Raw genomic sequence first — 57671 nt, forward strand, 5'->3', positions numbered from 1 at the left:
CGCTCGCGCGGACCGTGTCCACCAGGTAAGGCTTCATCACCACGCCGTCGTTGGCGATGCCCGCGGCGACCATCGCCATTTGCAGCGGCGTGGCGCGCACGTCGAACTGGCCAATCGCGCTCATCGCGGTCTGGGCCTCGTTCGGGTCGTCGGGCAGTCGCGAGGCCGTGACCGACAGCGGAATGTCGATGGAGTCGGTCCAGCCAAAGTCCTTGGCCTTGCGCTCGACAACGCTCCACTGCAGGTCCATGCCGAGGTCCGCGAAGGCGGTGTTGCAGGAGATACGGAGCGCGTCGGACAGCGTCATGGTGTCGTTGTCCGCGCACGTCGCGCCCCCGTAGTTGCCGATGGTGCGGGTGGTCCCGGGGAGGTCGAGTTCCTGCGGCGCGTACAGCTCCGTGTCCGGCTTGTAGCCGGCCTCGAGCGCGGCGGCGGCATCGATGAGCTTGAAGGTCGATCCCGGCGGGTAGGTGTCACCCGCGATCGCGCGGTTCACGAGGGGGCTGTCGTCCCTGGCGAGCAGTTCCTGGTAGTTCTCGTTGACCTCGGCAGTGTCGTGGCTTGCGAGGCTGGTGGGGTCATACGTGGGGCTGGTGACCATGGCGAGGACTTCACCGGTCTGCGGGTCGAGCGCGACGACCGCGCCGCGCTGGTCTCCCAGCTGTTCCGCCGCGACTTGCTGCAGGGAGCTGCGCAACGTCAGTTCGATCGATGCGCCCTGCTGCTGCTCCCCGGCGAAGAGGTTGCCCAGCCGTGTCCAAAACAGCGAGTCCGCGCTGCCATTAAGGAGCTCGTTCTCCGTTTGCTCGAGCGCGGTGCGTCCGTACACGATCGAGTAGAAGCCAGTCGCGGCCGCGTACAGCGAACCGTTCGCGTAGGTGCGCTGGTAGTTGTACGGGTCGTTGACGGGCTCCGACCACACCACGGACTCGCCATCGACCACGAAGGGGCCGCGGAAGTTGCCGTACTCGCGGTACAGGGTGCGGACATTGCGCGGGTCCTGGTTGAGGTCGTTGGCGTTGAGCACCTGAATCCACGAGCCGGCGGCCATGAGGGTCAGGACCAGCAGCAGCACAATGACGCTGAGGCGCCGCACGGGCTCATTCATCTACGCCACCTCCTCTGACGGTCGTCTGGCCATGTCGGAAACGCGTAGCAGGAGCGCAATGACTATCCAGTTCGCCAACAGTGAAGAGCCGCCGTAGGCCAAGAAGGGGGCGGTGAGTCCGGTGAGGGGGATCACACGGGTGACGCCGCCCACCACGATGAAGACCTGGATCGCGATCGCGAAGCCCAGGCCGGAGGACAGCAACTTGCCAAAGCCGTCGCGGACACCAATGGACGTGCGGAAAGCGCGCTGCACAATGATGAGGTACAGCGTCAGGATCGCCATGAGCCCGGTGAGGCCCAGTTCCTCGCCAAGGGACGCGATGATGAAGTCGGACTCCGCGTAGGGCACCAGGTCAGGCCGCCCTTCCCCGAGGCCCGTGCCGAACAAGCCGCCAGAGGCCATGCCAAACAGGCCACGCACCAGTTGCTCGGACGTGCCGGAGGAGTACACCTCCGGGTCGAGGGCGTGCAGCCAGGCGTCGAAGCGGGCGCGCACGTGCGGAATGGTCAGCGCCGCGAACGAGCCACCAATGAAGAACAGCCCCATTCCGGTCAGCACCCAGCTGAGTCGCTGCGTGGCGACGTAGAGCATTCCCAAGAAGATGCCGAAGAACAGCAGCGAGGCACCCAGGTCACGTTCGTAGACCATGATGAGCATCGCCGCGGCCCACACGAGCAACAGCGGGCCCATGTCGCGCGGCCGGGGGAACCGCATCCCTAAGAACTTGGGGCCGGCGAGCGCGAGGGTGTCGCGGTTGGTGACGAGGTAGCCGGCGAAGAACACGACGAGCGCGATCTTGGCGAACTCCCCTGGTTGGGCTGTGTATCCGAACACGGAGATCCAGATGCGGGCGCCATTGACCGTGATGCCCAGGCCGGGCACCAGCGGCAGCAGGTACAGCACGAGCCCCACCACGCCGGCGGTGTAGGTAAAGCGGCGCAGTTTGCGGTGGTCGCGTAGGAGCAACACGACGGCGATCATCGCCGTCACACCCAGCGCGGCCCAGATCATTTGGGCGTCAGCGAACGCGGTGCCCTCCGCGTGGTCGATGCGACGGATCTCCGCGATCCCCACGCCGTTGAGCGCGAACACCGCTGGCAGCAGCACGGGATCAGCGGACGGCGCCACCTTGTCGAGCACCACGTGCGCGGCGATCATCATGGCCGCCCAGACGGCGCCATAGATGGCCAGCGGCACCAGCTCCAGGAAGGCGGCGTTGTAGTCCACGAGCGCCCGGGCGAGGACAATCACCATCCACGCCAGGCCCAACAGCGCAAGTTCGGAACGTCGCCCGGCGCGGACGTTCAGGTCGGCAACGGTGGCCACTTACGCACCTTCCGCTGAGGCCGATGCACTGGGGCCTGGGCTGCTCCCCTCACCCGCACTTGGGGTGGCCGACGGCGATGCCGTCGGTTCCGGTGAGGGCTCGACAACTTCCGCGGAGCCCTCAAGCGAAGTCACGATGGATTGTGCTTCCTCGAGGCTGGAAGCGCGGATGGTGTCTTCGATGCGCTGCTGCTGGTACGGCGGCAGGCTCGCGACGGGAACCCCGGTGTCCTCGACAAGAGTGTGGAGTTCCACGAAGGGAAGGTCCTCGGGGATGCCCTGGTAAATCGCTATATCGATGCCGTCGGATCCCACGTAGTACTGGTTCTGGGTCCACAGATACGCACCCCACGCGCCGGCGGCGACCACCGCGAGAGCGATGATGGGCAGCACCCAGGGCCTGACCTTGATCCACCAGCGGGACGCTCGAGAAGGCTCCTCGTCGTCGTCCACCTCTTCGCGCGCGGACAGCTTGGCGGCCTTCCCGGCAGCCGAGCTTCCCCCCGCGGTGGGGCGGTGGCGATCCCGAGCAGCAGACCCCACAATTTGGGTTGCGGTCGGCGGGCCCACGCCATCGGTGGCGTCGATGTCCACCACGTCCGCCACAATGCACGTGACGTTGTCGGGAGCGCCCGCGGCGAGCGCGAGTGACACCAGTGCGTCCGCGCAGTCGCCAGGATCGGAGACCTCGGACAGCGTGTGCTCGAGCGTGTCCCGCGACACCACGCCGGACAGGCCGTCCGAGCACAGCATCCAGCGGTCGCCCGCCCGCGTCTCCCGCACAGAAATGTCCACAGGCACGTCTGCGTCGACGTCACCGAGCACCCGCAGCAGCATGGAGCGCTTGGGGTGATGTTCGGCATCCGCCGCGCTGAGGCGACCCGTGTCCACGAGGTGCTGCACAAAACTGTGGTCCGTCGTGACCTGCTCGAGCTCGCCGCCACGCATCAGGTACGCGCGTGAATCGCCAATGTGAGCCATCGACAGTGTCGACCCCGCGCGCAGCAGCGCCGTCACGGTGGTGCCGAGTCCCGACAGTTCGGGGTCGTTCGCGGCGCGCTCCACGATCTCCGCGTGTGCATCCGCGATGGCTTCCTTGAGTTCGTCGAGGGACTCGTCAGGTCCGTGCGATTCACCGTCGAGCGCCGCGAGGCGACCTACCGCGATGGAGGAGGCGATGTCGCCTCCAGCCGCGCCACCCATACCGTCGGCGACGACCAACAGGTGAGGTCCAGCGAAAGCCGAGTCCTGGTTGTTCGAGCGCACCAGGCCCACGTCGGAGCGGGCGGCAAAGTGCAAAGACAAAAACACGCGTTAACTCCTCAACTCAAGCGTCGTGGCGCCCAAGCGGACCTGGTCGCCGCGCTTGAAGGGCATTGGATCGCCCACGCGCTGATTGTCGAGAAATGTGCCATTGGTGGAACCCAAGTCTTCGATCCGCCAGCCCTGCCCTTCCGGGAAAATCCGGCAGTGCTTCGCGGAACAGTAGTCGTCGTCGATGACGAGCGTGCAGGTCGGGGAGCGGCCCACCAAAATGGGCGCTGTGCCCAGCGGAATGGTGGTGCCCTTCAACGGCCCTGACACCACGGCCAGGTGCCCCACGGCATCGGCCGAAGTCGAAATGGAGCCTGTACGAATGCCCGTCGCCGACCGCGACGGTGCGGCGACCTTGTTGGCACGGTTGTCCGGCTTGCGCTTCTCACGGCCCCTGCCGCGGCTCGTCACGCGCGTGCCGTAGAGGTCTGCGCGAAGGACGCCGATCGCGGATAGCACCAGGGCCCACAGGAGAATGAGGAACCCAAAGCGCAACAGGGTGATGGATAGTTCGCTCATGGGCTAGTCATCCTCATCCGCTGGTACGCCGTCCCAATACATGATGGTGGTGCGCCCCACTGTAATCACGTTGCCGTCGAGCAGCGTGACTTCGTTGATGCGCTGGTCCTCCACCATGGTGCCATTGGTCGACCCCAGGTCGGTGAGGATGGTGCCGTATTCGGTGATTTCGAAACGGCAGTGCTGGCGCGAGACGCCCGAGTCGTCCACCACGATGTCCGCCTCTTGGCCGCGGCCAATCACGGTCATGTCGCCAGTGAGGTGATAGCGCACGCCGTCGATGTCCAGTAGCGGGTAGCGCGAGCGGTGGTCGCGTTCGGTCGCCGGCGCGACCGGGCCGCGCGTGGTGCGGCTCGTGACCGCGAGGCGGCCCGTGCTCAGCGACTCATCCGGCGCAAAGTCGATCTTCACCGCGCCCACGAACGAGTAGCGCTGGCGGGTGGCGTGATCGCGGAGCGCATCTTCGATCTCATGCGCGAGGGCGTCGTCCCCCCATTGCTCCACGGTGTCGTAGTCCGTCTGCGACAGTGCAATGGCGTACTCGTTGGGCGCCACCGTGCGGTTGCGGTCAACAGCGGCGGCGCGCGCGTCACACTCGCGGCGCACTGCGCTCGCGAGTTCTACCGGCTTCACGCCCGACTTGAAGGTCCGCGCGAAGGCCCCTTGTACGACGTTCTCCACGCCTTTTTCGAAGCGATCCAGGACTCCCATACCCCGAATCGTATAGTGCTCTGCAGTCGTGCTAAAGTTACCCGGCACGCGCGAGTGGCGGAATAGGCAGACGCGCACGGTTCAGGTCCGTGTGCCCGAAAGGGCGTGGGGGTTCAACTCCCCCCTCGCGCACGTGAGAGAAGGCCCCCGGGAATCCCGGGGGCCTTTCGCTTTGTCCGGGGGCCGACGGGTCGGGATCTTCGTGCTGCCTGCGACGATGGGCACGCGCCCGCCGGGAGCGCGTGCGTCGACGCTCGCGTGTGACGTGCGGCCAGCGGTACGACTGCGGTGGGCGCGTACGACTTCGCGCATGGTTGAAGATGGCTGCTGACGCTGCGACCCCGTGCAGGCGCTGTCGCAAACTGACCCACGATCTTGCATAGGGGCCCGACACTCCACGGCGTGTCGGGCACGGGTGAAGGATTCTCAGTCAGTTAGTGACGTAGCGGCCTGACGCGGCGGAGCCCCCTGACGAAGTGGAGGGTGCCGGCGCTGCGGCGCTAGTGCCCGCCCGCCGCGATGTAGGCGACAGCGCCGAGGATCGCGACAATCGTCACGCCAAAGCACAACCACGCGGCGACCACGCGGCCGGTCGCGACCTGGCCTGAGTCGTCCTTGGCTCCCGGCCCGGCGAGAAGGCGCACTCCAAGGGCGAAGAGCGCGGGAAGGCCGGCACCGACGATCACGCCGAACAGCAACACGTTGCCGAGGGCGGCCCATTCAATGTAGTTCTGCATGGCGGTCCCTACTTGTCCTCGTTATCGGTGCGGCGGGCGTCGCGCTCGGAGCGCTCCGCCTCCTCGGCCTCCAGGACGGCGGCCTCAGCGTCCGGCGCAAGGCGCTCGCCTTCTTCTTGTGCGAGGCGCTCCCGGCGTTCGAGCTCGGCGGCCTCGCGCTTTGCCTGTGCCTTTTTGGCCTTGCGCAGGCGCTTCTTCTTCACGGTCATGGTCTCGGGGCGGTGCGTCGAGACTGACTCGGCGATGAAGGCCTCGGACTCCTCAGCGGGGTCCCAGTCGTCGTTCACGTTGTGCGGGTTGACGGGGTTGCGGCGTGACCACGCGAAGATGCCTGCGGAGACCACCACGAGGACGCCGAACACCACGTAGGACCCGGCGGCGCCGCCAATGAGCTGGTCAAGGAAGTAGGCGGCCGCGCCCACGGCTGCGGCGGACGGCACGGTGATGAGCCACGCGGAGAACATTCGCCCCGCGACGCCCCAGCGCACCGACGCGCCCTTCATGCCCACGCCAGAACCCAGGATGGAGCCGGTAGCGACGTGCGTGGTGGACAGCGAGTAGCCAAAGTGGCTGGACAGCAAGATGACGGCTGCAGAGGAGGTCTCCGCGGCCATGCCCTGACGGGACTCGAGCTCAACCAGGCCCTTACCGAGCGTGCGGATCACGCGCCAGCCGCCCATGTAGGTGCCGAGCGCCATGGCGAGTGCACACGAGAAGATCACCCAGAACGGCACAGAGGAGTCGGAGGGGACCGCGCCAGCAGCGATCAGGGCCAGCAGGATGATTCCCATCGACTTCTGAGCGTCGTTGGTGCCGTGCGCGAGGGACACGAGCGAGGCGGAGCCGATCTGACCCCAGCGGAACAGGCGGTCGTTTTCCTTCTGTTCCACGTCGCGGGTGAGGCGCACCACCAACCAGGTGCCGACGGTGGCGACCAGGATCGCGACCACGGGTGCGACGAGCGCGGGGATCAGCACCTTGGAGGTCAGCCCCGCCCACAGCACGCCTTCAGAGCCTGCAGCGGCCAGTGCGGCACCGACCACACCACCAATGAGCGCGTGCGAGGAGCTCGACGGTATCCCGAATAGCCATGTAATGAGGTTCCAGACAATGCCGCCCGCCAAGCCGGCGAGCACCACCTCCAGGGTGACGATGTCCGCGTCCACAATGCCGGTCGCGATGGTCGCCGCGACGGTGAGTGACAGGAAGGCGCCCACCATGTTGAGGGACGCCGACAGCAGCACGGCGGTCTTGGGCTTGAGCGCCCGCGTGGCGATCGACGTGGCCATGGCGTTTCCGGTGTCATGGAAGCCATTAGTGAAGTCGAAGGCGAGCGCGGTCGCGACAACGAGAACCAGGAGGATGGGCTCAGTCACGGTCTCCATTGTGACGGATTGGTGAACATAAAGTGAACGGACGGAGGTCCTGGGATCACATCAGCTCAGAATTGCAGGCCCTTGAGGTAAATCCAGCGCCCGTCCTCACGCACAAAAGTGCTGGTTTCACGGAGAACGCCAGCCTCGCCGTCGTCAGTCTCGTAGTGAGCGGCGAAGGTGACCGTTCCCTCGGTATCCGGGCTCTCGCCGTCGATGGTGCCCGCAACGTCGAGCCCACGCCACGACGGTGAGGCGAGGTTCCCCAATTTCTCTGGCGTGGGCCGGGTGTCGGGATGCCAGGTGCGCAGCACGTAGTCGACGTCACGGCGCACGTGAGCGGTGTAGCGCGACCTCATCAGTTGCTCGGCGGTCTCCGCTTCACGCTCCCCGCGCAGCAGCGGCCGGCAGCACTCGCTGAAGGCGTCGCCTGAACTACAGGGGCAAGGAAGGCCGCTCATGCGGACACTGTACGCACCCAGCGGTCACCCTCACGCACAAAGCCCACCTTCGTGAGATACGTGCTGTCGAGCGACTCGGAGTGGGGCATCTCGACGCGACTGAAGCCGGCATCGGCCAGCACGGACGACTCCTTGTACACAAACTCCCCCGGGCTGAAGTCCCGGAAACGCTGTTTCACCCAGTCCAGGTCGATCCGCCCGGTGCCGTCGCCTGCGTCCGTCAGCGACACCACACCAATGGCCTCATCGCCGTTGACCAACAAGAACACCGTGCGGCGCTCGCCGTCGAGCGGCAGGGCCCGGAAGTCGGCGCGGTGGCGGGCGATGTCCTCCGCGTGGAAGGCCAGGACGTGCTGCAGGTATGAGTCGTCTGCAGAGACGGGCAGTGCGCGGTACACGGTGGCGTCGTTGCGCTCGCGGTAGAGGCGGCGCAACCAGTAGATGTCGATGATGGTGATGGCGAGGTTCATGAATGCGAACGGCCACACCTCGATGATGCCGTTGTAGATCGTGGCGATCAGCGCGCCGGCGAAGTTCATCCACCGGAACTTCAGCACCCGCGCCTGCATGAGCGACGCGACAATGAGTAACGAGCCGGTCCACCCGATGATTTCGAGCACAGTCTGCGTGGTCATTGATCAAGGCTACGCGCCCGGGCTTGCGGGGCGCCTGGTAGGCGCGCGAGACGGGGCTCCGCAGACGGGCCGATGCCCACTCGCCCAGTCACGGTCGGGTCCGGGGGCGTTGTAGTCCGTGACTGGGCGAGTGGCGTGGAGACGCTCTAGCTGGCGGCCTTGACGACGGCCGCGTTGAATGCGTCGAGGTCGTCCGGTGTGCGAGACGTCAGCAGCGTCCAGCCGAGCGCCTCACATTCGAACAGTTCCTCGTCGACCCACGTCGCGCCCGCGTTCGTGAGATCCGTCTGGAGCGACGGGTAGGAGGTCAGGGTCTTGCCGGTCACCACCTGGGCGTCCGTGAGGATCCACGGGCCGTGGCAGATGGCGGCAACGGTCTTTTGCCCATCCGCGAACTGCTTCACGAGCGCCTGCGCGTCCTCGTCGGTGCGCAGCGTGTCCGCGTTGATGGTGCCTCCTGGAATGACGAGGACGTCATAGCCGTCCGCCTCCACGTCAGCGAGCGCGAGGTTGGGCTCGACCTTCTCGCCGGGATCCTTGTCGCCCACGAGCGTCTGAATGGGGTCTGTGGACGGTGCGGCAATGGTGACGGGGATGCCGGCGGCCTTGAGCGCCTTGATGGGTCCCAGGATTTCATCCTGTTCAACCCCGTAGTTGGTGGCAATCACGAGTGCAGTCATGTGGTGCTCCTTCCCAGGTGACGGGCCAGCGGCGGGGCCGCCGGCCGAGTGCGTCGTGTCTGGGTCAACGACCCGGGCCGCCTCAGACATTCCTTGCGATGGCTCTACCCTGGTGCGCATGGCACCCGCTCCCGAACGATCCTCCGCGCGGGCCGATGCCTGGGTGTGGGCCGTGCGCCTCGCCAAGACCCGCTCGGCTGCGACCGCGGCCTGCAAGGGTGGCCGCGTGAGGATCAACGGGGACAAAGCGAAGCCCTCGACGCCGGTGAAGATTGGCGACCGGGTGGAAGTCACCATTCCTCACCCCAACGGTCCCGCGACCGTCAAGAGTGTGGAGGCCCGCCAACTGTTGGTGAAGCGGGTGGGGGCATCCGTCGCGGCGCAGGCATACGTCGACCACAGTCCCCCTCCCCCGCCCAAAGCGGAACGCCCGGCCGCAATCGGCGTGCGCGATCGCGGCACCGGACGCCCCACTAAGAAGCAGCGGCGCGAACTGGACAAGTTGCGGGGTCGTCAGTCCCGCTAGCCCCGAGCGCTGTGGGGGAGCGCCGGACCCGCCGCCCTCTCAGCCTTCGTAGTCGAGCGCCGCCAACAGTTGCTCACGGTCGAACCTCTGTCCGCGCGCAGCGCCAGCGTGCTGGGCGGCCACCTCAAGCACGATCCGCCCAGGACGCCCAGACAGCACCACAATGCGATCTGCCAGGGCAATCGCCTCATCCACGTCGTGGGTGACGAGCACCACGGCGCGCGGCTCCTCACCGTCCTCCCCGATCCAGTCGGCCAACTCCAGCGAAGCGAGCCACTGATTCATGCGCCTACGCGTGACCGGGTCGAGCGCCCCGAAGGGCTCATCCAACAGCAGCACCGGTCGTTCCGACAGGCACGTGCGCAGCAGCGCGAGGCGTTGGCGCATCCCTCCTGAGAGCTGATGCGGCCACGCGGACTCAAACCCGGCCAGGCCAAAGTCCTCGAACAACCGCGCGGCCCGCGCCGCAGCTCGCTCGCGCGGCACCCCAGCCGCGATCGCGCCCACCATGGCGTTGGCCATGGCACGCCGCCACGGCAGCAAGCAGTCGCGCTGAGGCATCCAGGCCGTGGAGCCTCCTGCCGTCGCGGCGCCGTGCGTGGATGCGCGTGCGTCGAGGAGCGACCCCATGGCGCGCAGGAGCGTGGACTTGCCGCACCCGGAGGGGCCAAGGATCGCGACGAACTCCCGATCGGCCACCTCGAGCGTCACATTGTCCAACACGCGCACCGGCTCAGCCCCGCGGCCGGTGGCCGCAAACGACACCGACAGGCCCTGCACGGTGATGGCCGCGCGGCGCGGGTGCGGCGCGGAGCCCAGGGCCGCGCCCGGGCCGGCGGGTGAGGCGGGCGCCAATGGGGCATCGGCCCTCACCGCCCGCTCAAGCACGGGTTCGCGGCTCATGACTCCTCTGTCACAAACTCGTTGGTCCAGGCGCCCTCCACCACGCTGGCGTCTTCCAGCAGGCCCTTGTCCACCATCCAGGTAGCGAAGCGATCCCACTCGTCTCCGTGCTGCAGGCCCCACTGGTCTGGGGTGGGGGCGTACTGCGTAGCGAGCCATTGTGCGCTCGCGACCACCAGCGGTTCCTCGAGTTCGGGTGCGGCTTCCATCAATGCGTCCGAGGCGTCAGACGGGGTGTCCATGGCATGGCGGAACCCACGGGCAGTCACGTCCATGAAGGCCGCAACCGTGTCGGGGTCCTCCGCGATTGAGTCGCCGTTGGCGGCCAGCATGGGCGTGTACCAGTTGGGGATGCAGTCCATCCAGTCGCGAAAAGCGAGGGTGTTGACCTCGAGACCGTCGACGTCGCTCAGCCGAATCGTGTCCCAGGCGTCGAACACCCATGCGGCGTCGTACTGGTCCTCGGTGAGGCCAAGGCGGAAGTCAGCACTCGCGAGCGGCGTGAACTCCACGAGCTCAGGATCGCCGCCGTCGCAGGCGACCATCTCGTTGATGATCGTCATCCCTAGTTCATCGCCCCAGGTGCCGAACACCTTGCCTTCTAGGTCCTTGGGGCGCTCGATCCCGTCTTCTGCAAGTGACAAGAACGACGAGGTGTTGTCGTGGATGATGGCTGCGACGGACACGACGTCCGCGCCCGCGGCACGTGCCGGGAGCAGGCCCTGCGCGTGGGAGAACGCGAAGTCGGCTTGTCCCGCGGCCACGAGCTGCAGCCCATCGGTCTCGCCCGGCTCAATGACGGTGACGTCGAGGCCAGCCTCTTCATACCAACCCTTGTCGAGCGCGATGTAGACGCCGGAATGGTTCGTGTTCGGGGTCCAGTCCAGCACCACTGTCACAGGCGTCAGGGCCCCAGCAGCAGCGGAGCTGGGGTCAGCATCGGCCGTCCCAGAGCAGGCCGCCAGGGTGAGGGCCGATGCCGCGGTGACAGCGACCGCGGCGTGACGGGTGGAGGGAGCAATAGTCATCAGTGGTTCCTTAAGGGTTGGAGGGAGGGTTAGACGCGCGCGGGCGCGGTTTGCCACGGGGTGACGGCCCGGCGCAGCGCCACGATGGCGAGCACGAACAGGCCCGCCAAAGCGGCGATGAGGACGATTCCCACAAAGATCTGGTCCACGGCGTAGGCCTTGCGGGACCGTTGAATGAAGACGCCCAAGCCGGACTCGCCCGCGAGGTACTCGGAGACCACCGCGGCCCCGACGGCATAGGTCGCGGCGATGCGGAGGCCAGACAGCGCCCCCGGAATGGAAGCCGGCAGCCGTACCAGCCAGAGTTGATGGCGGCGCGTGCCGCCCAGCCCGGCCACCATGTCCGCGTGGTCGGCATCCACCTCTCTGATGGCTGCCGCGGCGGAGATCAGCACCGGGAAGAACACCGTGAGCGCCACCAAGATCACCTTGGATGCGAGCCCGTAACCGGTCCACAGGATCATCAGCGGCGCGAGCACCACGGTGGGAATGGTTTGACTGAGCAACACCATCGGCTGAGCTACGTGACCCGTGGTGGGCAGCGTGGCGATCAGCACCGCCATCGCCCACCCGATGAACACGCCCAGGGCAAGGCCCAGCACCGCCTCGGTGGCAGTGGTGACGATGTGTTCGCCAAGCAGTGGCGCGGTGTCGATGGCGGTCACTGCCACCTGGGAGGGCGCGGGGAGGACGAACTCGGGGAGTCCGGACACCCGCACCGCGACCTCCCACACCGCCAGCAGAGCCACCACGGTGGCCACGCCGATCGTGGCGGCCCGGAGGCGGCCGCGAGTCATGCGCGGTGCATGTCCACGAGGTCGTGAACGCGTGGCCCGTTGTCGTCGGCAGCGCCGGAGACCTTCATGATGGACATGCATCCCTCAGCGCCCGCGTGCAGGGTCGCCTCGTGCACGGCGCGCAGCAGCGGCCAGATCTGGTCGGGGGTTCCTTCAATCGTGGTGCCCATCGCGCCTACCTCGTACGTGAGGCCGGAGGCGCTGATGGCGGCGATGGCGGCGTCGACGTGCTTGTAGCACTCTTCCGTCTTGATGAGGGGGCGGGGGACAACCTGGATTTCTGCGATCATGCTGGGCTCCTTCGAGCAAAGGACCTGGGGTCCAGACAGCATGAAGACACTGCTGTGGAGCACGTGGCCACCCAAGAGGCCCTGCGCGCGCCACAGCGTGCGGCGAGGCGTCATGGCAGGGGCGCGCAGGAGCGCGACCGCACCCAACGCCGCGCCGCAAAGCACGTCCTTACGCTGGCATTACCCAGGTCAAGTTCTCGGGTCGACAGCGCATGATGGCTGTCCTCTCAGCTCGGCTGGCCCGAGCTCCCCGCGTTGGCACTCCACATACTAGCGGTAAGTATCTGAGAGCCTCATGAGCCGGCGTGCGGCGGCTGAGCTGGCGCGACGCCGTGCGCGAGCAGCGCCTTGATCTGGTGCGCCACGTCGCGGTGATCCGCACCGTGGCCGACGAGGGTGATGCCCGCGCCGAGCGCGCCGTGGATGAGCCACGCGGCCGTCCCGGGAGACGGGTGACCGAGGTGGGCGAGAACGCCAATGAGCGGCCTCAGCAGGAGTTCGTGCAGGCGCATGAGGTCCTCCATGCGGCTGGGGTGGAGGTCTGCCTCGCGCAGTGTTGCCGCGAGGTCATGCCTGCCGTCAGCGGCCATCGACATGGTGGCATCGACAATGGCCTCGAACTCTGGCAGTCCGGGCTCCACGTCGGTGAGGGCCGCGGCGACCTCCGCATCCCACTGTTCGAATGCGTCGATGGCGATGGCGACAAGAAGGTCATCTTTGGTGGCGAAGTAGTCGTAAAAGCTTGACCGCGACAGCCCCGCGCGCTCGCACACTTCCCGCGGCGTGCACGCTGCGAGGCCGGACTCGGCAAGCACGGCGGCGCCGGCGGCGACGAGAGCCGCGTGCTTGGCAGCGCGATGCTCAGCGACGGAACCGGCGGAGATTTTGGGCACGCGCCCATTATGGCGGGTTGCCCCGCTGGTACCAGGGCGGTACGGCACCAGCGGGGCCTGACCGGGCTACTTCCAGGTCGTGGCGATGATGGTGTTGGCGATCGTCAGGAGCCCGAGCGCTGGAAGCACCCAGGAGGAGAGGGTCTCGCGCTTGCGGTGAATGAACGCGATCGCCACGATCGCCAGCAACACGATGAGCTTGACGCTGATTTTGGTGTTGTTCACATCGTTGCCGAGCGGGTACTGCATGCCGACCAAGATGATGCCGGTCACGAGCATGGTCCACGCGCCGTGCATCATGGGCGCGAGAATGCGCGCTGTGCCAGCACGCCATGCCTTGATTTGGTAGACCACGCCGCCCAGGAGCGCGACGACTCCGATGATGTGGACGGCGAGGATCAGGTTCTTGATGATTTCCATGGCGCCACCATACCGACGGGGTGTCGGTAAAACCCTCCTCCGTGAGGACGATCTTCACGCGCAGTTAGGGTGCAGCCGAGTCCGTCAGGTCCCCCCACGCCGGGCGCCCGCCCGCAGCCTCCAAGGCCTCGTGAACGCGTCCCAGCACCGTCTCGAAGTGCGCATCATTGAACGCTGTACCCGAGCGTCGGTCCACGTCGAGGCGAACCGAACACCCGTCAACCGTCTCCGACAGTACTGACAGCCGGACGCGATACGGGTCCATATGCCTGCGCGATCCGGGGACGAGGCACAGGGGGAGCGCCTCGCTCACCGCCGCGATCATGACCCCGAGCCCTGTACGGCCGCGGTCCCACCAGAACCCGTGCGCGCTGGCTGATCGCGCGGCGAAACCCTCGGTAGCGAGGGCGGCATCGCACGCCTTCAGGACGCGCTGGAGAGGGAGCGTCACGCTCACGTCGCGGCCAGGTCGAGCCATGCGCATGGACCACGGCTGTTTCGTCATGCCTGAGATCATGCCGCAGACATGTGGAGACGGCCGGCACCCGCTCGTGGAACGTGCGCCGAATCCATCGACGCGGCTACGCGCGCCAGATGCGTGCCAAGTAGTCCCTGATAGAGCGGTCCGAGCTAAAGAAGCCCGTGCGCGCGGTGTTCAGGATCGCGGAGCGGGTCCACCCGTCGTGATCCGCATAGGCCGACTCGACGCGCGCCTGGGAATCCACATACGAGCGGAAGTCCGCCAGCGCCATGAACCGGTCACGCTCGATGAGGCTCGCGACCACGGATCCGACGAAGGACCCAGTCTCGCCGCCGGTGAAGTGACCCGAGGCAATGAGGTCGAGCGCGCTGCGCAGGTCCTCATCCTCCGCGTAGTACTTCTCCGGCTCGTAGCCGGCCGCCTGCAATGCGGCCACCTGGGGCTCATCCATGCCAAAGAGGAAGAAGTTGTCGTCACCCACGAGCTCGCGGATTTCGATGTTTGCCCCGTCGTCGGTGCCAATGGTCAGCGCCCCGTTCAGGGCAAACTTCATGTTGCCGGTGCCGGAGGCCTCCTTGCCTGCAAGGGAGATCTGCTCAGACAGGTCCGATGCCGGGATGAGTTTTTCTGCGAGCGTCACGTTGTAGTTGGCGGGGAAGGCGACCTTGAGACGGCCCTGCAGCGCGGGGTCATTGTTGATCGTGGCGCCCACGTGGTTGATGAGCGCGATGGTTTCCTTGGCGCGCACATATCCCGGTGCCGCCTTCGCGCCAAAGACAAAGGTGCGGGGCGCGACGTCCTCAAGCGCGACCTTTCCGGTCGTGATCCGCTCGTACAGCGACACAATGTGCAGCAGCTTGAGTGACTGGCGCTTGTACTCGTGCAGGCGCTTGACCATCGCGTCGATCATGCCGTCCTGGGCGATCTCCAAGCCGTCCCTGGCACGCAGCACATCCGCGAAACGTCCCCTGTTGGCCCGCTTGATCGCCGCGTAGGCGCTACGGAACTCCGGGTCGTCGGCCAGGGGCTCAAGGTCGCGCAGGCGGTCAAGGTCGGACACCCAGCCGTCGCCGATCGCCGCGGTGATCAGACCTGACAGCCCGGGATTGGCTTGGGCAACGAAGCGGCGCGGCGTCACGCCATTGGTGACGTTAGTGAACTTCTCCGGGTACATCTCCGCGAAGTCCTTGAGCACCTTGTCAGCCAAGAGTTGCGAGTGGAGGGCGGCCACGCCATTGACCTTGAACGCGGTGACGGTGGCGAGGAAGGCCATCCTGACGGAGCGCACTGGCTCCTCTTGGATGATGGACATGTGCCGCACGCGCAGCGGCTCATGCGGGTACTGCTCGCGTACCTGCGCAAGGAACTGCTCGTTGATGCGGTAGATGATCTCCAGGTGGCGCGGGAGCAGCTTGCCAAGCAAGTCCACGGACCACACCTCCAGGGCCTCAGGCAGGAGCGTGTGGCAGGTGTAGGCAAACGTGCGCTGCGTGACTGCCCAGGCGTCTGCCCAGTCCCAACCCCGCTCATCAACGAGGATGCGCATCAGTTCGGGGATCGCGATGACTGGGTGGGTGTCGTTGAGTTGGAAGGTGATGCGGTCCGGGAGTTCCGCGAGGTCCGTTCCGGCGGGCAGCACCTGATCGATGTAGTCGCGCAGCGAGCACGCCACAAAGAAATACTGCTGCTGGAGTCGCAACTCTTTGCCCTGAGGCGTCGAGTCCTCGGGGTAGAGGACCTGCGAGATGGTCTCGGCACGCGTCTGAGCGCGCACGGCGTCCTCGAAGTCACCGGAGTTGAAGATCTTGAGGTCGAACGCGTGGGTAGCGCGAGCGCTCCACAGGCGCAGTGTGTTGACACGGCCGTTGCGATAGCCAGGAACCATGTACGTGTAGGGCAGGCCCACCACGCGCGATCCGGGAACCCACCGGCGGCGCTCGCGGCCATCGCCGTCCGTGTACGCCTCGACGGTGCCGCCAAAGCCCACCTCGACGGACATCTCCGGGTGCGCCATCTCCCACGGGGAGCCCAGGCGTAGCCAGTTGTCCGCGTGTTCCACCTGGTGGCCGTCTTCGAAGGTCTGCTTAAAGATGCCGTACTCGTAGCGAATGCCGTAGCCAATGGACGGCACGTTCTCCGTGGCCATCGAGTCAATGAAGCACGCGGCAAGGCGCCCGAGGCCGCCATTGCCCAGCCCCGGCTCCACCTCAACGTCGCGCAGCGCATCGAGGTCAATGCCCAGGCCTTCCATGGCCTCGCGCGCGAGACCCTCCAGGTCAGCCGTGAGCAGGTTGTTGTCCAACTGGCGACCCATGAGGTACTCGGCGGACAAGTAGGCGACGCCCTTCTCGGTGCCCGGCTTGTCTTTGTCGAGCGTCTCCAACCACTCCGTGGTCAGGTAGGCGCGCACGGTGCGCGCCAGCGCTTGGTACTGGTCGTTGAGGGAGGACCGCTCGAGCGAGATGCCCTGGGTGAACGTGAGTTCACGGAGGAACTCACGTGTGAAGGACTCGACGGAGCGCTCGCGGGCGGCAATGGCGGGAATGGCAGACGTGGGGTTCACAGCTGGCGACCTCGGTGACTTCAGGGACTTGAGGTGCAAGTCCGTTCACCCCCCAAGTTAGCGGTGCCCCGACAGATCCGCAGGGCCTTCAGTCCCACCTCCTGTCCGCCGCGCGTGTCGCATATCCCACAACGCACAGTGGCCCCCACGCGTGTGCGTGGGGGCCACTGGTACTGCCGGTCAGGCGGGCGACCGGCTCGCGCGCGGCGGTCCTGGCTAGCCGCCGCAGGCTACTGCGATGCCTGGGCGCTCACCAGGATCTTTGCTCCGGCGCCAGAGCGCAGGCGCTCCACGGCCTGGTGGACGTCGTCAACGCCGATGGTCTCGACCCAGCCCGTGAAGTCGTACACGCCACTGGCAATAGCCTGGATAACGGCGGTGAAGTCCTCGGGAAGGTACGCCATCGCGCCCACGACGTCGCGCTCACCCAGCGCAAGGAGGCTGGGCTGCAGCTCGACGGGGCGCTCATACAGCGCCACCACGACCAAGCGACCGGCGGGGGCAAGGAGCGGAAGCGTCGACTGGAACGCCACGGGGGCACCCGCAGCGTCGAACGCGACATCCACGCCCTGGCCGTCGGTGAGTTCTGCAACCCGGGCGTTGAGATCGTCATTGACCGGATCCACGACTGCCGCCCCAAGGTCGGACAGCAGGGTGCGACGCTCGGCGCTGGGCTCTGACACCACGATCCGCGTGAGCCCCTGCGCCTTGAGCGCGAAGTAGATGCCGATGCCGATGGGGCCGGCGCCAACGATCACTGCGGTGGACTCGGGCGTCACCTGGCCGCGCGTCGTGGCGTGCCATGCCACGGCCATCGGCTCCACCAGCGCGCCCATCTTGACGTCCACGCCATCGGGGAGAGGGTGAACGCGGTCGGCGTCCACGACGGTGAACTCGGCCATGCCGCCACCGTCAGAGCTCAGGCCGTGGAAGCCGATGCGTGCGCACGCGTTCTCCCGGCCCTTGCGGCAAGCGGGGCATTCGCCGCATGCGTAGACGGGGTAGATCGCGGCGGGGGTGCCGACCGGGACGTCGACGCCGTCCCCTGCGGCCTCCACGGTCCCGGAGAACTCGTGGCCAAGAATCTGGGGAAGCGTGGAGCCCGTCACAGAGTGGGGATCAGTCGCGCTGAGGCCAAGGGCCTCGGGCGCGAAGATGGCGTGGAGGTCTGATCCGCAAATGCCGGCGTAGCCGTTGCGAATCAGTACCTGGCCGGGGCCCGGGGTGGGAACGTCGACGTCTTCAATGCGCAGGTCTTCTTTACCGTGCAGCACAACAGCCTTCATGGGCATGGTGAGCCTCCTTGCTCAGCGGTCGCAGTCCGTTCGGGTTGAACGGGCCACTAGGGGAACGTGTAGGGACCCCAGGACCTTAGGCATGGCTCGCCACGGTCACAGGACCGCGCATGCGTAGAACGTGAGAATTGTCACGTGTGGGAAAGGCCGCTCCGCTGCGAAAACTTGGCCGCCTTGTCCACCACGTCGAGTTGCGACATCGCCACCTCGCGCACCGTGGGGAGGGCCTCGGCGATTGCCGTCCGCAGTGCGCCTGACTGTTGCGCGAGCTCCCCCACGCGAGTCCGGAAAGCGTCCAGATCCAGGTCGGACGCCGCCGTCGCCCATTCGGCCAGGCCAAACATGTCGAGGACCTCGCGGTACTTGTGCGACCACCCCAAGACCAGGGTGGGCACTCCCATGGCAAGCGACGACACCATGGCGTGGAATCGTGAAGCGACAAAAAGGTCGCACCGGCCAATGAGGCTGCGCAAGACCTGGCTCGAGAGCTCGCCGTCGGGGAAGAAGACCTTCTCCGGGCTCTTCACCCGCGCCAGGATCGCTCGGCACACCGGCAGATCGTTGTTGTGCAGCTTGTCATCCTTGGACCGGGTGGAGTGCGCCACGAGGTACACCGGGCGGCCCAGTTCTTCCGTGAGGATGTCGATCTGCGCGGCCACCTCACCCACGTAGTCCTCGCCGCGTGCCTCTGCCGCCGCCCGCAGCACCTGCGACGGAGACACGCCCACGACATCACCGGAGTCAAAGAACGTCCCCGCCACGGCATCGGCCCGCTGCACGTCCGTGTCGCTCAACTCAAGCGTGAATGCAAGATCAGCGCCCGGCGTGGTGTTGGTAAGGCCCAAGCCGTCGAGGTGCTCCTGAGTCTTTGCCCCGCGTGACACGATCGCTGCCATCTTGGGCAGGAACGTGCGTGCCGCCCAGCGGTTGAGGCTGCCCTCAAACGGACCGAGGGCCTGCGCGCACTTCACCACGGGCGTCTTGGTGTTCAGAGCGGGGAGAATCGACGCCACGTTGTAGACCAGGTACTTCTCACGACCATCCACGAACGTGATGCCACCTTGGTCAAGCAGCACGTCGGCGTCGGCGATCGCCCCCACTTCAGGGACGGTGCGGCGAATAGCGTCGCGCAGGAATGGTGCGAACCTCCACGCCAACGCGCCCGAGTTGATCAGCACTCCAAGGCGCAGCGGCGAAGCGTCCATCACCGTGACGTTCGCGTACGGATTGAGGTCTGCGTCCGAGCCTGGGTACATCGACAGGTGCGTGATGTGCACGTCGGGGTGGCGAGCCGTCAGGTGGGTGACAGCACTTTCCAGCATGGCGGCCGCACCCTTGTTGCCGGCGAATGCGGATCCGATGATGGCGACGTTCTTCATGAGTGCTCCTTGGTTGTACGGCGCGCGAGCGCGGACAGCAACAGGTAGATGCCGGCGATGAGGATGTCGGCAAAGGTGGCGAGCACGCGCGCCGCCAGCGCCACGATGATCGCCATGTCCGCGCCAAGGTAGGGCGCGGCGAACAGGACAAAGACGGATTCGCGCACGCCAAGGCCAGACGGCACAAAGACCGCGAGAATCCCGATCGCTCCCGCAAGTGCGTAGGCCGCCGCCAGCGGGATCCACGACTCCGGCGCGGCATCTGCGAGCGCGACCGAGATGATCACCACGCCCACGCCGTTGATGACCCGCGGCGCAAGGAACGCAAGCTGATACCCCAAGGCGACCGGCGTCGACAGCAGTTCGTCGCGGGGAACCTCGCGGCGCGCCCCCGCTGTCGCCCGCCCCAAGGTGCGCCTGCCCAGCACTGAAATGACGCGGCTGAGCACTCCAGGGTGCATCGCCACCGCGAGAGGCACCATGGCCGCCACGGCGATCCAGACGGTCGCGCTCACGGCCGTCTCGCCGCCGCGCGCTAGCAGCAAGATGGCGAGAGTGGGCACCGTGGACCCGATGAGGAGGAACGCGTTCTCGTAGACGACGGACAGCAACACCTTCAGGCGCGAGAGGCCGCGCTCGCGACCCCACACCACCTTGGAGGCGACAAAGCCGACTTGGCCGGGTATGTACTTGAGCAGCCAGGCTCTGTTGTGGGCGCGGATTGCTTCTTGGGGGCCGATGCGTGCGCCAGTGAGGCGGTGAACGACGCCACCCCACAGGGCGCCAGAGACGGCGACTGCGAGCACAAAGGCAATGGTCGCGAGAGGCGCCCACCACCCGAGCGACAGATCCGCGGCTTGGAGGGACTCCCAGTTGCTCGCGAGGGTGACGCCAAAGAACCACGCGACGGCCGCGATGACGGCAACCGCGATGGCAGTGCGCCACCACGGTTTGCGGCGAGCGGGCTCGCTACTGCTCGAGGCCATGGAACGTGCGCAGGTTGGCAATGTCCTTCTTCTGCGAGTACGCGACCAATGCGTCCGGGTCGGGATAGCCGACCGCGAGGAGCATGATGACGCGCTGGTGGGGCTTCAGCGACAGCGCCTTCGCCATCTTCGCCTCGAGCGGTTCAAAGTCAGGCCAGTTGATGACAGAACTCGACAAGCCCAACGTCTCCAGCGCGTAGATGAAGCCCATTGTCGCGAGCGATGCGTCAATGTACGGCACGTGGCGGTCGCGCGGCGAGAAGTAGTTGGACAGATCTCCCTTGACGACAATGACCGTAGGGATCTGGTGGGAGTAACCGGCGGCACCGAAAGGGATGCCAGCGATCTCCTGCACCTGATCCGGGTTGTCAAAGACCTCAAACTCGTACGGCAGGCGATTGCACGCCGACGGCGACTGGCGTGCCACAAGCAGCGCCTTGTCGATCAGGTCGCGGGGCACGGGCCTGTCCTCGAACCAGCGAATCGAACGGCGCGACTGCGCCAGCGCGAGCATCTGGTCGTACGTGATGTCTGTGCGCTTCAGGGTGCCCTGCGGGTACGGGTGGACGTCCGAGGGAGTGCCAGGGGCCTTGATCGCGGCGAACCGCGCGCGGGCGCCTGCCACGACCGGGTCCGTGGGGGACACGATCGAGAAGTACTCCGCGAGGACGTCGTGCGCCCACTGCATCTCGCCCGCGTCGAGGTTGCTGAACCCCAACGGCCGCGCGGAGGCAATCTCGTAGAACTCCACGGTCTCTTCGATGTAGTCGAGCGCAAAGACCTCACGCCGCGGCTGCATCAAGATGCCCTTCTCCAGGCGGTGGACGTTGCGGCGCAACTCGACATGATTCGCTCGGTGGCGCCCCAAGTTGCGGTAGTACGCACGGCGGCCAGACAACACCGCGAATTGCTCGCGGTTGAACGTGAAGAATCCCGGTACTGAGTACAGGGTCGCGCCCACGCGGCTCGAGCCGGCCGCCTCGAGAACTGCCCGGTTCGCGCCGTTGTAGGTCTTGCGAATCACGGGATTGGCGAGGGCGTTCTTGGCGACGCGCTTGAGCTTGCCGATCATGGGCGGTCCTTTGCGGAAACGGAGGTGTCGCGCGGCTGCTGCACCCCGTCGGCGCCCGGCGGGAATGCCGCCACGATGGCACCGTGGGCAGGGCCAAAGCGCTGCGCCTTGAGTTGCTCGAGCGACTGCTCCTGGAGCGTGCGGTTGGTGCGCAAGAGGTCGGACAGTACGCCCAACGCGAGCGACAGGAACGCCCCCACCAAGAGCACGGTGCCCAGCAACAACGATTGGTAATGGTCGCCGCCTGCCCCAGCCAGCCTCAGCACCAAGAACCGCACGAACGGGATCATGCCGATCGCGCCGAACAGCGCGGTGAGCCAGGCGAAGATCATCCACGGCTTAAACATGATGAATGAGCGAATGATCGCCAGCGCGGACTTCAGCATGTGTTCGAACGAGTTCTTGAACAAGCGGGATTCGCGGGTCTTGGGATTAGTGTCGATCGGTATGGACACAATGGCCAGGCGTTTATTGCCAGCCTGAATGATGGTCTCCATGCAGTAGCTGAACCTCGTCACGACGTTGAGGCGGTACAGCGAGTAGCGCGAGTAGGCGCGGAACCCAGATGCCGCGTCAGGCAGGTCCGTTCCGGCCGCCTTGTTCACCACCCAGGAGCCAAAGCGTTGCATGGACTTCTTGAACGGGGAGAAGTGCGCGATCGTGTGTGTCTGACGATCCCCCATGACGATTTCCGCCTCGCCCCGGAGGATGGGCGCGACAAGGTCGCCAATACGCGCCTGGGGATACTGGTTGTCGCCGTCGGTGTTGACCACGATGTCCGCGCCGTGCGCGAGCGCGTATTCGATTCCATCACGGAAGGACTGAGCGAGCCCCATGGGCCTGGCGTGCCGCAGGACGTGCGCGCCGTGCTCGCGCGCAATGTCGCCAGTGCGGTCAGTTGAGCCGTCGTCGATCACGAGCAACTCGATCTCATCGATACCATCAATGTGAGTGGGAATCGACCCGAGCACGATCGCAAGGGTCGCCTCCTCATTGAGGCACGGAACCTGGACAACGAGTTTCATAGTCCCCCAGCGTAGTGAGGCGTGGGCTAGGCCACTACCGGCTGTGACCCGCGCGGCCGGTCGCCGCCCCGGCATCGGCCCGCTGCCGTGCCTGCCACCAGCGCCACAGCGTGAACCCTGCCCCCGTCACGGCGACAAGGACAATGCCGCCTACCGCCGCGCCAGCGATTGCGCCCGCGAGCTCGTGATCCCACAGCCATCGCGTGAAGGCGTCCCCCCACCACACCTGGCCCAGCCAGCCCCCCAGGGCGCCCACCAACGCAGCCACAATCCAGCCTGGATTGACGTAAGGGTGGACGCGCGCTGCGGTGGATCCGGTGAGCAGGCCTACTACCCACGGCACGAGTTCTTCCACACCTCTACCTCCCCTGATGTCGCCGCGCCATGCTCGCACGGCGCCCGTTCAGCATACGGGGACCATCGGAGATGACGCCCGTGTAAGGACTGTGTGAACGTTGATCGACTCCGGATGCGAATGTCAGCGCGGGCGCATAACGTCGGTTCGGGTGGATATCCCCGACAACAAGGAGAAATGATGACGAGACGGACACGAGCGGGCATTTTGCCCGCCGCAGGCGCGAGCGCCGCTGCAGCGGGCGCTCTCGCGGTCACCGCATTCGCGGTTCCTGCGGCCGCGGCACCGGGGATGGGCGGCGCTGTTGCCGCCGAGATCGAGGCGCCGGAGGGCGGCAGCACCGTCCAGATCCTGGGGACCAACGACTTTCACGGTCGCATTTTGCCCGACGCCTTTGGCGGCTCCGCTGGAGCGGCGTCGCTTGCCGGGGCCGTGCAGAGCCTCGAGAGCGAATACGACAAGTCCGTGTTTGTCGCCGCGGGTGACCTCGTTGGCGCCTCGACGTTCGAGTCGTTCATTGCCCAGGACCAGCCCACCATTGATGCGCTGAACGCCGCTGGCCTCGATGTGTCTGCCGTGGGAAACCACGAGTTCGACACCGGCTACGAGGACCTGCGCGACCGCATCATGGTCGAGGCTGAGTGGGAGTACCTGGGCGCGAACGTGCGCTTGCTCAACGGCGACCCCGCCCTGCCGGAAACATGGATGCAGACCTTCGGCGAGGGCGACGGCGCCGTCGACGTGGGCTTCATTGGCGCGGTGACCGACGAGACCCCCTCATTGGTGACGCCCGCCGGTGTCGAGGACCTTCACTTCGAGGAAGAGGCGGTTGCCGCCAACCGTTCGGCTACTGCCCTCGAGGACGCTGGCGCAGAGCTCATTGTGCTCCTGGTCCACGAAGGTGCGCCCACCACGGCATACGCAGACGCCGTCGACACGTCCAACGACTTTGGCGCCATGCTCGCCGACCTTGACCCCAGCATTGACGCCGTGGTCTCCGGTCACACGCACCTGGCCTACGACCACCGGGTGCCGGTCGCGCAGTGGGAGGCAGAGGGTCGCACGGTGACCGAGCGTCCCGTCGTGTCCTCGGGCCAGTACGGCATGAACCTCAATCGGCTGCTCTACACCTTCAACGCCGACGGCAGCGTGGCTGGCCTCGACACGTCGATTGTCGACCTCTTCGAGGATGGCGCCGACAACCCGGTGTTTGCGGCGGACCCCAACGTGGAGGCGCTGGTCGCCGCCGCCGAGGCCGAGGCAGAGGTCCTCGGTTCGGTGGAACTGGGGACCCTTGAGGACCCGCTCTACCGCGCACGGCTCGCAGACGGCACCCCCGGTTCCTCACGCGGCGCCGAGTCGACGCTCGGCAATTCCGTGGCCGACGTGCAACTGTGGGCGACGCAAGAGCTCGGAACCCAGATTGCATTCATGAACCCCGGTGGTTTGCGCGCCGACCTCCTTGGTGAGGCCGAGGGCAACCGCAAGGCGTATCCCTCGCCTGTGACCTACAAGCAGGCCGCTGGCGTACAACCGTTCGCCAACACCCTGGTCGCGATGACGCTGACCGGAGAGCAGATTGCTCAGGTCCTCGAGGAACAGTGGCAGCCAGCCGGTTCCTCGCGTCCGTTCCTGCGTTTGGGTGTCTCCGAGGGCTTCGAGTACACCTACGACCCCGAGGCTCCCGCGGGCGAGCGGATCTTGTCGATGTGGTTGGGCGGCGAGCAGGTGACCTCAGATGGCACCTACCGCGTCGTGGCGAACTCGTTCCTTGCCGCAGGCGGCGACAACTTCGCCACCTTGGCTGAGGGGGCAGATGTCGCGGACTCCGGTCGCGTTGACCTCCAGGCGATGGTGGACTACCTGGAGGAGTTTGGCTCGCTCGAGGCGGACTACCGTCAGGCCGCGGTCTCCGTGACGGGGCTACCTGAGTCGCTGGCCGTGGGTGAAGACGTCACCTTCGACGTGGGCTCGCTGCTGATGACGGACCCGGGCGGCGTCACCGACAAGAAGGTGCAGGTGCAGATCGCGGGCAAGAACCGCGGCGCCGAGACAGTCACCAATGAGGTCTCCGCCGATCCGTACGACGAGCACGGCACCGCCGAGATCTCCTTCACCGTCCCGGCCGCCGCGAAGGGCGAGTCGGTCATCACCCTGACGGGCAAGCAGACGGGCACGACGGTCCGCATCCCAGTCACGGTTGACCCCAAGCCCCGGTGCGTCGTCGACTACGACATTCAGGGTCAGTGGCCCGGCGGCTTCATCGCGCAGGTCACGGTGGAGAACACCTCCAAGCGGGATATCGATGGCTGGAACGTGGGCTGGGACTTCACGGGTGACGAGTCCATGCGTCAGCTGTGGAACGGCGACGTGACCACGGACGGCGCGAGCGTGTCTGTGGCCAACCCGCACTGGGACACCGTGCTGGAGGCGGGCTCGACGGCGACCTTCGGGTTCCTGGGCAACTCCACCGACGGCCCTCAGACTCCTGCAGAGCTGACGCTCAACGGTCAGACCTGCCTTGCGGGTTGAGCAGCCTGACAGGTTGACGTGAGGCGGCTCCTAGCAGTGTGAACCGGAGCCAGACCCGACACGCCGGCGCGTCGCGCGATTCACTCGGATCGCACGGCGCGCCGGCGCTTTCTGTGGTGCAAAGTGTCGGGGGGCGGGGTGTATCCCACCGCAGCCTGGGGCAATGCGACACAATGGGCGCGTGACTGTGTTCAGCGATCGACACATTGGCCCTTCGGACGACGCCATCGAGCAGATGCTTGAGGCGATCGACTACCCGAGCCTTGACGCGCTTGCCGAGGCGGCCGTGCCCGAGAGCATTCGCCAGGACGAGGTCCTGGTGTTGCCAGATCCGCTCACGGAAAACGACACCCTGCACGCCCTGCAGGGCTTCGCCCAGCGCAACCAGGTCAACATTCAGATGATCGGCCAGGGTTATTCGGACACGATCACGCCCATGGTGATCCGCCGCAACGTCCTCGAGAATCCCGCCTGGTACACGGCCTACACCCCGTACCAGGCTGAGATCTCGCAGGGCCGCCTTGAGGCCATGCTGAACTTTCAGACAATGATCTCCGACCTCACCGCGCTGCCGGTAGCGGGGGCGTCGCTGCTGGACGAGGCGACCGCGGTGGCGGAGGCGATGCTGCTGATGCGCCGGGCCGTCAAGGGCCGCGACGACGGCGTCATTGTGCTGGACTCGGAATGCCTGCCTCAGACCATCTCGGTCGTGCAGGCGCATGCTGAGGCGATCGGGCTGCGGCTCGAGGTCCAGGACATCGACGCAGGGTGGTCGGCACCCGAGGACCTCGTCGGGCTCGTGCTTCAGCAGCCCGGCACCACGGGCGTGCTGCGAGAGATCCAGGACGTGATCGCCTCCGCACACGCGGCCGGCGGACTCGTGACGGTCGCGGCCGACCTCCTGTCACTGACCATGATCAAGGCGCCAGGCGAGATCGGTGCCGACATCGCTGTGGGTTCAGCGCAGCGCTTCGGGGTGCCGTTGTTCTTTGGCGGCCCGCATGCTGCATTCATCTCCGTGCGCCACGGTCTGGAGCGTCAACTCCCCGGCCGTTTGGTGGGAGTGAGCGTCGATGCCGACGGCCGCACCGCCTACCGGCTCACGTTGCAAACCCGCGAGCAGCACATTCGTCGTGACCGGGCCACGTCCAACATCTGCACCGCGCAGGCGCTGTTGGCAGTGATCGCCGGTTTCTACGGCATCCATCACGGCCCCGAGGGTTTGCGCGCGATTGCGACGCAGGTGCACAACACCGCGGTGACGCTGGCGGATGCCCTGACGGCCGCAGGCGTCGAGGTGGTTCACGAACACTTCTTCGACACCGTCGTGGTGCGCGTTCCTGGGGGAGCGGACTCGGTGGTGGCGCGCGCGGCCGCCGAGCACATCAATGTGCGCCGTGTGGATGAGGACCACGTGGGCCTGTCGTGCGACGAGGTGACGAGTCTCGACATCCTTGACACCCTTGTTCAGGCCGTCACGGCCCGCAAGCGTCACGGCGTTTACAGTGCCCCCCGGGTGGCGATCCCACTGTCGCTGCGCCGCAGCAGCGAGTACCTGACGCACCCGATCTTCCACCAGCACCGGTCGGAGACGTCGCTCATGCGGTACATGCGCCGGCTCGCGGACCGCGACCTGAGCCTGGACCGCACCATGATTCCGTTGGGCTCGTGCACCATGAAGCTCAATGCGGCCGTGGAGATGGCTCCCATCAGCTGGCCTGGCTTCGCTCGCATTCACCCGTTCGCGCCATCCGACCAGACCGCGGGCTACCGCGACATGATCGCCCAGTTGGAGGAATGGCTCGCTGACATCACGGGCTACGCGGCGGTGTCTGTGCAGCCCAACTCGGGAGCCCAGGGCGAGTACGCCGGCCTGCTCGCGATCCGTTCGTACCACCGTGACAATGGCGGCGAGGAACGCGACGTCTGCCTCATCCCGGCCTCGGCTCACGGCACCAACGCCGCCAGCGCCGTCCTCGCGGGACTGCGCGTGGTGGTCGTCGCGACGGCGGACAACGGTGGGGTTGACCTCGAGGATCTGCACGCGAAGATCGCCGCCCACGACGGACGCATCGCGTGCATGATGATCACTTACCCCTCCACGCACGGCGTGTACGAGAGCCAGGTGCGGGACGTGTGCGCTGCGGTGCACGACGCCGGGGGTCAGGTCTACATCGACGGTGCCAATCTCAATGCGCTCGTGGGGCTGGCCAAGCCCGGTCGCTTTGGTGGCGACGTGTCCCACCTCAACCTGCACAAGACGTTCTGCATCCCTCACGGTGGTGGCGGCCCGGGCGTGGGTCCGGTAGCCGTAGCCGAGCATTTGGTGCCGTACCTGCCCGCGCTGCGGCAAACCATCCAGCGCCCAGCAGAGTTGGCGCGCCGCGGTGCGCCCGTCTCGGCTGCACCCTTCGGGTCCGCGGGAATTCTGCCCATTACCTGGGCGTACATTGCGTTGATGGGTCATGAAGGCTTGGGCCGGGCTACGAAGGTCGCGGTTCTCGCGGCGAACTACGTCGCCACTGAGCTCGCAGACTCGTATCCGGTCTTGTACCGAGGGGTCAATGACCTGGTCGCCCACGAGTGCATCCTTGACATCCGCCCGCTGACGAAGACCAGCGGCGTCACCGCAGAGGACATCGCGAAGCGCCTCATCGACTTTGGCATCCACGCGCCCACCATGGCGTTCCCGGTTCCAGGCACGCTCATGGTGGAGCCGACGGAGAGCGAAGACCTGCGCGAAATCAACCGCTTCATCGAGGCCATGCGCGTGATTCGCGAGGAGATCGCGGCCATTGAACGCGGGGACATCGCCGTCGAGGATTCGGCTCTGCGGCACGCGCCGCATACGGCCGATGCCGTGGTGGCGGATGGCTGGGACCGCAAATACGGCCGCGAGCAGGCAGCGTTCCCGGTGCCCGCACTGCGACAGGACAAGTACTTCCCGCCGGTGTCCCGCATCGATAACGCGCACGGTGACCGCAACCTCGTGTGTGCGTGCCCGCCGCTGGACGAGTACGAGGCCTAAACCCAGGCATCGGCCCTCCCCCCACAGGCGGTCAACCGCGGCGAAAGCCGTGCAACTTGTCACATTGACGCGCCTTTATTCCGGTGTGCCTGACTGTGGGCTAGAGTGACTCCGGTCCCATCGTGAGACTCAGGCTGAACAGCGCTCTGAGAGACATGACACAGGGAGGGGGGACGGAACTATGGCGAAGCGCCAGGCGCTCAATCCACCCGTGCTGCCCGGGTACACCTACGTGCGACCCTTGGGATCCGGTGGATTCTCCGATGTGTTCCTCTTCCAACAGGACATGCCCCGCCGGCTGGTCGCCGTCAAGGTGCTCCTGAGCCGGATCGAAGACGACGCCTCCGCCCGCGCGCTCGCCGCCGAGGCCGACGTCATGGCCCAGCTGAGCGCTCACCCCAGCATTCTCACCGTGTACCACGCAGGGGTGTCAGCGGACGGGCGGCCATTCCTGGTGACGGAGTACTGCCCGGCGTCGCTCACCAACCGGTACCGCCACGAGCAACTGCCGGTCGCTGAGGTGCTGTCCATCGGGATCAAGATTTCCTCCGCAGTTGAGACGGCCCACCGCGCCGGACTGCTGCACCGCGACATCAAGCCGTCGAACATTTTGCTGACTTCCTTTGGTCACCCCGTGCTGTCCGACTTCGGCGTCGCGACGGCCCTGGAGCAGGGCGAGGACGACGTCATCGCGATGTCCCCGCCGTGGAGCGCGCCGGAACTGGTCGACCACAAGACCACGGGCACTGTCGCCACAGAGGTGTGGGCGCTCGCGGCGACCGTGTACACGCTGCTCGCCCAGCACAGCCCCTTCGATCGCCCCGGTCAGCGCCGTGATGACGCAGAGCTGCACAAGCGCATCCTCAAGGCCAAGTACACGCCCATTGACCGCCCTGACGTGCCCGACGCTCTGCAGCGCGCACTGGAAGGCGGCATGCGGAAGTTGCCGGGCGACCGCTACGAGTCCGCTCAAGCCTTTGGCCACGCGCTGCAGCAGGTGGAGATGGAGATGGGGGTCCAGATCACGGGCCTCGAGATCCCCTCAGACGCGTGGTCCCAGACCGCGGCGCCCATGCCCAGCGCGGACGAGCAGCGCCACGGCGTGCGCTCGACGGTGCCCGTCCAGTCCCAGCGACTGCGACGCGACAGTGACACGACCGGGAGGGCCGGCACCAGCACCATGCGGGCCCGCAAGGCTGGCAAGGTGGGCCGGAACATTGCGGTCGGAGCGGCCATTGGCGGCGCGGCCGTGGTGGGAGCCATCGTCGCAGTCGTCCTGACGGTGGGGGCATAACTGCATGAGCGGCGTCGAGGAGGGGCTCGGACGTGCCACGGCAGCACGGTGGCGCAACGTACGGCGCGCAGGCGTGGGACTGCTGATCGCGGCAGTGGGCGTGGGGGCTTTCCTCGCGCCCGGCTTCGACGAGCGTGAGATCACCCCCGACAGTCCATCTGTATGGGCGCTCCAGACCTCGGCAGGCCAGCGCATGGCGCGCATCAATACCTCGGTCTCCGAACTCGACACGGTGAAGCAGGTCGCGTCTCCGACGGACCTTGTCCAGGCTGACGACACCCTGCTGGTGTACTCCAACAACCTCGGCTCGGTGACAACGATGAATGTCGCCCAGCCTCACGACATTGCCGCGGAGTCGCCTGAGTCCACGGTTGGTACCCCGCTTGGCACGGACGTGGTGCACAGCACGGGCGACTACGTGGTCTACCTGACGGATACCGGCGAGGTTTTCACGGGGTCGGTCTCCGCGGGCACGGCCGTGACGCCCGTCCAACTCGACCCCTTTGCCGACGTCGAGGTCGCCGAGGGCGAGGACCGGCCGCAGTTTGTCGCCAACGCAGTCGCCGTGTCCACCACCGGGCAGGTAGCGGCCTATTCGATCGAACGCCGTGCAGTGCTGACCGGGACCAGCGCCACCGAACTGCGCACGAGCGCGCTGCCCGAAGGCCCTGACAGCGAGGACATCCAGCTTGCGTGGGTAGGCGAACGCTGGGTGCTGCTTGACGGCGACAGCGGGCTGCTGTGGATTCAGGACGTCGAGGAGCCGGTGTCAACGGGCATTGGCGAGGGCGCGGCGCTTCAGAAGTCCGGCGAGGAGGCCAGCACGGTAGCGGTCGCCGACGAGTACGGCCTTGTCACCGTCACGCTCGAGGAGCCCGCTGGCACGCGCGTGCATGGCTCCACGGAGTCGCTATCACTCGGTGAGGCTGCGCGGCCGCTCCAGGATCCAGCCTCAGGCGGCATCGTGGCTGCGTGGCTACCCGAGGGCACCGGCCCCGGAACGCTGTGGCGCGACGGTCAGACCCCCGCGGAGTTGAGCTACGGCGGCCAGAACCTAGGCGAGCGTGTGGTGCCGACTCTGCGGACCAACGGCTCGCGGTTGATCCTCAACGAAGGACGCTCCGGGTGGGTCTGGGACGTGCGCACGGGCAGGCTGGTGCCGTCGTCCCAGGCGTGGGACGCCGACGACGACGTCCAGGTGGCCGCTGATGACGAGGAGGTCGCGACGGAAGTCACCGAGCCGCGCCCTCCGGTCGCCGAGAAGGACTCCTTTGGCGTCAGGGCAGGCCGTCAGATTGTGCTTCCGGTGCTGCTCAACGATCACGACCCCAACAAAGACGTGCTCACCATCGAACCCGGATCCGTCACGGGCCTGTCGGAGTCATTCGGAACCGTGGCGGTGGCCGACGACGCGCAGGCCATTGTGGTGGACGTCCTCGAGGACGTGACGGGGACGGCATCGTTCACGTACTCGATCACCGACGGCACCACGGATGACGGGCTGATGTCCGACCCGGCCTCGGTCAGCCTCACCGTGCAGGACTCGTCGGTGAACTCTCCGCCCGAGTGGTGTGGGGTGGATGACTGTCAGCTCGATTGGCCGGCGCCACAGGTCTCTCCCGGCGGGACCGTCACGGCAGACGTGTTGACGGGCTGGGTTGACCCCGAGGGCGACCCCATTTACTTGGCAGGGGCCACGACCACCTCAAGCGTGGGCGTCGTTGCGGCCTCGCCTGAGGGACAGCTCGTGTTCCAACACACGGACGCGTCGTCGACTGAGACGGGAGCCGTCCCGATCTCCGTCACGGTGTCCGACGTGCACGGTGCGAGCGAGACTAAGGACCTTGCGGTCGCGGTGCTGGGCGAACCGGAACTCCTCGTGAAAGACGCCGCCGTCACCGTGTCAGCGGGCGTCACCGCAGCTATTGACGTCGCCGACCACGTCACGGGCGCTCGCGGCCCGCTGACCGTGACGGAGGCGACGCTCGGCCCCGACGACGATGCGGTCGTCACGACCTTGCAGGGCGACGTGGGCTTCTCCTTCGTGGCAGAGGGCCCCGGCAACTACGTCGTGGACTTTGTGGTCAGCGATGGGGTCGCGGAGGCGCGCGGCGCCGCCCGCGTGACCGTGGTCGCGGCGGAGGACGAGCAACTCACCACCGTCCCGTTGACTGCCTTTGTGCGGGCGAAGGAGGACGTGACGGTCGACGTCTTGGCGGCAGTGACGAACCCCCGCCGGTCCGTGCTGCTGCTGTCCGACCTCTCGACCGCACCGGCCGACGGCGCACAACTGTCCGCTGACATCGTGGGCCACTCGGCCCTACGCCTCAGCGGCGACACCAGCGACGGCCAGCCGGGCGCCTTGGGAACCGTGACGTACACGGTCTCCGATGGATCCGGACGTCCAGAGGGCACCGTGACCGGCGAGGTCACGGTGGTGTTGCTCGGGACCGATGTGCCATCGACGCCCCTGGCCGTCGATGACGCGATCACGGTGCGGGCGAACACGCAGGCCGACATCAAGGTCCTCGCCAATGACATTGCCCCCGCGGGCAACGTGATCGCCCTCGACGCGGCCTCGGTGTCGCTGTCCGAGGGTGGCGGGCTCGCTTTCCCTGCCGGGTCGATCATTCGTTACCTCGCGCCCAGTGAGCCTGGCACGTATGCCATCGACTACGGCGCCTACGTTCTTGGCTACCCGACTCAGGCGGACACCGCGAAGGTGGTGGTGACCGTCACGGCCGACGAGACCAATCAGCCTCCCGTGCCCAAGCCCATCAGCGGCAGGGTCGCGTCCGGCCAGGAGGTGCGGCTGCCCTTCGACGGCACCGGTGCTGACCCCGACGGCGACGCGGTCACACTCAAGGGCATTGAGACCCAGCCAGAGTCCGGTGCGGCGCGCGTGTCCTCTGACGGACGTTCGCTCGTCTACACCGCTGACTCTGGTTTCGCTGGCCAGGTGTCGTTCACCTTCACTGTCGAGGACGCGCGCGGCGCGACTGCCGTGGCGACCGCATCCGTTGGCGTGTTGGCGGCCGAGCTCGACCCCCGCCCCGTCACCTACACCGACTATGTGCAGGCGCAAGTGGGAGACGACCGTCGCGTGGTCATCAACCCCACGGCGAACGATCAGGACCTCAGCGGCGGTCTGCTCCAGCTCCTCAGCGTGACTCCCGACGCCAACCCAGACTCCGACGAGTACGCGCAGCTTGACTCTCATCTCGTGAAGAACGCCGACGGCGAGGTGGCGCTCGAGGACGGCCGCGTCACCCTCGACGTGGGCACTGAGCCCGGCACGTACGCCTACGTGTACACCGTGGCCAACGACTCCGGCTCGACGTCGATCGGTCGCATCATCCTCAAGGCCGTGCGTGAGCCGATCGCCGACGTGCCGATCATTGCCGACACCATCCTGACCTCGGAGAACCGCGACACCTTTACCGGTGGCGTGGACGTGATCACCGGCATGGTCTCGTGGGGCGCCGGAGACGTGAACGAGCTCGCTCTCAGCGTGTGGGGCACGCAGGACGACCTTACGGTCAGCGGCTGGCAGATTGCGGGGCCGCTACCGCAGGCGCCGCGCCTCATTCCTTTCCAGGTCACGGGCGCGAACTTTGCCGGCGAGGACGTGGTCTCCTACGGCTTCCTGCGCATCCCTGGAGAGCAAGAGATCCGCGTGTCCCTGCGTGAGAACTTCGCGGCGCCGGAAGTCAACGAGAACGAGTCCGTGTCCTTCGACATGCGTGACCTCATCGCGTTGTCAGCGGACACGTCCTTCACGATCCCGGCCGATGCCGTGAGCGCCTCAGGCGCTCGGGCGCAAGCGACGTGCGCACTAGTGAGCGGGACCACACTGCGCTACGACGCGGGCGAAGGTGAGCCCTACACCGACACGTGCCAGGTACCCATCCTGGTGGAAGGCGCAGACGAGCCCGAGTTCCTTCCCGTCCCCATCATCGTGATTCCTGAGATTGCACAGCCAGTGCTCACGGGAGCGGCGTTGGAGATTTCTCCCGGCGACTCGGCCTCCTTTGACCTGGGTGGCATGGTGACCTGGCCAGACGGTGCCGACGGCCGTCCGGTCGAGATCGGCATGACGTACGTGGGCGAACAGTTCACCGTCAGCCGCTCGGGCGACTCGCTGACGATCGTGGCCTCGGACACGGCGGTCCCGGGCGCGGTCGACACCGTCACCGTGACCCTGACCTCTGAGGCGGAGGTGGCGCCGGTGACCCTGACGCTCGAGGTGGGTCCTGCGCCATCGACTCTGCCCAAGGGCGGCTCCACGTCACAGCAGTGCTCGCAAAGCGACGGCAACTCGTGCACTATCTCGGTCATCGGGGCATCTGGCGAGGTCAACCCGTTCACCACGACACCCCTTGTTCTCGACTCTGTGAGCTCCGACGGCACGTGTAAGGGTGTGACGTTCTCGGTGGCCTCCGACACCGCCGTGCGTGCCTCCTGGACGGGGGACACCGCGGGCGCCGTGTGCAACGCGAGCTTTGTCGTGGTCGACGCTCAGGGGCGCAAGAGTTCCGGTGACCGCCTGGGCCAGGTCAGCCTTGACCTGCAGGGATTCCCCGGGAGCCCGTCGGCCCTGTCCCAAACCGCGTACGGAGACGGAACTGTCACCCTCGCGGTCGACCCAGGTCCTGCATCGGCCTCCTACCCTGGCATCACCGGCTTCACCGTGACCGCCGGTGGCAGCGAGGTCGCCACCTGCACCGCCAAGGGTGCGTGCTCCCAGATCACGGGCCTCGCCAATGGCGAAAAGACCCAGTACACCGTGGTCGCGAACAACTCCGTGGGCAACTCCAAGGGGTCGGCTAGCACTACCGCGTGGTCATATGCGCCCCCTCAGCGGCCATCGCTGGTGAGCTGGAAGCCGTCCAAGGCGGGGGATGCCGGCCTCAAGGCGGACCTCGTCATCCGCGTGCAGGACTCGTCCACGCGGCAACTGTCGATCACCTCGCCTACGGGCGAGCAGCGCGTTGTCACCGTGTCCGGGCGCGGGAACCAGACGGTGTCCAACTACCTCGTGGGCTCAAACGCGGCGACCGACATCACGATCACCCCCGTGACGGGCCACGAGATTCCACCCGTGGGCGGCGGGAGCACGCAAGGCGAGGCCCTGTCCGCCCGCGTGAACGGCGTGGGTGCTCCACAGATCTCCAACCCCGACTGGACGTCCAGCCAGGACGGCCGCCAGGTGACGTTCACGGTTGACGTCGCGTCTGCGGGCGCGGGATCCACCACGTGGCTGGGCGTCAGTTCCGGTGGACGCTGCGAGCCGACCGTGCAGGCCAACGGCGGGCGTGGCGCCGTGCCGATTACATTCAGCCCCAACGAGCAGCCGCGCGACTACACGATCTGCGCGCAGAGCCGCTACGACTCGACCGCCTACGGTGACGCGACCACCACCGTCACGGGTGTCTTCACCTACGTGGCGCCGGGTAGCCCGCCGGAGAAGCGATCCGGATACTCATTCTTCGACCGCTGTGGCACCAATGGAGCCTTGTCCTGCGAAGCGGGCTACAACAACCCTCATTACCGCTCCGTCGACCGGAACTTCACGGTGCGCTACGGCACCAACCCCAACGACACCACGGAAAACACCGACGTCAGGGTGGGCGAGATTCCGTCGATCAACGCGTACCACTGCATCAGTTTTGGCGGCGCGCCTGTGCAGTGTGCCGACAACGGTGTGAAGGTCGCGACGGACTCCACGGTGAAGTACCGCGCGGGCGTCCAGTACCAGCGGTGCTGGGCCGACGGCGGCGGGCGCGACACGGAGTTCCGCGTCGAGGGCAACTCGAGTGACTACACCGTCACCGAAGAGTGGTTCCGCGACCAGTGGGGCACGCGTCCGGCCGAAGACGGCAAGCCGTGGACCTTCAACTATGCCCGTATCAAGGTGGCGTTCTCCGGAAATCTCCAGGGCGTGCGCGAGTGGACATCGGGTCTGCGCGACTGCGACAACTCCGCCACAGAGCAGGTCGAGGTCCCGGGGGTGATGGGCCTCAGCCGCAACGACGCAGAACGCGCGATCCGCAATGCGAACCTGACGCCCGTCGTTGTCACGCGTGACACCAAGGTCGAGAGCGAGGCGGGCACGGTGCTCAGCCAAAGCCCAGGACCCGGGAACCAGGTGGACATCAACTCCAACGTCACCATCGAGATCGGCAACTATGTGCCCGATCCCGAGCCCTCGCCGGATCCCACCGCGGCCGCCGCTGGCATTGCACCGCAGCCAGGAGATCCGGGCGCAGACCTGCCCGCACACACGGCCTACCTCGCAGCAGCGCTGCGCACGACTCAGACCAGGCCATCAACCCGCCCCATCAATCGCTAGCAGCCGCGAGAAACACGAGGAACTCACGCAATGACAGTCACCGACGAGCAGGCGAGTTGGTTCGCCTCCACGTTCACTGCGCTGACCGACAATGTGGAGCGCGCCGTGCTCGGCAAGCGCCACGTGGTCGAACTTGCCTTCACGGCCATGGTGTCGGAGGGGCACCTGCTGCTTGAGGACGTTCCCGGCACCGGCAAGACCTCGTTGGCGCGTGCGCTCGCCCAGACGGTCAAGGGTTCCTCCAGCCGCATTCAGTTCACCCCGGACCTACTGCCAGGCGACGTCACGGGCATCACAGTCTTTGACCAGCGCCAGGGCACCTTCGAGTTCCACGCCGGACCCATCTTCGCGAACGTGGTGCTCGCTGACGAGATCAACCGCGCCTCCCCCAAGACGCAGTCCGCTCTCCTGGAGGTCATGGAAGAGGGCTCGGTCACCGTGGACGGGGTGACGCGCGAGGCCGGGTCGCCATTCATGGTGGTGGCCACGCAGAACCCGGTTGAGCAGGCGGGAACCTACTCGCTGCCTGAGGCACAGCTCGATCGCTTCATGATGCGCACCTCGCTCGGCTACCCCGACCACGGCGCCACCTTGCAGATCCTCGACGCGGGCCGCCCCGTCAAGGTCACGGTGCCGCAGATCGCGGAACTGCAGACCATTGGCGCCATGACGGGCCTGTCGCGTGAGGTGCACACCAGCCCGCTGATTCTGGACTACATCGCACGCATCGTGGACGCGACGCGCTCCGCCACCCAGGTGCGATTGGGAGTGTCCGTGCGTGGCGCGATCTCGCTGTCACGGACGGCCCGCACCTGGGCGCTCGCCCACGGCCGCACCTATGTCACGCCGGACGATGTCAAGACGCTGGCCGAGCCAGTGCTCGCACACCGTCTCATCTTGGACCCCGAGGCCGAGTTCGATGGCGTCACTGCTACCGCGGTGATTGGCCAGATCCTGCTCGACACGCCCCCGCCCTCGCAGCAGGACCTCAAGTAAGCCATGACCCAGGCCCCACCCCGCCGCCGCGGCGACACGCGCACCCACACGAGGACCTCGCGGACTCGTACGGGCTACACGCATGCCACGACGCGCACGCACACGCAGTACGCGGAGGAATCGCGCGGGCGTTGGGTGAGCCTGGGACTTTGGGGCTTGCGCACCGGCCGGTCGGTGGCGGACTGGTCCCGCCGGGCATGGCGAACCGTCGCCTCCGTCACCACACCTGCCGGGTGGGCCGTGATCGTGTGGACCATCGCTGGTCTGACCGTTGGCCTGGCGTTGGGATGGGGCGAGTTCCTCATTGGCGCATTGGTGGGCCTGGTGCTGCTGCTGATCGCCTTGCCCTTCCTGCTAGGCAAGGAGCCCTACGAGGTCGACTTCCGGCTGCTTCACGACGCCGTGGTGGCGGGACACGACGCCGAGGCGGAGATTGTGGTGCGCAACCGCCACTCGCGGCTGGCGCTACCTGGCCAGGTTGACGTGCCCGTGGGGGAAGGCCTGATCGACTTCCACGTGCCGTTGTTGCGCAAGGGCAGTGAGCATCACGAGCCACTGGTGATCCCAGGAGCGCGGCGCGGCATTATCGACGTGGGGCCGGCGACCACGATCCGCGCTGATCCGCTGAGGCTCGTCCAGCGCACCTTCCATTGGGCGGACGTCCAGACGTTGTACATCCACCCGGTCACGATCGCGATCCCCAGTACCTCCATGGGCTTCATCCGCGACCTTGAGGGCCGCGCCACGCGCTCGCTCACCAACGAGGACATTTCTTTCCACGCCGTGCGCGAGTATGCGCGCGGCGACGCCCAGCGCCAGATCCACTGGAAGTCGACGGCGAAGACCGGCACGCTCATGGTGCGCCAGTTCGAGGAGACGCGTCGGTCCACGTTGTCGATCATCCTCGACCTCGACGAGGTCAACTACGCGAACGAGAGCGAGTTCGAGATGGCGGTCTCTGCCGCCGGATCGCTGGGCGTGCGTGCCGTCCGCGACGGTCGCGACGTCCAGGTCGTGATCTCCGGCGAGGTGCCCGAGTTTGCGAAGGCCTCCGTGCGCTCGCTTGCGCAGTTGAATGTGACGACGCCGCGTCGCCTCCTCGACGACCTCTCGGGTGTCGAGGCGGCGTCGACCGTGGTTCCGCTGCCGACGCTCACTCGCATGCTGGTCGAGGTCACGAATGAGACGTCGTTGGCCTTCCTGGTCACCGGCTCGCGAGCCGAACTCAGCGAGCTCAGTGCGGCGGCCTTGGCCTTCCCCATCGACGTGGCGGTTGCCGCGGTGGTGTGTGACCCCGAGTCTGAGCCGGCGATGCACGCGGTGGGTCGCACGCGCATCTTGAGCCTGGGCATTCTGGATGACCTGCGCCAGTTGCTCGCGAAGGGGGCGCGATGAGCCGCCGACGCCTCTCGCGGCACACGCCCGCCATGGGCCTGATGCCGACGCTCATCAACGCTCTATTCATGATGGCGGTCGCCGCCGTCGCTGCGTGGACGCTCTACCCGGTCTATGAGTCAGTTCGCTACCTTATGGTGATGCCGCTGGCGATCGTGGGCGGCGCCGCCATTGCCGTGATCGCGTCACGCGCGGGTTGGAGCGGCGTCACCACGGCCCTTGTCGCCGCGGGGCTGTACGTCGTGGGCGGGCTCACCTTGGCTGTCCCCGGCGCCACCAGTGGGGTGGACTCCGCCGTGGGCGCCGCCTTTGAGCTCGTACGCGGGCCCATCCTGGGCTGGAAGGACATTGCCACCCTGCCCCTGCCGCTGGGCGAGTACCGCGCCACGCTGGTGCCGGTCTACGCGCTGTTCTTGCTGTGTTCGGTGTGGGCGACGTGGCTCGCCGTCCGGTCAGAACGCCGGTGGGGTGCAGCAGCGGTCGTGGTGACGGGCCTACAGGTAGCGGCCATCGCTCTTGGCCCGGCTACCCGTGCGGAGGCCTACGAATGGGCGCCCTTCGGCGTCTACATGAGTCGCGAGTTCCTCGTGGGCCTCGCCGCCTTCTTGATCCTCCTCGCCTGGTTCGCGTGGCGCGCCTCGTGGGCCCGGCGCACGGCTATTGCCCAGGCCCAGGGAACGGCATCGGCCCGCCTCGCCAGCGCCCCCAAGGGCCGGACCCTCGCCGCCGTGGGCGCGGTCGCCGCCATGCTCGTCGTCGCCACTGTCGTGGGACTTCTCGCAGCTGGCCCCATCGCCGCGACCACCCCACGCGACGTTGCTCGAAGTGCGATCGACCCTGAACTCACCGTTGACGCCGCCGTCACGCCGCTCGCGGACTTCCGCTCGAATTTCACCGATGCGGCGTATGACACGGTGCTGTTCTCGGTAGCGGTCGCGCAAGGGGCGCCCGACCGCGTGCGCGTGGCCACGCTGCCGTACTTCGACGGTGAGAGTTTCACGGCATCGGCCCCGCAAGGCGCCGCTCCCGATCGCTACCAGCGGGTGCCCTCGACCTTGGAGGCTGTGCACGGTGGGGACGCGGTGTCCGCCGAGGTATCGATCGCAGCAGGAGGGGGCATTTGGGTGCCCATGACGGGCGAACTCGAATCCATCACGTTCTCCGGCGCGCGTCGCAGCCAACTCGTCGACTCCTTCTACTACCAACGCGAGGCGGCATCGGGCGTCATGGCCCTCGACGGCGGCCTCACCACAGGCGACTCGTACACCGTCAGCGCGTACTACGCGGCTCCCAGCTCGCTCGCCGACCTCGGAGACCCGACCGGCAATGGCCAGGTAGCGTCGTCGCTGATCCCTGACTCGTTGCGCGACTGGGTCGCCAACCAGGCGGTCACGAACGATGGCGCAGGACTCGCCGACCTCGTGCAACGGTTGCGTGAGCGTGGCTACCTCAGCCACAGCCTGCTCGAGGATGAGGCGGCGGCGACGTGGATGGAGGACCTGGGTGCCTACACCTTCGTTGGCTCCGCAGCAGGGCATTCGCGGGACCGCATTGACCGCATGTTCATCTCTCTCAACGAACGTGAGGCGGAGGTAGGCCCCACCGACGACAACTCGGAGCTCGTCGCGGCGCCAGGCGACGACGAGCAGTTCGCGACGGCCGTCGCGCTGATTGCGTCCGACATGGGGTACGCGTCCCGAGTCGTGCTCGGCGCGCGGCTCGATTCGACCGACGACTCGGGCTTCGCCGCGCCGCCATGCGAGGCCGGCGAATGCCGCGGCAAGAATATGACGGCCTGGGTTGAGGTGCAGGCTGCGGATGGCCGTTGGATTCCCGTGGACGTGACGCCGCAGCACGGCAACGTCGTGGCGCCGGACATCAGCACGCAGACCGATCCCGAATACGCCTCGCCGCTCGATCCCAAGCACGCTGAGGCGATCGTGCCGCCCTCCACGCAACGCGGCACGTCGGACACCTCCGACCCAGTGGAGATCGAGGAGCCCGGCGAGGAGTCGTGGATTCTCCCAGTGCTGCGCATCGCCGGAGCTGGGCTGCTGGGATTCGCCATTGTGCTCGGCCCCATCCTGGCCATCCTGATCTGGAAGTCGATCCGCAGGGGCCGCAGGCGCAAGGGGACGCCGGCCGCTGCCGTCTACGGTGGCTGGGACGAGTATCTCGACACCGCCGTCGACGCGGGCCTGGCGCCCATGCCACTGGCCACGCGCAGCGAGGTCGCCACCACCTACGCCACTGCCAATGGCGCGGCGCTCGCGACGTTGACCGACCGCGTGACCTTCTCCGGACGCCCGTCGTCGCCAGAGGAAGCCGACCTGTTCTGGGCGATGATGGAGGAAGACCGCAAGCAGTGGCTCGCCTCGCGCAGTTGGTGGTCGCGAATCAAGATGCGCCTGTCACTGCGGTCGCTGTGGCACGCCACGACGGAACAGGCCGATGCTCCCGGCGCGCCGAGCGAGAGCGACCGAGTGCAGTGGCGAAGCGACCACACTGGTGCCACGGGCACGCGCAGAGGGCGCAGCCGCACGCGCAACAGCAAGAAGAGGTAAGACCCATGGGAATGCTGGTCGTGATCCCGCTCCTCGTGGGCGGAGTGATCAACCTGATCTGGATGGGCTTTGCCCTGGGTGCGGTGCTGCGCAAAGTGGGGCAATCGCCGGCCCCCGCCTTTGTCCCGGTGTGGCGGTGGGTGGCAGCTGCGCAGGCGGCGCGCCTGTCTCCCATTCCCGTGGCGATCGCTCGCGGTGTCGCATTCGTCGGCGCTTGTGTCGCGTTCGCGGCGCTCATCCTCGAACAGGCGTTGGCCGATGTCGACATCAGCGTGGTGCGAGGGTTGCTCGTCGCTGGCGTGATCGTGTGTGTGCTGGGCTCGTTGGTGGGTTGGGTGATGTGGATTTATGGCGCCGGAACCATCGAGTTGCGCCTCCAGGCTCCGTCGCTACTGACATGGGTGGCGGCTCTGTCGCCCGTCATTTGGGCGTCCATTGTGGGGTGGGGTCCCTACGGCCCGGCCGGGCGCACCTCGGAGGCCGCGCGGGCCGCCGCCCATAGCCCCCATGCCGCTGGGCACGTGTCAGACGCGGCGTCGCCCCCGGCAGAGGTGAGCACGGGCGTCCCGGCAGCCGCGCCACCCACACCGTCCCCTGAGCCGCCGGTCCTTGCCGCAGCGTACCCCGGCGCCCCCGACGCCCCCGACGCCCCCGCGCCGCCGGACGTCGCGTCCATGGCTCCGGCGGCATCGGCCCTGTCCACAGACCCACCCGTCAGCGCCCCGAGCGCCGCAGAGCCTGAGCCCCAGGTGCCACCCACCGCCGCTGCAGATGCGACACCTGTCATTGAGGAGGCAGCTGTGCCGAACGCCACCGACGACCACTCTCAAGGCGGTCACCCCACCCCCACGGGCGACCCGTTCGCGGACGCTCGCCCGGAGGCTGCCGCGCCGCAGCAGTGGGCGTGGGGCGCCGTGCGCGAGGTCGAGCCGGACGAGGAAACGATCATCGCGCGCCCCGCAGGGACGGCGGAAGCTGACGCTCAGGGCGGCTCCGCCGCTGATGCTCCGCCGCCGCCGACTGGCGCCCCCGTGTCTGGACCGGGCGTTCCGCCGCCACCGACTGGCGCCCCCGTGTCTGGACCCGGCGTTCCGCCGCCGCCGACTGGCGCCCCCATGTCTGGACCGGGTGTTCCGCCGCCGCCGACTGGCGCCCCCGTGTCTGGACCCGGTGTTCCGCCGCCCCCGGACTCGGTAGCGGCGTCTGCCCCTGGCCCGAGCCCTGCTCCGGCGGCCCCGGTGGCCTCGCCTCCGCCAGCGGCCCCATCGGCTCCCGGCGAACAGCAAGAACAGCAGGCGTCGGCGAGTGCCGGCGTGATCGGCTTGCCGCCCGGGTGGGCGGCGACAGCTCAGCCGGAGTCGACCACGCCCGCGGCCCCGCGTGTCGACAGTGCTCCCGACCTCCCCGCGCCGGCACCATCCCCCAGCTCAGTCGACGCGCCCGCGGTGCTGCCATCCGCACCATCGGCTCCCGTGGCGCGCGAGCCGCACAGTGCAGACTCGGAGCACGAGAACGTGTCGCCGTACCTGTCGCAGCCGCCTACGGGAGCCGTGCCCGTCGTCGATGCGACTCGGGATGCGTCGGCAGTGTCGCGTTCAGCGCCAGCGGTGTCGCCGTACGGCGCCCCTGAGCCGGAGTCTGCTCCTGAGCCGGACTGGCTCGTCAAGGCGCGGGCCGATGCCGCAGCCGCCCAGGCGGCCGCCTCGCCGGTCGAGGAGGACGAGCAGCCGAGCACGTCAGTCGCTGCGGATCACTCTGGCGCTGGGATGAAACCCGTCGAGCACGACGCGCCCGCGACGCCTTCCGCCAGTGCGGCTCCTGACGCGACTGCGGCTCCTGACGCGACTGCCGCTCCTGGGGCGCCTGACGCGCCTGCGGTGTCTGAACTGCCGGCGGCACCCGCCGCTGGTGCCGCACCCGTCACCGGTGCCGCACCCGTCACCGGTGCCGCACCCGTCACCGGTGCCGTGCCCGGGGTAGGTGTGAGCGCTGCGCCCGAGGTCGTATCGGCCCGGAGCGCGGAGCCCGCGCCCTACGTCGAAAGTCTGCCGACCGCTCCGGTGCCGACGCGTTCGGCCCTCCCGCCCGCGCCAGCCGCGACGCCGTCTGGAATGCCCGAGGAGGACGACGACCACACGGTGATCGCTTCCCGTCGCCGCGTGAGTGCGCAGCTTGTCGTCGACGGCGGCCAGTCGTATGACCTCGCAGGCACGACCATCACGGTCGGGCGCCTCAGTGCCGCGAGCGACGGAATCCTGGGGATCACTGACCCCACCAAGACCATGTCGAAAAAACACGCCACCTTGCAGCTCGTCGACGGTGCGTGGCACGTGCTGGACCTGGGCTCGACCAACGGCACCTACCTACGCAACGAGGCGGGGCGCGAGACCGAGGTCAGCCCGGGCGTGCTCGCGCGCATCGAAGGCGTGCTGATTCTCGGCGACCTTGAGGCGCGCATCGTAATGAGCGAGGGCGGCCAGTGACGGTCGGCTCGCATTGGGCCACGGGCGCGGGCGACACCAATCAAGGGCCGCGCGCCCGCAACGAAGACTCGTATCTGTCCCGCGGCAACGTGCACATCGTCGCCGACGGTATGGGTGGGCACCACGCCGGAGCCGCCGCGAGTGCGGCCGTTGTTGAGACCTTCGCGGCGCTCGCTGACCTCCCCGTCGTGACGCCACCGGAGGTCGCTGCCGCGGTGGTGCAGGCACAACGGGCAGTCCTTGAGGTGTCGCTGTCAGTGGGAGGAGAGTCCGGCACCACCGTGACCGGCGCCGTTGCCGTGGAGCACGACGGCGGACCGTGGTGGATGATCCTTAACGTCGGCGACTCGCGGACGTACTTGGTGGACGGCGACGTGGTTCATCAGGTGACGCGCGACCACTCGCACGTCCAGGACCTGGTTGATGCGGGACGGATCACTGCTGAGGAAGCCGAGCGACACCCGGACCGGAACATCGTGACCCGAGCCATAGGCGACGGACTCCCAGAGTTCGATGCCTGGCTCGTTCCCGTGATGCCTGGCATGAGGCTCGTGGTGGCGAGCGACGGCTTGACGAAGGTGGTGTCAGATGCGCGCATTGGAGTCACCGCAGGTAGCGCTGAGGAGCCGCAGACGGCCGCGTCGGCGCTCGTTAACGAAGCACTGGCCCTTGGCACGGGCGACAACGTCACTGTCGTGGTGGCAGACGTTCTCGACGCCGTGACCCCTCCCGGACTGAGCGTGGCGCCCTGGAGGCTGTGGGGCGAGCAGTGGGAGCCAGCGGACGACGACCTTGAGGACGACACGACCCAGACCTCGCGCCGGAGGGCACGAGTATGAGCGACGAGCGCGATTCGGCCGCAGACCACACCGACGATCCCACAGTGGTGTCGTCCCGCCGGGCGCCCTCGGCTCCGAAGGGGGACTTCGACGATGACTCGACGGTGATGTCCTCGCGTCGCTCGGCAGCTGCCGCCAAGGACGAGGATGCCGACGATGACTCGACGGTGCTGTCATCGCGCCGAGTATCTGGCGGTGCGGGCGGCTCCGGTCTGCCGGCTGAAGAGGATGATTCCACGGTGTTGTCTTCCCGCCGAGCGGCGAGCGGCGCCGGTATGGCCGGTCCGGCAGACGACGACGATGACTCGACGGTGCTGTCATCGCGCCGAGTGTCCGGCGGTGCGGAGGCGTCCGAACAGCCAGCCGATGACGACGACGATGACTCGACGATCCTGTCCTCCCGCCGTGGGGCCCTGCCCCCGGCGTCCCCATCCGCGCCCGAACCGCCCGGCATTCCGGACGCCACGCCGACCGCGCCCGCGCACCCACGTGTGACCCGCTCGCGTGCGCCACGCTCAGCGCTCCCGCCCGGGTACTCGCTGCCCGGCGAAGCAGCCGTGCGGCCCGGCAGCGTCGAGGCCGGCCAAAAAGAGCAGGCATACCAGCCGCGACTCGCGCCCGAAGTCGCGAACGCGGTGCCGGAGGAGCTCCGGTCGCCGCACCCTCACGGTGCGACGGCGGGTCAAAGCGCCTACGAGCAGGTGGTGCCGCCGCAGGAGGCAGCGCGCCGGCGAGCAGCGAAGCGTCGCAAGCGCCTCATCACGGTGTCGGTCGTCGCTGCGGTGGCAGCGGCTGTGCTCACGGCCGCCGTGGTGCTCGCCGTCACGCTCGCGCTCGGCGGGTAGTCAGCTGCTCTGGATCGATTCGTCGTTGCGCGCCACGCCTCGGCCTGCCAGCGGGGTCCGCCGCGCTGCACTCCAGCGCCGGCATCGATGGCTTAGGTTGGGAGCGTGACGAACCTCGAAACGCCCTTGCTCAAGCAGCACCACGACCTTGGCGCCACGATGGTGGATTTCGCGGGGTGGAGCATGCCCCTGCGCTACTCCGGCGATGTTGCCGAGCATCAGGCGGTGCGCCAGGCGGCTGGTCTGTTCGACCTGTCGCACATGGGCGAGTTGATGGTGACGGGCGCCGATGCTGCGGCGGCGCTGGACTACGCCCTCGTGGGTCACATGAGCCGCATGGGACTGTGGGCGGCCAAGTACACGATGATGTGCACACCGGACGGCGGCGTGATCGACGACTTGGTCGTGTACCGGCGCGACTGGGAGCACTTCATGGTCGTCGCCAACGCGGCTAACCGCGAGGCGGTTCTCGGGCAGTTGCGCGATCGCATTGCGGCAGGTGGGTTCGACGCCGAGGTGACCGATGAGACGGCCTCGATCGCGCTCATCGCTGTGCAGGGCCCAGCGGCCGTCGACATTGTGACCGCGATGTGCGAGTTGGGGGCGGAAGATCCCCCGGCACTCAAGTACTACACCGCGGCGAACGTGCTGCTCGAGGGAGGCCACCACGCCTTTGTGGCCCGCACGGGGTATACCGGCGAGGACGGTTTCGAGCTCTTTGTTCCTGCGGATCTTGCCGCGGATGTGTGGACGCTCGCGATGGACCGTGGCGCCGAGCGGGGCCTGATTCCCTGTGGCCTCGCGTCGCGGGACTCGCTGCGCTTGGAGGCGGGCATGCCGCTGTACGGCAATGAACTGTCGCGCACGCTGTCGCCCTTCGCCGCGGGCTTGGGCCGCGTCGTGAATTTTGGTCGCGCGGACGGCCCCGAGCGCGGTGACTTTGTGGGACGCGAGGCGTTGGCGAAGGTCAAGGAAGCCGGCACCGAGCGAGTGTTGGTGGGCTTGGTGGGCGCGGGCCGACGCGCGGCTCGGGCGGGTTACCCGGTGGTCACGGAGGCCGGTGAGGACGTGGGCGTCGTCACCTCGGGGCTGCCGTCGCCGACTCTGGGATCGCCTGTCGCGATGGCCTACGTTGACCGCGGTGTGTCCGAGCCTGGGACGTCGCTTGCCGTCGACGTGCGCGGTCGTCACGAGCAGATGAACGTGGTCGCGCTACCGTTCTATCGACGGGGCGCGTAGCCTCGTTCCTGAGAGGTCCCTCCGCGAGCGAAAGGTGGGCCAGGTGCCTGACATTCCTGACAATCTGCTGTACTCCGCCGAGCACGAGTGGGTGCGCGGCGATGCGTCGCCCGAGTCCATCGTCACGGTGGGCATCACCGCGTATGCGGCCGATGCTCTGGGTGACGTTGTGTACGTCGAGGCGCCCTCCGTGGGGGATGAGGTCAAGGCGGGTGACGTCTGTGGCGAACTCGAGTCCACTAAGGCCGTGTCGGAGCTGTACTCGCCCGTGACGGGCGTGGTCGCGGAGGTCAACGGTCAACTCGAGAGCGCTCCGGACCTGATCAACTCGGATACCTATGGCGAGGGTTGGATTTTCAAGGTCGAGTTGACTGAGGCGGCGCCGGATCTTCTCGATCCTGACGCCTACGCAGACGTCACCGAATAGCCACGCTGGTGGGTACTTCGACGCGACTGGTGGTGGCTGCCGCCATCACCGACGATCTTGTCGTCCCGCGCACCTTGCTCGCCGCGCGCCGTACAGCACCCTCCGCGCTTGCCGGCCTGTGGGAGTTTCCGGGCGGCAAGGTCGAAAGAGGGGAGACGCCCGAGCAGGCGTTGCGGCGCGAGTTGCGCGAGGAGCTCGGCGTCGAGGTCGAGATCGGTGAAGAGTTGCTGGGCCCGGACGACGGCAGCGGGATTGAGTCCCAGTGCGCGGACACTCCCGTGTGGATGCTGCGCCCGGGCGATGCTGATGCGGAGCGCCTCGTGATGCGCGTGTGGTGGGCCCGGATTCTGCCAGGCGCCGATGGTGCGGCAGTCGAGCCTCGTCCGCTCGAGGACCACGACTTGCTGCGCACGCTTGAGCCTGGTGGTTGGCGCGATGTCGCGTGGCTTCCTGCCGACAAGCGGATTGTCGAGGCGCTCCTCGATGACGCGCGCGACCGTCATCGCCGCGCGTACTGCTAGCTCACGTCGCGCGTCTCTGTCGCTGCGCGTCTGCCACGCTCGAGTCGCGAGCCTGACCGCTGTCAGTTACGGGGTCGATCTGCGGCAGACGAGGATGGCGCCGGCCTCGCGTCTGAACCGGGTGACGTCGGCATCGTGTCTGAGCCGGGCGGCCCTTGGTCGGACCCAGTCGGCGCCCCATGATCGAGCGTGAGCGCGGCACGACCCCCCAGAATCGGCCGCCTCTCGGGATCATGCGACGCCGGTGGGATCAGCCATACGCGCGTGGGGGTCGTGGAGATCTCCCACCCCGTGTCATGGATCCTGTGGTGGCACGCAGTGCACAGCAACACGCCATTGTCGAGGTCCGAGGTGCCGCGGTCCCGCGCCCACCATTTCACGTGGTGGGCGTCGCAATAGCTCACCGGAGCGTGACACCATGCGCAGCCCCCATCGCGCTCTGCCAATGCGATGCGCTGAGCGCGCGAGAACTGGCGCCGCGACCTCCCGAGGTCGAGCGGCTCGCTCGCGCCCCCAAGGACAACGGGAAGGATCTCGGCGTCGACGGCCAGCAGACGCAAAGTGCTGATCGAGATGGGGCCGCTGGTCGTATCGCATTCTGCGACTCCCGTGCCAGCGTTCAGATCTGATTGGGCAACGCGCACCACCACCGTCGCTTTGACGCCCATCGTCGGCTCCTCGCAGCCCAGGCCGTGCTTGGCGAGGTCAGCGATCGCATCTGCGCGCATCTGACCGGGGGTGCGATCGTCGACGCCGTGCGGAAGTCCGTGCCGTGCTTGGAAGCCTTGCCGGACGTGCGCGTCGACCCATGCGCGCAAAGGCGCCGCCGCCGTGGGATCAAGGCGCCCGGAGATGGTCGTCATGCCATCAGCGTCTTCCGTGAACGCGATAAAGCGTTCGGCCCGCTGGTGGCGCTCGAGCTGCTCAAGATCCTGTGGCGCCCTATGCGCCCGCAGTTGCCGGCACGCACGCCGGAGCTCGGACAGCGACAACTTCTTCGCCCGTGCCACGAGTTGACGCTCCAGGCGGCCGACGCCCTGCGCATACGGGGTCATCGACCCGGCCCGCGTTGGAGTGGTCGACGATGGACCAGCGGAACCTTCGGCTTTCGCGGCGACCTCGAGGGTGCGCGTAATCTCAGCGGCCGCTGCGGCCGTCAGCTCACCATCTGTTAGCGCCTGTGCGACACGTGGAAAGCGCGACTGTTGCGGCGCGCCCGCTTCGCCGCCCGCAGGGTCGTTCAACCCCGGTACAAGGTTGTTGTCGCGGTCACTGCCGTCACCGGCGGCGGATTGGGGGTTCCCTTGGTGGTCGGGCCGGGGAGGCGTGGCCGGTACAGCGAGGGGCTGGAGCGACTTCCCGACGTCTATGAGGCGCCCCGCTTCGCCGTGGCCAAGGCCCCATTCTCGCGCGATGGACTCCACCGGGCTGGAGTGCCCCTCCTGCCGTGCCAACCCGTTCGCGCCCAGGCTGGGGTCAGAGCGCCTCGCGACCTCTGCCGCGACGGTCGCAGAAACGGCGTCAAGCGCACGGCGAGCGGCACCGACCGCAGCGCGCACCTCCGCCAGGCGAGCGCGGTCGAGAGTGACGGGCTCGACGCCTTCGAACGCGCGCAACCGAGAGACCTCGCGGTCGAGAACCTCGGTGTTGAGCGCCATGGATCTATCCCATCATGGGGGTGTGACAAAGAGGATCAAAAGCCATCAAAGTGTGTAAAGAGAGCCATTAGGAGGCGCCTGGGGACAACGCCGGGTGGACCCTGGGGACACGCCGGGGGCGGGACCGGGGGGACAACGCCCCGGGGCACCGCCGTACCCCGCCAATCCTTCGCAACTTCCCCGCGCGCCTCATCCCGTACGCGCCACGCAACCCGCGATGTGATCGTCCACCAATCCGACGGCTTGCATCAGGGCGTACATGGTCGTCGGCCCCACGAACACGAAGCCCAGCGCCTTCAATTCCTTGGCTAGTGCCGTTGACTCGGCAGTGGACGCGGGGACCTCGGACCAATCCGCAGGGGGAGCGTCGCGCGGCGCGGGCTGGTGGCTCCAAATGACCTCGTCGAGCGTGCGACCGTTGTCGTGGAGTGCCACGACGGCGCGAGCATTGGTGATGGCCGCATCGATCTTGCGGCGATTGCGGACAATGCCGGGGTCGTTCATGAGCCGGTCGCGATCCTCGTCAGTGAATGCGGCGACGGCCTCCGGGTTAAACCCCGCGAATGCGTCGCGGAAGTTGTCCCGCTTGCGAAGGATCGTGAGCCACGACAGCCCCGACTGGAATCCTTCAAGCGTCATGCGTTCAAAGAGCCCGTCTTCGGTATGGACCTCATGCCCCCACTCGTGATCGTGGTACTCCTCGTAGAGCGTGTCGCCTGCGCCAAAACAGCGGATCAAGTCGTTGGTCTCGGTGATCATTGCCCCAGTGTGACTCGGCCCCGCGACCTGTGCCGCGTGCCCCGCACAAACCCGTGGACAAGCCCTCGACATCCGCCGCCTGGGGACTACGGCCCTAGTGGCGCTCAGCCGTGCTGCCCACCCGAGCATCGTCCCTGTTCAGGGACCGAGTGCTGCCCGGGGCATCGGCCCCCTGACCGCCTGTCCGCTATTGTTGCGACCGCTATGACGATCCGTGAACTCCTGAGTGCGCGCAAGCCCACTCTCAGCTACGAGCTCTTCCCTCCGCGCACGCCCGCGGCCGAGTCGACCCTCGAAGCGACGATGCGAATGCTCGTGGACACGGACCCGGACTTCATTTCCATCACATACGGCGCGGCCGGCGCTACGCGCGACACGTCGCGCGGCGTGGTGCAGAAGCTTGCGAGCAGCCACACCATCCCTCCGCTCGCGCACCTCACCTGCGTAGACCAGTCGCGAGACGAGGTCATTCAGGTCATCGAGGAGTACCTCGAAGAGGGAGTGCTGGACTTCTTGGCTCTGCGTGGCGACCCGCCGGCCGGTCAGGCGGATTGGCAGCCTCACCCGGACGGCCTGCGATACGCGCATGAGCTCGTGACGCTGTTGCGACAGGTGGCGCACGCGCACGGAATCGACAACCTGAGCATTGGTGTGGCGGCCTTTCCCGCCCAGCACGTGCTCCCGCAGTGGCGCGATCAGGGGCTCCAGGTCCTGCGTTCCAAGCAGGACGCGGGCGCGGATTTCGCAATTACCCAGGTGTTTTACGACATTGGCCACTACACGTCGCTGGTGGAGGACGCGCGCGCCGAGGGCATCACAATTCCGATCATCCCGGAGGTGATGCCGCTCGTGACCGCGCAGCGCGCCCACCGTGCCGCGCAGATCACGGGCGTTGCGACCCCCGCGGAGATCATTGCCGACCTCGAGGCCGCGGAAGATAACGCCACGGCGCGCGCGGCGGGCGTGGCCCATGCTGCAAGGTTGTCATGCGGACTGCTCGACGCGGGGGCGCCTGGCATCCACGTGATCACGTTCAACAAGCATGAGGCCGCCATGGACCTCGTGACGGAACTGCCGCTGCGCTAGGCCGCGCCCTCACCGCGAAGTGGCGAAAAATGGCCGCTATAGCGCCGCAAAACAGTCAAATGGAGCCATTTGGCGGGGACGGCGGCCGGGAAGGCGGCGGGCCGATGCCGCGAGCTAGACCTCGCGGAGCGTCACCTCAGCGCCGTGGACAACGGTGCGGGACACGGTGCAGGTCTTCTCTTCCGCGGACTTGAGGGCGGCGGCCACACGTGCGCGAGCCTTGTCGCCCTCGGCGCCCTCGGGGAAGGCCACGTCGAATGCCACGTCAATGTCGCGCAGGATGGCGGGCGACGAGCCGCCGACCTTGTCCGCCGTGACCGTGGCGTCGAACTTGGTGGGCTCGGACCGCCGGGACGTCATCATGTCGAGGTCGGTGGCGGAGCAACCCGCGATAGCGACCATCAGGAGCTCGACGGCGCTGAGTGCACCGTCCACGTTGTAGCCAAACCGGTACTCCGCGCCGTCGGGGTTGCGGGCGACGTAGACGCCCTCGGCTTCGCGCACCAGCGTGACCTGCTTGGGAGTGATTTCTTCAGCCATCTGTCCAGTGTCTCACTCGCCCCTGACGCGGCGCTCACCGCACGCGATCCAGCCCGGCCACCGGAGCTTTACCAGGCCGTCTCGCTATGTGGACAAGGTGTCTCAACTGGCGGTGGCAATTCCTACCACGACGCGCTAGAATCGCGAGCGCACCCCTCGGCGCAGCGTAGACGCGCGTCGACCAAGCGCAATGGCGAGCCCGCCGCGCACCCCAAACCTCTACGAGGAACTATGTCTGACATCACTCAGTCCTCTGCCCCTGCGCCCGCCTTCCCCGGCGGCACCATCCTTGGATACCCGCGCATCGGCCGAATGCGTGAGCTCAAGCGGGCACTGGAGTCGTTCTGGAAGGGCAACTCCTCCGAGGCGGACCTCGAGAAGGTCGCCGCGGACCTGCGGGCCGCCAACCGCGACCGCATCGCCGGTCTGGGCCTGGGCCGCGAGGACAGCTCCATCCCGTCCAACTTCTCCTTCTACGACCACGTGCTGGATGCGGCTGTCACCTTTGGCGCCATCCCCGCTCGCTTCGCTGACCTCCGCGCGGAAGACGGCTCCGTCGACCTCGCCGGCTACTCCACGATCGCCCGCGGAAAGGGCGACAAGGCCCCCCTCGAAATGACCAAGTGGTTCGACTCGAACTACCACTACCTGGTTCCCGAGATCGGCCCCGACACCGAGTTCTCGCTGAACTCCACCCGCTGGGTTGACGAGTTCGTCGAGGCCAAGGAAGCCGGCTTCATCACCCGCCCGGTCATCACCGGCCCGCTGACCTTCCTGTACCTGTCGAAGGCCGCCGACGAGGCACCCGAGGGCTACCAGCCCATCGATCGCCTCGACGACCTGCTGCCCGTGTACATCGAACTGCTGGCCGCCTTCAAGGCCGCCGGTGTCGAGTGGGTTCAGATCGACGAGCCGATTCTGGTCGCGGACATCGACGCCGACCGCGCCGAGGTCCTCGACAACGCCACCAAGGTCTACCGCGCCCTGGTCGCCGCTGAGTCGCGCCCCGCGCTGTTCGTCGCCGCTCCGTACAACTCGCTCGACGACGCACTTCCGGTGCTGAAGAACACCGCCGTGGATGCCATCGGAATCGACCTGGTGCGAGGCTCCGTGCCTCAGGGCGTTGACCTCAAGGGCGCGACGATCGTCGCGGGCGTCGTTGACGGCCACAACATCTGGCGCACCGACCTCGACGAGGCGCTGCGCAAGGCCGATGAGGTCGTGGCGCTCGGCGCCAACGTCACCATCGCGACCTCCACCTCGCTGTTCCACGTGCCCCACACCCTCCAGGGTGAGGAGCACCTGGGCGAGGAGCTGCTCAGCTGGCTCGCTTTCGCGGATGAGAAGGTGGGCGAGGTCGTCACGCTGTCGACCGCTCTCACCCAGGGCGACCAGGCCGTCGCCGGTGCGCTCGGCGAGGCCCGCGCCGCGCTCAAGGCACGCGCCGAGCACCCCGGCACCAACCGCGCCGACGTCCGCGACGCTCTCGCCGCGGTCAAGGACGGCGACTTCGAGCGCACCGCATACTCGGTGCGTGCCGCCGCTCAGGACGCCCGCTTCAACCTGCCGGAGCTCGCGACCACGACCATCGGCTCGTTCCCCCAGACCCCCGAGATTCGCAAGGCGCGCGCCGCGTGGGCCAAGGGTCAACTGTCGGACGCCGACTACGAGCAGGCGATGAAGGACGAGATCGCCCAGGTCGTGAAGCTGCAGGAGGACTTGGGGCTCGACGTCCTGGTCCACGGCGAGGCCGAGCGCAACGACATGGTGCAGTACTTCGCTGAACTCCTCGAGGGCTTCGACGTCACCAAGAACGGCTGGGTCCAGTCCTACGGTTCGCGCTGCACCCGCCCCTCCATCCTGTGGGGTGACGTGGCTCGCTCCGAGGCCATGACGGTGACGTGGGCCAAGTACGCCCAGTCGCTGTCGGACAAGCCGGTCAAGGGCATGCTGACTGGTCCGGTGACGATCCTCGCGTGGTCGTTCGTGCGTGACGACCAGCCGCTGGGCGACACCGCCTTCCAGGTGGGCCTGGCCCTGCGTGGCGAGATCAAGGACCTCGAGGACGCCGGCATTGGCATCATCCAGGTCGACGAGCCCGCCCTGCGCGAGCTGCTGCCACTCAAGAAGGCCGACCAGCCCGCCTACCTCGACTGGTCCGTGAAGTCCTTCCGCCTCGCGACCTCCGGCGCTCAGGACGACACCCAGGTGCACACCCACCTGTGCTACTCCGAGTTCGGCGAGGTCATCGACGCGATCGACGGCCTGAACGCAGACGTCACCTCGATCGAGGCCGCGCGCTCCCGCATGGAGGTGCTGCCCGCGATTAAGGACCACGGCTACGAGCGCCAGATTGGCCCCGGCGTGTGGGACATCCACTCGCCCCGCGTGCCCTCGACCGAGGAAGTCACCGAGCTCCTGCAGCTCGCGAAGGACTCGATTCCCGGCAAGCAGCTGTGGGTCAACCCCGACTGCGGTCTGAAGACCCGCGGCTACGAGGAGACCAACGCCTCGCTCGAGAACATGCTCGCCGCGACTAAGGCAGTGCGCTCGGCGTAACCCTTGGCGCGTGAAGCGCGACGGTGAGGGCCGATGCTCGGGTGACCCGGGCATCGGCCCTCACCTTTTGTATCGACGCGCCCCAACCACCGCCGCGTGCATCTGAGTGCCGGTTTCGTCCCCAAAGTCGGCACTCACATGCACGAACCGTGGGGCACGCGAGGTAGGGGATCTTTCGCGTCACCCGGGCAAGCTCAGGGCGGCACTTACGAGGTGGACAGCTGGAAGTACGCGACGTCGATCCAGCGATCGAACTTGCGGCCTGCCTCGACGAGCGTGCCCACCTCCGCGAAGCCCAAAGAGCGGTGCAGGCCTATGGATGCGTCGTTGGGAAGGGCAATGAGCGCGATCGCGCTGTGAGCATGCGAGGCTCGCAGGCCGTCGAGTAGCGCCGTGTACAGCGCGCGCCCGGTCCCGCGTCCGCGTGACTCCATGCCGAGGTAGATCGAGGTCTCAACCGTGTGCAGGTAGGCGGCACGCGGCCGGTAGGGAGCCGCGTACGCGAATCCGACAATGCCGCCGTCTTCCTCGGCCACGAGGTAGGGCAGCTCCTTGTCGAGCACGGCCTGAATGCGCTCCGCAATCGCATCCGCGGAGACCTCGTCGTACTCGAAGGTAATGACGGTGTCGCGCACGTAAGGGTTGTAGAGAGAGGCGATGGCGGCGGCGTCGGCCACCGTGGCGTTCCTGATCATTCCTCTATTGTGCGGCAGGTTCAGTGCCTGGTTCGGTCACGTCGGCGCTCGCCACAGCGGCATCGGCCCATGGTGCGGTGGCCGCTGCGCGCTGAATGACCTGAGCCGCAGCCTCGACCGCGCTGTCAGCGGCCTCAACTGCCAGTGCGGCCTCCGTCGCGACCGCCTGGGCCTGCGGGGTCGCAGAAGCGTCTCGCTCAGCGAGGGCCGTGACAGCCTCGTCGACCATGGCCCGCACCTCAGCCACGTCCTCTGCGCTGATGTAGCCGGCGGGCTCCACTAGGTAGTGGCGCGTATCGAGGGCCGATGCATCGGCTGGGACTTCCACGGAGACCTCGGCGGGCAGCGGCGCGCCGGCGGCAGGAACGGTGGCGAACGACTGGATCGCCGGGACGGTGGCGGCTTCCGTGCCGCGGCGTGCGGGGCGGCGCAAGTAGTGCCAGGCCGCTAGCGCGGTGAGGACACCCACACCGCCCGCAACGGCGGTGACTGCGAACCCGGCCTGGGAGCCGCCCGCATCGATCGCCACGCCTGCGCCCCACGCGCCAATGGCGACGCCGAGGTCAATGCCCGTGCGGGTCCAGGTCATGCCTTCGGTCATCCGTGCGCGCGACACCGATTGGTGCACGAGCGAGTCACCAATCACCATGTTGGGCGCAATGAACAGCCCCATGCCAAACAGCAGGCCGCCCAGCACAAACATGGACGGGGCGAAGGCGAGCATGGCGGCAAAGGTGCCGGTCGCCGTGACGCCCAGGACCAGGCGCGTGGCCAAGGAGCGACGCCACCCGATCACCCCGTACGCTAGGCCGCCGACGAGCGAGCCCACCGACCACACGCCCAGGATCAGGCCGGAGGCCTCCTTCACGTGCAACGCCTCGGTGAACGCCACCACCGCCGCATCGATCGACGCGAACATGGCGCCCTGCGTCAAGAAGATCAGCGCCGCAATCGCCAGAGTCGGCGTGGTCAACAGCAGGTTGCCGGCGAAGGGATTGCGGTAGCGCCGTACGCGGCGCACGGTCGAGGTCTCTACGGCAGGCAACGCAGCGCCCGCCCCCGCCGTCGCAGGAGTGACGGCCAAGGCGGCCTCAGTGAGTCCGGCATCGGCGCTCAGGCGGCGCACAGGAGGCTCGGTCGCCTTAAGCGCCAGGAACGCGTAGCCGCCCACGGCGAGGGAGATAACTGCGATGACGGACGGCAGCCACGAGGCCACGGACACGGCAAGCACGGTGGACACGGCCGGGCCGCCAATCCACAGCAGCTGTTCCATCGAGGATTCGAAGGAGAACGCCGTCGCAAGTTGCTTGTCGTCCTTGACCGCGTGGCTCCAGCGTGCACGCGTGAGCGTGGACTGCGAGCCGCCCGCGGCGAAGGTGGGGGCAATGAGTACCAGCACCCATAGCGGTGCTCCATTGAGCGCCGCCACCAGCAGACCCACGCGACCAGCGATCGCGATCGCGTACCCCCACCGCAGCACCCTGGCTTGCCCGTGCGCGTCGACGAGGCGTGCCACCTGCGGCGCAATCAGCACGTAGGACACGGATATGGCCGCCAGCATGACGCCGCCCGCGGCGTAGGAGCCGTACTCCATCTGCACCAGCAGGAAGGTAGCCAGGCCCGTCATGCCCATTTGTAGGCGAGCGATCAGGCCCCAGAACGCGAAAGCGCGGGCACCGGGCAGCGAGAGGACCTCGCGGTAGCGCGACAACACAGCAGAACATCCTTGAAGAACAAAAAGGGGTGTCCTTGAGCGAGGGGCAGAAACTGCTTGCCTGGGTGGGGACCGCATCCGGGCTCGCCCGCATGCTTGCCACATCACCCGCGCGGTGTGGCCAGCGCGTCACCCGCTCAGACGGGGTGACGAGATCAATATTCACACAGCGATTCGGGTGCAGGTGACCATTTTTGCGAGCATTTTTTCGCCAGCACAAGCACGGGTCAAGTCCGCTTTGGTGGACCCTTGGGCAGGAGTGGGCCGATGCCCCGGCTGGGTCAAGAAATGACCCCCCGAACGGTCACATTTGGGTAGGTCGCCGGTCGCTACGGCAGCCGCGCCGGGGTTCGCGGTGGCGGGGTTCTGCGCAAGAAGCGAGGAGAAGGGATCTTGTCGGCAAAGCGCATGAGGAGCGAGCCGGTGAACGCCAAGATCAACACGTAGCCTGCGGCGAGCGGACCGAGTTGGGGCTCGACCCCGGCCGCGACGCCCAGCCCTGCGATGACGATCGAGAACTCGCCGCGGGGAACCAGGGACAGGCCCGTGCGCCATTGGCCCTTGGGGCCAATCCCGTTGCGTTTCGCGGCGTAGATGCCGACGGCGATTTTGGTCACTGCGGTGATGGCGGCGAGGATCAGCGCCGGGACCAGCACGGGGATGAGGTTGCGTGGGTCGATCCCGATGCCAAAGAACACAAAGAACAGGCCGCCAAAGACATCTCGCAGGGGCGGCAGCAGGCCCCGGACGTCGTCGGCCACCTGGCCGGACAAGGTCAGTCCCAAGAGGAATGCGCCCACGGCGGCGGAGACCTGGACCGCGTCTGCGAGGCCAGCGACCAAGAAGGTGAGGCCCAGGACGGTCAGCAGCAACAGCTCGCGCGAATGCGAGTGCACCATCGAGGAGACCTTCTCGGAGTACCGCATGGACACTACGAAGGCGAGCGCGACCAGGGTGAGAGCGATCGCGGCGGCGATGGCGCCTTGGATGACCGTGGCGCCCACGAGCAGCACCGCGGTGATGGGGAGGAACACCGCCATCACGATGTCCTCCATGACGAGGATGCTCAGCAGGATGGGAGTCTCGCGGTTCGCGATGCGATCAAAGTCATCCAGCAGGCGCGCGATGATCCCCGAGGAGGAGATGTAGGTCACGCCGGCCAGCAGCAGGGAGGCCGTGGGCGACCAGCCGAGGATGAGGCCCATCGCGAACCCAGGCACTCCGTTGGCCAGGCCGTCGAGCAGGCCAGCTACCCAGTTGGACTT

The 57671-nt window shown here is 67.3% G+C and carries 46 protein-coding genes, 1 tRNA gene and 1 riboswitch (2 of these 48 only partly in view); of the genes, 17 read left to right on the plus strand and 30 right to left on the minus strand.

From position 1 onward, the window contains the following. The 5 genes in view from AOP75_RS05405 to AOP75_RS05425 are tightly spaced (at most 3 nt apart) and all read right to left on the minus strand, a layout consistent with a single transcriptional unit that may run on beyond the window. Positions 1 to 1108: the 5' portion of a peptidoglycan D,D-transpeptidase FtsI family protein gene (locus AOP75_RS05405; protein WP_062077273.1), read on the minus strand. 362 nt of this gene lie to the left of the window's left edge; the window shows 1108 of its 1470 coding nt (coding positions 1–1108); the start codon lies at positions 1106 to 1108; the stop codon falls past the left edge of the window. Further along, a complete protein-coding gene (locus AOP75_RS05410; protein WP_062077274.1) occupies positions 1109 to 2437 on the minus strand; it encodes an FtsW/RodA/SpoVE family cell cycle protein in 1329 nt (442 codons plus the stop codon). It lies immediately after the preceding gene. Continuing rightward, positions 2438 to 3748: a PP2C family protein-serine/threonine phosphatase gene (locus AOP75_RS05415; RefSeq protein WP_062077275.1), complete on the minus strand. Its 1311-nt coding sequence runs from the start codon at positions 3746 to 3748 to the stop codon at positions 2438 to 2440. Between the two features lie 3 nt (positions 3749 to 3751). Beyond that, the gene (locus AOP75_RS05420; protein ID WP_062077276.1) at positions 3752 to 4270 is read right to left on the minus strand and encodes an FHA domain-containing protein FhaB/FipA; all 519 of its coding nucleotides are present in this window, start codon (positions 4268 to 4270) and stop codon (positions 3752 to 3754) included. A gap of 3 nt (positions 4271 to 4273) precedes the next feature. After that, positions 4274 to 4981: an FHA domain-containing protein gene (locus tag AOP75_RS05425; protein ID WP_062077277.1), complete on the minus strand. Its 708-nt coding sequence runs from the start codon at positions 4979 to 4981 to the stop codon at positions 4274 to 4276. Positions 4982 to 5029: 48 nt separating this feature from the next. On the opposite strand from AOP75_RS05425, the gene AOP75_RS05430 reads away from it, so the two are divergent. Further along, positions 5030 to 5113, plus strand: a tRNA-Leu gene (locus AOP75_RS05430). 368 nt (positions 5114 to 5481) lie between these two features. On the opposite strand, the gene AOP75_RS05435 is transcribed toward AOP75_RS05430, so the two are convergent. The 5 genes from AOP75_RS05435 to AOP75_RS05455 all read right to left on the minus strand — a co-directional run bounded on the left by AOP75_RS05435 (position 5482) and on the right by AOP75_RS05455 (position 8867). Continuing rightward, complete coding sequence (locus AOP75_RS05435; protein ID WP_062077278.1) at positions 5482 to 5718, minus strand: hypothetical protein; 237 nt, start codon at positions 5716 to 5718, stop codon at positions 5482 to 5484. Positions 5719 to 5726: 8 nt separating this feature from the next. Next, positions 5727 to 7094: an inorganic phosphate transporter gene (locus tag AOP75_RS05440; protein WP_236683077.1), complete on the minus strand. Its 1368-nt coding sequence runs from the start codon at positions 7092 to 7094 to the stop codon at positions 5727 to 5729. 65 nt (positions 7095 to 7159) lie between these two features. Beyond that, the gene (locus AOP75_RS05445) at positions 7160 to 7552 is read right to left on the minus strand and encodes a YchJ family protein (protein WP_062077279.1); all 393 of its coding nucleotides are present in this window, start codon (positions 7550 to 7552) and stop codon (positions 7160 to 7162) included. Next, a complete protein-coding gene (locus tag AOP75_RS05450) occupies positions 7549 to 8187 on the minus strand; it encodes a hypothetical protein (RefSeq protein ID WP_062077280.1) in 639 nt (212 codons plus the stop codon). Before AOP75_RS05450 ends, AOP75_RS05445 begins: the two co-directional genes overlap by 4 nt. A 146-nt stretch (positions 8188 to 8333) precedes the next feature. Beyond that, on the minus strand, positions 8334 to 8867 hold the full coding sequence (locus tag AOP75_RS05455; RefSeq protein ID WP_062077281.1) for a type 1 glutamine amidotransferase domain-containing protein: 534 nt from the start codon (positions 8865 to 8867) through the stop codon (positions 8334 to 8336). Positions 8868 to 8985: 118 nt separating this feature from the next. Between AOP75_RS05455 and AOP75_RS05460 the strand changes: the two genes are divergently transcribed. After that, on the plus strand, positions 8986 to 9393 hold the full coding sequence (locus tag AOP75_RS05460) for an RNA-binding S4 domain-containing protein (protein ID WP_062077282.1): 408 nt from the start codon (positions 8986 to 8988) through the stop codon (positions 9391 to 9393). A gap of 39 nt (positions 9394 to 9432) precedes the next feature. Here the strand turns inward: AOP75_RS05460 and AOP75_RS05465 are convergent, their stop codons facing one another. The 14 genes from AOP75_RS05465 to AOP75_RS05530 all read right to left on the minus strand — a co-directional run bounded on the left by AOP75_RS05465 (position 9433) and on the right by AOP75_RS05530 (position 22880). Continuing rightward, on the minus strand, positions 9433 to 10296 hold the full coding sequence (locus AOP75_RS05465) for an ABC transporter ATP-binding protein (protein ID WP_062077283.1): 864 nt from the start codon (positions 10294 to 10296) through the stop codon (positions 9433 to 9435). Beyond that, positions 10293 to 11324, minus strand: a complete 1032-nt coding sequence (locus tag AOP75_RS05470; protein ID WP_152649959.1) for an ABC transporter substrate-binding protein — start codon at positions 11322 to 11324, stop codon at positions 10293 to 10295. The genes AOP75_RS05465 and AOP75_RS05470 overlap by 4 nt, the downstream gene beginning before the upstream one ends. Before the next feature lie 29 nt (positions 11325 to 11353). Continuing rightward, positions 11354 to 12121, minus strand: a complete 768-nt coding sequence (locus AOP75_RS05475) for an ABC transporter permease (protein ID WP_062077285.1) — start codon at positions 12119 to 12121, stop codon at positions 11354 to 11356. Then, positions 12118 to 12411 (minus strand): thiamine-binding protein, encoded by a 294-nt coding sequence (locus AOP75_RS05480; RefSeq protein ID WP_062078438.1) that lies wholly within the window; start codon positions 12409 to 12411, stop codon positions 12118 to 12120. The genes AOP75_RS05475 and AOP75_RS05480 overlap by 4 nt, the downstream gene beginning before the upstream one ends. A gap of 149 nt (positions 12412 to 12560) precedes the next feature. Next, positions 12561 to 12674: riboswitch (TPP riboswitch) on the minus strand. Positions 12675 to 12704: 30 nt separating this feature from the next. Continuing rightward, positions 12705 to 13304, minus strand: a complete 600-nt coding sequence (locus AOP75_RS05485) for a TetR/AcrR family transcriptional regulator (protein ID WP_062077286.1) — start codon at positions 13302 to 13304, stop codon at positions 12705 to 12707. 66 nt (positions 13305 to 13370) lie between these two features. Further along, positions 13371 to 13724: a hypothetical protein gene (locus tag AOP75_RS05490; RefSeq protein ID WP_062077287.1), complete on the minus strand. Its 354-nt coding sequence runs from the start codon at positions 13722 to 13724 to the stop codon at positions 13371 to 13373. A 64-nt stretch (positions 13725 to 13788) separates the two neighbouring features. Continuing rightward, on the minus strand, positions 13789 to 14229 hold the full coding sequence (locus tag AOP75_RS05495) for a hypothetical protein (RefSeq protein WP_152649960.1): 441 nt from the start codon (positions 14227 to 14229) through the stop codon (positions 13789 to 13791). Positions 14230 to 14305: 76 nt separating this feature from the next. Continuing rightward, positions 14306 to 16768 (minus strand): glycogen/starch/alpha-glucan phosphorylase, encoded by a 2463-nt coding sequence (locus AOP75_RS05500; RefSeq protein ID WP_236683078.1) that lies wholly within the window; start codon positions 16766 to 16768, stop codon positions 14306 to 14308. A 230-nt stretch (positions 16769 to 16998) separates the two neighbouring features. Next, positions 16999 to 18060: a 2,3-butanediol dehydrogenase gene (locus AOP75_RS05505; protein ID WP_201774142.1), complete on the minus strand. Its 1062-nt coding sequence runs from the start codon at positions 18058 to 18060 to the stop codon at positions 16999 to 17001. Between the two features lie 134 nt (positions 18061 to 18194). Beyond that, a complete protein-coding gene (locus AOP75_RS05510; protein ID WP_062077289.1) occupies positions 18195 to 19442 on the minus strand; it encodes a polysaccharide pyruvyl transferase family protein in 1248 nt (415 codons plus the stop codon). Continuing rightward, positions 19439 to 20428, minus strand: coding sequence for a lysylphosphatidylglycerol synthase domain-containing protein (locus tag AOP75_RS05515; protein ID WP_062077290.1), 990 nt, complete (start codon positions 20426 to 20428; stop codon positions 19439 to 19441). Before AOP75_RS05515 ends, AOP75_RS05510 begins: the two co-directional genes overlap by 4 nt. Then, positions 20412 to 21500 (minus strand): nitroreductase family protein, encoded by a 1089-nt coding sequence (locus AOP75_RS05520; RefSeq protein WP_062077291.1) that lies wholly within the window; start codon positions 21498 to 21500, stop codon positions 20412 to 20414. Before AOP75_RS05520 ends, AOP75_RS05515 begins: the two co-directional genes overlap by 17 nt. After that, the gene (locus tag AOP75_RS05525; protein WP_062077292.1) at positions 21497 to 22525 is read right to left on the minus strand and encodes a glycosyltransferase family 2 protein; all 1029 of its coding nucleotides are present in this window, start codon (positions 22523 to 22525) and stop codon (positions 21497 to 21499) included. Before AOP75_RS05525 ends, AOP75_RS05520 begins: the two co-directional genes overlap by 4 nt. A gap of 34 nt (positions 22526 to 22559) precedes the next feature. Next, positions 22560 to 22880: a hypothetical protein gene (locus AOP75_RS05530; RefSeq protein ID WP_062077293.1), complete on the minus strand. Its 321-nt coding sequence runs from the start codon at positions 22878 to 22880 to the stop codon at positions 22560 to 22562. A gap of 177 nt (positions 22881 to 23057) precedes the next feature. On the opposite strand from AOP75_RS05530, the gene AOP75_RS05535 reads away from it, so the two are divergent. The 13 genes from AOP75_RS05535 (at position 23058) to AOP75_RS05595 (ending at position 47395) form a co-directional block, all read left to right on the plus strand. Further along, complete coding sequence (locus tag AOP75_RS05535) at positions 23058 to 25412, plus strand: 5'-nucleotidase C-terminal domain-containing protein (protein WP_062077294.1); 2355 nt, start codon at positions 23058 to 23060, stop codon at positions 25410 to 25412. 163 nt (positions 25413 to 25575) lie between these two features. Beyond that, positions 25576 to 28440 (plus strand): aminomethyl-transferring glycine dehydrogenase, encoded by a 2865-nt coding sequence (gcvP, locus tag AOP75_RS05540; protein WP_062077295.1) that lies wholly within the window; start codon positions 25576 to 25578, stop codon positions 28438 to 28440. A 181-nt stretch (positions 28441 to 28621) separates the two neighbouring features. Continuing rightward, the gene (locus AOP75_RS05545; protein ID WP_062077296.1) at positions 28622 to 29734 is read left to right on the plus strand and encodes a serine/threonine-protein kinase; all 1113 of its coding nucleotides are present in this window, start codon (positions 28622 to 28624) and stop codon (positions 29732 to 29734) included. 4 nt (positions 29735 to 29738) lie between these two features. Next, positions 29739 to 36086, plus strand: coding sequence for an Ig-like domain-containing protein (locus tag AOP75_RS05550; RefSeq protein ID WP_062077297.1), 6348 nt, complete (start codon positions 29739 to 29741; stop codon positions 36084 to 36086). A 30-nt stretch (positions 36087 to 36116) separates the two neighbouring features. Continuing rightward, positions 36117 to 37082, plus strand: a complete 966-nt coding sequence (locus tag AOP75_RS05555) for an AAA family ATPase (protein ID WP_062077298.1) — start codon at positions 36117 to 36119, stop codon at positions 37080 to 37082. Between the two features lie 3 nt (positions 37083 to 37085). Then, positions 37086 to 38477, plus strand: coding sequence for a DUF58 domain-containing protein (locus AOP75_RS05560; RefSeq protein WP_062077299.1), 1392 nt, complete (start codon positions 37086 to 37088; stop codon positions 38475 to 38477). Beyond that, on the plus strand, positions 38474 to 41041 hold the full coding sequence (locus AOP75_RS05565) for a transglutaminase TgpA family protein (protein WP_083966726.1): 2568 nt from the start codon (positions 38474 to 38476) through the stop codon (positions 41039 to 41041). The genes AOP75_RS05560 and AOP75_RS05565 overlap by 4 nt, the downstream gene beginning before the upstream one ends. Positions 41042 to 41046: 5 nt before the next feature. After that, on the plus strand, positions 41047 to 43524 hold the full coding sequence (locus tag AOP75_RS12930) for an FHA domain-containing protein (protein WP_062077301.1): 2478 nt from the start codon (positions 41047 to 41049) through the stop codon (positions 43522 to 43524). Next, positions 43521 to 44363, plus strand: coding sequence for a PP2C family protein-serine/threonine phosphatase (locus tag AOP75_RS05575; protein ID WP_062077302.1), 843 nt, complete (start codon positions 43521 to 43523; stop codon positions 44361 to 44363). The genes AOP75_RS12930 and AOP75_RS05575 overlap by 4 nt, the downstream gene beginning before the upstream one ends. Beyond that, positions 44360 to 45208, plus strand: coding sequence for a hypothetical protein (locus AOP75_RS05580; RefSeq protein ID WP_062077303.1), 849 nt, complete (start codon positions 44360 to 44362; stop codon positions 45206 to 45208). The genes AOP75_RS05575 and AOP75_RS05580 overlap by 4 nt, the downstream gene beginning before the upstream one ends. 105 nt (positions 45209 to 45313) lie before the next feature. Further along, positions 45314 to 46447 carry a glycine cleavage system aminomethyltransferase GcvT gene (gene gcvT, locus AOP75_RS05585; RefSeq protein WP_062077304.1) on the plus strand — a complete coding sequence of 378 codons (1134 nt, stop codon included), beginning with the start codon at positions 45314 to 45316 and terminating at the stop codon, positions 46445 to 46447. A 43-nt stretch (positions 46448 to 46490) separates the two neighbouring features. After that, positions 46491 to 46874 carry a glycine cleavage system protein GcvH gene (gene gcvH, locus AOP75_RS05590; RefSeq protein WP_062077305.1) on the plus strand — a complete coding sequence of 128 codons (384 nt, stop codon included), beginning with the start codon at positions 46491 to 46493 and terminating at the stop codon, positions 46872 to 46874. Positions 46875 to 46882: 8 nt separating this feature from the next. Further along, a complete protein-coding gene (locus tag AOP75_RS05595; protein WP_062077306.1) occupies positions 46883 to 47395 on the plus strand; it encodes a (deoxy)nucleoside triphosphate pyrophosphohydrolase in 513 nt (170 codons plus the stop codon). Positions 47396 to 47457: 62 nt separating this feature from the next. Here the strand turns inward: AOP75_RS05595 and AOP75_RS05600 are convergent, their stop codons facing one another. Both AOP75_RS05600 and AOP75_RS05605 read right to left on the minus strand, forming a co-directional pair. Next, a complete protein-coding gene (locus AOP75_RS05600) occupies positions 47458 to 49053 on the minus strand; it encodes a DUF222 domain-containing protein (protein WP_062077307.1) in 1596 nt (531 codons plus the stop codon). A gap of 189 nt (positions 49054 to 49242) precedes the next feature. Beyond that, positions 49243 to 49812 carry a DNA-3-methyladenine glycosylase I gene (locus AOP75_RS05605; RefSeq protein ID WP_062077308.1) on the minus strand — a complete coding sequence of 190 codons (570 nt, stop codon included), beginning with the start codon at positions 49810 to 49812 and terminating at the stop codon, positions 49243 to 49245. Between the two features lie 204 nt (positions 49813 to 50016). On the opposite strand from AOP75_RS05605, the gene AOP75_RS12390 reads away from it, so the two are divergent. Then, positions 50017 to 50898, plus strand: a complete 882-nt coding sequence (locus AOP75_RS12390; protein ID WP_062077309.1) for a methylenetetrahydrofolate reductase — start codon at positions 50017 to 50019, stop codon at positions 50896 to 50898. 114 nt (positions 50899 to 51012) lie between these two features. Here AOP75_RS12390 and AOP75_RS05615 read toward each other — a convergent pair whose 3' ends face one another. After that, positions 51013 to 51438, minus strand: a complete 426-nt coding sequence (locus AOP75_RS05615) for an OsmC family protein (RefSeq protein WP_062077310.1) — start codon at positions 51436 to 51438, stop codon at positions 51013 to 51015. Between the two features lie 231 nt (positions 51439 to 51669). Between AOP75_RS05615 and metE the strand changes: the two genes are divergently transcribed. After that, positions 51670 to 53997 carry a 5-methyltetrahydropteroyltriglutamate--homocysteine S-methyltransferase gene (gene metE, locus AOP75_RS05620; protein ID WP_062077311.1) on the plus strand — a complete coding sequence of 776 codons (2328 nt, stop codon included), beginning with the start codon at positions 51670 to 51672 and terminating at the stop codon, positions 53995 to 53997. 206 nt (positions 53998 to 54203) lie between these two features. On the opposite strand, the gene AOP75_RS05625 is transcribed toward metE, so the two are convergent. From AOP75_RS05625 to AOP75_RS05635, 3 genes are all read right to left on the minus strand, one after another. Continuing rightward, the gene (locus tag AOP75_RS05625) at positions 54204 to 54692 is read right to left on the minus strand and encodes a GNAT family N-acetyltransferase (RefSeq protein ID WP_062077312.1); all 489 of its coding nucleotides are present in this window, start codon (positions 54690 to 54692) and stop codon (positions 54204 to 54206) included. 4 nt (positions 54693 to 54696) lie between these two features. After that, positions 54697 to 56406: an MFS transporter gene (locus AOP75_RS05630; protein ID WP_062077313.1), complete on the minus strand. Its 1710-nt coding sequence runs from the start codon at positions 56404 to 56406 to the stop codon at positions 54697 to 54699. A 329-nt stretch (positions 56407 to 56735) separates the two neighbouring features. Further along, positions 56736 to 57671: the 3' portion of a cation:proton antiporter gene (locus AOP75_RS05635; RefSeq protein WP_062077314.1), read on the minus strand. 297 nt of this gene lie beyond the right edge of the window; the window shows 936 of its 1233 coding nt (coding positions 298–1233); its start codon lies off the right edge, out of view; the stop codon is at positions 56736 to 56738.

The organism is Demequina globuliformis (genome assembly GCF_000975155.1).
Taxonomy (GTDB): Bacteria; Actinomycetota; Actinomycetes; order Actinomycetales; family Demequinaceae; genus Demequina; species Demequina globuliformis.

Excerpts from the sequence above, each read along its gene's own strand:
- AOP75_RS05420 (WP_062077276.1), bottom strand. The coding sequence starts at position 4,270 with ATGAGCGAACTATCCATCACCCTGTTGCGCTTTGGGTTCCTCATTCTC.
- AOP75_RS05425 (WP_062077277.1), bottom strand. The coding sequence starts at position 4,981 with ATGGGAGTCCTGGATCGCTTCGAAAAAGGCGTGGAGAACGTCGTACAA.
- AOP75_RS05435 (WP_062077278.1), bottom strand. The coding sequence starts at position 5,718 with ATGCAGAACTACATTGAATGGGCCGCCCTCGGCAACGTGTTGCTGTTC.
- AOP75_RS05445 (WP_062077279.1), bottom strand. The coding sequence starts at position 7,552 with ATGAGCGGCCTTCCTTGCCCCTGTAGTTCAGGCGACGCCTTCAGCGAG.
- AOP75_RS05450 (WP_062077280.1), bottom strand. The coding sequence starts at position 8,187 with ATGACCACGCAGACTGTGCTCGAAATCATCGGGTGGACCGGCTCGTTA.
- AOP75_RS05455 (WP_062077281.1), bottom strand. The coding sequence starts at position 8,867 with ATGACTGCACTCGTGATTGCCACCAACTACGGGGTTGAACAGGATGAA.
- AOP75_RS05460 (WP_062077282.1), top strand. The coding sequence starts at position 8,986 with ATGGCACCCGCTCCCGAACGATCCTCCGCGCGGGCCGATGCCTGGGTG.
- AOP75_RS05465 (WP_062077283.1), bottom strand. The coding sequence starts at position 10,296 with ATGAGCCGCGAACCCGTGCTTGAGCGGGCGGTGAGGGCCGATGCCCCA.
- AOP75_RS05470 (WP_152649959.1), bottom strand. The coding sequence starts at position 11,324 with ATGACTATTGCTCCCTCCACCCGTCACGCCGCGGTCGCTGTCACCGCG.
- AOP75_RS05475 (WP_062077285.1), bottom strand. The coding sequence starts at position 12,121 with ATGACTCGCGGCCGCCTCCGGGCCGCCACGATCGGCGTGGCCACCGTG.
- AOP75_RS05480 (WP_062078438.1), bottom strand. The coding sequence starts at position 12,411 with ATGATCGCAGAAATCCAGGTTGTCCCCCGCCCCCTCATCAAGACGGAA.
- AOP75_RS05490 (WP_062077287.1), bottom strand. The coding sequence starts at position 13,724 with ATGGAAATCATCAAGAACCTGATCCTCGCCGTCCACATCATCGGAGTC.
- AOP75_RS05495 (WP_152649960.1), bottom strand. The coding sequence starts at position 14,229 with ATGACGAAACAGCCGTGGTCCATGCGCATGGCTCGACCTGGCCGCGAC.
- AOP75_RS05505 (WP_201774142.1), bottom strand. The coding sequence starts at position 18,060 with ATGCCCATGAAGGCTGTTGTGCTGCACGGTAAAGAAGACCTGCGCATT.
- AOP75_RS05510 (WP_062077289.1), bottom strand. The coding sequence starts at position 19,442 with ATGAAGAACGTCGCCATCATCGGATCCGCATTCGCCGGCAACAAGGGT.
- AOP75_RS05515 (WP_062077290.1), bottom strand. The coding sequence starts at position 20,428 with ATGGCCTCGAGCAGTAGCGAGCCCGCTCGCCGCAAACCGTGGTGGCGC.
- AOP75_RS05520 (WP_062077291.1), bottom strand. The coding sequence starts at position 21,500 with ATGATCGGCAAGCTCAAGCGCGTCGCCAAGAACGCCCTCGCCAATCCC.
- AOP75_RS05525 (WP_062077292.1), bottom strand. The coding sequence starts at position 22,525 with ATGAAACTCGTTGTCCAGGTTCCGTGCCTCAATGAGGAGGCGACCCTT.
- AOP75_RS05535 (WP_062077294.1), top strand. The coding sequence starts at position 23,058 with ATGATGACGAGACGGACACGAGCGGGCATTTTGCCCGCCGCAGGCGCG.
- gcvP (WP_062077295.1), top strand. The coding sequence starts at position 25,576 with ATGCGACACAATGGGCGCGTGACTGTGTTCAGCGATCGACACATTGGC.
- AOP75_RS05545 (WP_062077296.1), top strand. The coding sequence starts at position 28,622 with ATGGCGAAGCGCCAGGCGCTCAATCCACCCGTGCTGCCCGGGTACACC.
- AOP75_RS05550 (WP_062077297.1), top strand. The coding sequence starts at position 29,739 with ATGAGCGGCGTCGAGGAGGGGCTCGGACGTGCCACGGCAGCACGGTGG.
- AOP75_RS05555 (WP_062077298.1), top strand. The coding sequence starts at position 36,117 with ATGACAGTCACCGACGAGCAGGCGAGTTGGTTCGCCTCCACGTTCACT.
- AOP75_RS05560 (WP_062077299.1), top strand. The coding sequence starts at position 37,086 with ATGACCCAGGCCCCACCCCGCCGCCGCGGCGACACGCGCACCCACACG.
- AOP75_RS05565 (WP_083966726.1), top strand. The coding sequence starts at position 38,474 with ATGAGCCGCCGACGCCTCTCGCGGCACACGCCCGCCATGGGCCTGATG.
- AOP75_RS12930 (WP_062077301.1), top strand. The coding sequence starts at position 41,047 with ATGGGAATGCTGGTCGTGATCCCGCTCCTCGTGGGCGGAGTGATCAAC.
- AOP75_RS05580 (WP_062077303.1), top strand. The coding sequence starts at position 44,360 with ATGAGCGACGAGCGCGATTCGGCCGCAGACCACACCGACGATCCCACA.
- AOP75_RS05600 (WP_062077307.1), bottom strand. The coding sequence starts at position 49,053 with ATGGCGCTCAACACCGAGGTTCTCGACCGCGAGGTCTCTCGGTTGCGC.
- AOP75_RS05605 (WP_062077308.1), bottom strand. The coding sequence starts at position 49,812 with ATGATCACCGAGACCAACGACTTGATCCGCTGTTTTGGCGCAGGCGAC.
- AOP75_RS12390 (WP_062077309.1), top strand. The coding sequence starts at position 50,017 with ATGACGATCCGTGAACTCCTGAGTGCGCGCAAGCCCACTCTCAGCTAC.
- AOP75_RS05615 (WP_062077310.1), bottom strand. The coding sequence starts at position 51,438 with ATGGCTGAAGAAATCACTCCCAAGCAGGTCACGCTGGTGCGCGAAGCC.
- metE (WP_062077311.1), top strand. The coding sequence starts at position 51,670 with ATGTCTGACATCACTCAGTCCTCTGCCCCTGCGCCCGCCTTCCCCGGC.
- AOP75_RS05625 (WP_062077312.1), bottom strand. The coding sequence starts at position 54,692 with ATGATCAGGAACGCCACGGTGGCCGACGCCGCCGCCATCGCCTCTCTC.